This window comes from Pseudoalteromonas sp. SIMBA_162 (genome assembly GCF_046535955.1).
GTDB classification, from domain to species: domain Bacteria; phylum Pseudomonadota; class Gammaproteobacteria; order Enterobacterales; family Alteromonadaceae; genus Pseudoalteromonas; species Pseudoalteromonas marina.
Map to the genome: position 1 here is coordinate 1 of NZ_JAWJBQ010000002.1, position 57,671 is coordinate 57,671.

At 39.2% G+C, this 57,671-nt stretch carries 52 protein-coding genes (1 of these 52 running past the window's edge); 19 read left to right on the forward strand and 33 right to left on the reverse strand.

Annotated elements, in window-relative coordinates; translation table 11 throughout:
* Nucleotides 1-82: 82 nt before the first annotated feature.
* The 5 genes from R0J88_RS01675 to R0J88_RS01695 form a co-directional block, all read right to left on the reverse strand.
* Nucleotides 83-385, reverse strand: coding sequence for a hypothetical protein (locus R0J88_RS01675; protein ID WP_410898868.1), 303 nt, complete (start codon nucleotides 383-385; stop codon nucleotides 83-85).
* Nucleotides 386-580: 195 nt separating this feature from the next.
* Nucleotides 581-1,243, reverse strand: coding sequence for a hypothetical protein (locus R0J88_RS01680; protein WP_410898869.1), 663 nt, complete (start codon nucleotides 1,241-1,243; stop codon nucleotides 581-583).
* Between the two features lie 115 nt (nucleotides 1,244-1,358).
* Nucleotides 1,359-1,931: a hypothetical protein gene (locus R0J88_RS01685; RefSeq protein WP_410898870.1), complete on the reverse strand. Its 573-nt coding sequence runs from the start codon at nucleotides 1,929-1,931 to the stop codon at nucleotides 1,359-1,361.
* Nucleotides 1,932-2,016: 85 nt separating this feature from the next.
* Nucleotides 2,017-2,589: a hypothetical protein gene (locus R0J88_RS01690; protein ID WP_410898871.1), complete on the reverse strand. Its 573-nt coding sequence runs from the start codon at nucleotides 2,587-2,589 to the stop codon at nucleotides 2,017-2,019.
* Between the two features lie 82 nt (nucleotides 2,590-2,671).
* A complete protein-coding gene (locus tag R0J88_RS01695; RefSeq protein WP_010556388.1) occupies nucleotides 2,672-3,172 on the reverse strand; it encodes a hypothetical protein in 501 nt (166 codons plus the stop codon).
* 375 nt (nucleotides 3,173-3,547) lie between these two features.
* Here R0J88_RS01695 and R0J88_RS01700 point away from each other — a divergent pair, with 375 nt between their 5' ends.
* On the forward strand, nucleotides 3,548-3,679 hold the full coding sequence (locus tag R0J88_RS01700; RefSeq protein ID WP_410899017.1) for a hypothetical protein: 132 nt from the start codon (nucleotides 3,548-3,550) through the stop codon (nucleotides 3,677-3,679).
* Between the two features lie 168 nt (nucleotides 3,680-3,847).
* Here the strand turns inward: R0J88_RS01700 and R0J88_RS01705 are convergent, their stop codons facing one another.
* The 5 genes from R0J88_RS01705 to R0J88_RS01725 all read right to left on the reverse strand — a co-directional run bounded on the left by R0J88_RS01705 (nucleotide 3,848) and on the right by R0J88_RS01725 (nucleotide 13,351).
* A complete protein-coding gene (locus R0J88_RS01705) occupies nucleotides 3,848-6,103 on the reverse strand; it encodes an acyl-CoA dehydrogenase (protein ID WP_058429757.1) in 2,256 nt (751 codons plus the stop codon).
* Between the two features lie 472 nt (nucleotides 6,104-6,575).
* On the reverse strand, nucleotides 6,576-7,604 hold the full coding sequence (locus tag R0J88_RS01710; protein ID WP_410898872.1) for a zinc-binding dehydrogenase: 1,029 nt from the start codon (nucleotides 7,602-7,604) through the stop codon (nucleotides 6,576-6,578).
* 9 nt (nucleotides 7,605-7,613) lie between these two features.
* Entirely contained in the window at nucleotides 7,614-9,026 is a 1,413-nt protein-coding gene (locus tag R0J88_RS01715; protein WP_410898873.1) for a TolC family protein, read from the reverse strand.
* Complete coding sequence (locus R0J88_RS01720) at nucleotides 9,019-12,171, reverse strand: efflux RND transporter permease subunit (RefSeq protein ID WP_410898874.1); 3,153 nt, start codon at nucleotides 12,169-12,171, stop codon at nucleotides 9,019-9,021. The genes R0J88_RS01715 and R0J88_RS01720 overlap by 8 nt, the downstream gene beginning before the upstream one ends.
* Nucleotides 12,172-12,181: 10 nt before the next feature.
* Nucleotides 12,182-13,351, reverse strand: coding sequence for an efflux RND transporter periplasmic adaptor subunit (locus tag R0J88_RS01725; RefSeq protein ID WP_006791714.1), 1,170 nt, complete (start codon nucleotides 13,349-13,351; stop codon nucleotides 12,182-12,184).
* Between the two features lie 120 nt (nucleotides 13,352-13,471).
* Here R0J88_RS01725 and R0J88_RS01730 point away from each other — a divergent pair, with 120 nt between their 5' ends.
* Nucleotides 13,472-14,410 carry a LysR family transcriptional regulator gene (locus R0J88_RS01730; RefSeq protein WP_033018912.1) on the forward strand — a complete coding sequence of 313 codons (939 nt, stop codon included), beginning with the start codon at nucleotides 13,472-13,474 and terminating at the stop codon, nucleotides 14,408-14,410.
* Here the strand turns inward: R0J88_RS01730 and R0J88_RS01735 are convergent.
* From R0J88_RS01735 to R0J88_RS01765, 7 genes are all read right to left on the reverse strand, one after another.
* A complete protein-coding gene (locus R0J88_RS01735) occupies nucleotides 14,407-15,441 on the reverse strand; it encodes a GGDEF domain-containing protein (RefSeq protein WP_021032407.1) in 1,035 nt (344 codons plus the stop codon). The genes R0J88_RS01730 and R0J88_RS01735 overlap by 4 nt on opposite strands.
* 105 nt (nucleotides 15,442-15,546) lie before the next feature.
* Complete coding sequence (moaA, locus tag R0J88_RS01740) at nucleotides 15,547-16,518, reverse strand: GTP 3',8-cyclase MoaA (protein WP_006791711.1); 972 nt, start codon at nucleotides 16,516-16,518, stop codon at nucleotides 15,547-15,549.
* Between the two features lie 198 nt (nucleotides 16,519-16,716).
* Nucleotides 16,717-19,008, reverse strand: coding sequence for a molybdopterin cofactor-binding domain-containing protein (locus R0J88_RS01745; protein WP_410898875.1), 2,292 nt, complete (start codon nucleotides 19,006-19,008; stop codon nucleotides 16,717-16,719).
* Between the two features lie 12 nt (nucleotides 19,009-19,020).
* Nucleotides 19,021-19,509, reverse strand: a complete 489-nt coding sequence (locus R0J88_RS01750; RefSeq protein WP_410898876.1) for a (2Fe-2S)-binding protein — start codon at nucleotides 19,507-19,509, stop codon at nucleotides 19,021-19,023.
* Nucleotides 19,510-19,745: 236 nt separating this feature from the next.
* On the reverse strand, nucleotides 19,746-20,345 hold the full coding sequence (locus tag R0J88_RS01755) for a nucleotidyltransferase family protein (protein ID WP_410898877.1): 600 nt from the start codon (nucleotides 20,343-20,345) through the stop codon (nucleotides 19,746-19,748).
* Nucleotides 20,346-20,348: 3 nt separating this feature from the next.
* Nucleotides 20,349-21,368: an XdhC family protein gene (locus R0J88_RS01760; protein WP_410898878.1), complete on the reverse strand. Its 1,020-nt coding sequence runs from the start codon at nucleotides 21,366-21,368 to the stop codon at nucleotides 20,349-20,351.
* Between the two features lie 167 nt (nucleotides 21,369-21,535).
* Complete coding sequence (locus tag R0J88_RS01765; protein ID WP_410898879.1) at nucleotides 21,536-22,396, reverse strand: DUF6279 family lipoprotein; 861 nt, start codon at nucleotides 22,394-22,396, stop codon at nucleotides 21,536-21,538.
* A 399-nt stretch (nucleotides 22,397-22,795) separates the two neighbouring features.
* Here R0J88_RS01765 and R0J88_RS01770 point away from each other — a divergent pair, with 399 nt between their 5' ends.
* The gene (locus R0J88_RS01770; RefSeq protein ID WP_006791705.1) at nucleotides 22,796-23,521 is read left to right on the forward strand and encodes a tetratricopeptide repeat protein; all 726 of its coding nucleotides are present in this window, start codon (nucleotides 22,796-22,798) and stop codon (nucleotides 23,519-23,521) included.
* Between the two features lie 68 nt (nucleotides 23,522-23,589).
* Here R0J88_RS01770 and R0J88_RS01775 read toward each other — a convergent pair whose 3' ends face one another.
* The 9 genes from R0J88_RS01775 to dnaK all read right to left on the reverse strand — a co-directional run bounded on the left by R0J88_RS01775 (nucleotide 23,590) and on the right by dnaK (nucleotide 32,341).
* On the reverse strand, nucleotides 23,590-25,008 hold the full coding sequence (locus R0J88_RS01775) for a coniferyl aldehyde dehydrogenase (protein WP_410898880.1): 1,419 nt from the start codon (nucleotides 25,006-25,008) through the stop codon (nucleotides 23,590-23,592).
* A gap of 139 nt (nucleotides 25,009-25,147) precedes the next feature.
* Entirely contained in the window at nucleotides 25,148-26,614 is a 1,467-nt protein-coding gene (locus tag R0J88_RS01780) for an SLC13 family permease (RefSeq protein ID WP_410898881.1), read from the reverse strand.
* A 204-nt stretch (nucleotides 26,615-26,818) separates the two neighbouring features.
* Nucleotides 26,819-27,082 (reverse strand): CBU_0592 family membrane protein, encoded by a 264-nt coding sequence (locus tag R0J88_RS01785; RefSeq protein ID WP_008127470.1) that lies wholly within the window; start codon nucleotides 27,080-27,082, stop codon nucleotides 26,819-26,821.
* Between the two features lie 150 nt (nucleotides 27,083-27,232).
* Entirely contained in the window at nucleotides 27,233-27,484 is a 252-nt protein-coding gene (locus tag R0J88_RS01790) for a hypothetical protein (protein WP_008127468.1), read from the reverse strand.
* 110 nt (nucleotides 27,485-27,594) lie between these two features.
* Nucleotides 27,595-27,972: a response regulator gene (locus R0J88_RS01795; protein ID WP_006791700.1), complete on the reverse strand. Its 378-nt coding sequence runs from the start codon at nucleotides 27,970-27,972 to the stop codon at nucleotides 27,595-27,597.
* A 56-nt stretch (nucleotides 27,973-28,028) separates the two neighbouring features.
* Entirely contained in the window at nucleotides 28,029-28,433 is a 405-nt protein-coding gene (locus R0J88_RS01800) for a DUF1761 domain-containing protein (RefSeq protein ID WP_410898882.1), read from the reverse strand.
* A gap of 104 nt (nucleotides 28,434-28,537) precedes the next feature.
* Complete coding sequence (gene ybaK / locus R0J88_RS01805) at nucleotides 28,538-28,999, reverse strand: Cys-tRNA(Pro) deacylase (protein ID WP_276755489.1); 462 nt, start codon at nucleotides 28,997-28,999, stop codon at nucleotides 28,538-28,540.
* Nucleotides 29,000-29,083: 84 nt separating this feature from the next.
* On the reverse strand, nucleotides 29,084-30,223 hold the full coding sequence (gene dnaJ, locus R0J88_RS01810) for a molecular chaperone DnaJ (protein WP_410898883.1): 1,140 nt from the start codon (nucleotides 30,221-30,223) through the stop codon (nucleotides 29,084-29,086).
* Nucleotides 30,224-30,424: 201 nt separating this feature from the next.
* The gene (gene dnaK, locus R0J88_RS01815; protein ID WP_008126292.1) at nucleotides 30,425-32,341 is read right to left on the reverse strand and encodes a molecular chaperone DnaK; all 1,917 of its coding nucleotides are present in this window, start codon (nucleotides 32,339-32,341) and stop codon (nucleotides 30,425-30,427) included.
* 248 nt (nucleotides 32,342-32,589) lie between these two features.
* Here dnaK and R0J88_RS01820 point away from each other — a divergent pair, with 248 nt between their 5' ends.
* The 4 genes from R0J88_RS01820 to R0J88_RS01835 all read left to right on the forward strand — a co-directional run bounded on the left by R0J88_RS01820 (nucleotide 32,590) and on the right by R0J88_RS01835 (nucleotide 37,351).
* A complete protein-coding gene (locus R0J88_RS01820; RefSeq protein ID WP_006791695.1) occupies nucleotides 32,590-33,405 on the forward strand; it encodes a thioesterase family protein in 816 nt (271 codons plus the stop codon).
* Nucleotides 33,406-33,924: 519 nt separating this feature from the next.
* The gene (locus tag R0J88_RS01825; RefSeq protein ID WP_410899018.1) at nucleotides 33,925-35,091 is read left to right on the forward strand and encodes a PqiA/YebS family transporter subunit; all 1,167 of its coding nucleotides are present in this window, start codon (nucleotides 33,925-33,927) and stop codon (nucleotides 35,089-35,091) included.
* On the forward strand, nucleotides 35,088-36,743 hold the full coding sequence (gene pqiB / locus R0J88_RS01830) for an intermembrane transport protein PqiB (RefSeq protein ID WP_006791693.1): 1,656 nt from the start codon (nucleotides 35,088-35,090) through the stop codon (nucleotides 36,741-36,743). The genes R0J88_RS01825 and pqiB overlap by 4 nt, the downstream gene beginning before the upstream one ends.
* Nucleotides 36,743-37,351 (forward strand): PqiC family protein, encoded by a 609-nt coding sequence (locus R0J88_RS01835; RefSeq protein ID WP_410898884.1) that lies wholly within the window; start codon nucleotides 36,743-36,745, stop codon nucleotides 37,349-37,351. The genes pqiB and R0J88_RS01835 overlap by 1 nt, the downstream gene beginning before the upstream one ends.
* A gap of 340 nt (nucleotides 37,352-37,691) precedes the next feature.
* On the opposite strand, the gene R0J88_RS01840 is transcribed toward R0J88_RS01835, so the two are convergent.
* Complete coding sequence (locus tag R0J88_RS01840; RefSeq protein ID WP_410898885.1) at nucleotides 37,692-40,577, reverse strand: insulinase family protein; 2,886 nt, start codon at nucleotides 40,575-40,577, stop codon at nucleotides 37,692-37,694.
* 169 nt (nucleotides 40,578-40,746) lie between these two features.
* On the opposite strand from R0J88_RS01840, the gene R0J88_RS01845 reads away from it, so the two are divergent.
* Nucleotides 40,747-41,163, forward strand: coding sequence for an MAPEG family protein (locus tag R0J88_RS01845; RefSeq protein WP_305398198.1), 417 nt, complete (start codon nucleotides 40,747-40,749; stop codon nucleotides 41,161-41,163).
* Between the two features lie 52 nt (nucleotides 41,164-41,215).
* Here the strand turns inward: R0J88_RS01845 and R0J88_RS01850 are convergent, their stop codons facing one another.
* On the reverse strand, nucleotides 41,216-41,965 hold the full coding sequence (locus R0J88_RS01850; protein WP_341219680.1) for a peptidylprolyl isomerase: 750 nt from the start codon (nucleotides 41,963-41,965) through the stop codon (nucleotides 41,216-41,218).
* 221 nt (nucleotides 41,966-42,186) lie between these two features.
* Between R0J88_RS01850 and R0J88_RS01855 the strand changes: the two genes are divergently transcribed.
* Both R0J88_RS01855 and ushA read left to right on the forward strand, forming a co-directional pair.
* Nucleotides 42,187-42,357 carry a hypothetical protein gene (locus tag R0J88_RS01855; RefSeq protein ID WP_006791686.1) on the forward strand — a complete coding sequence of 57 codons (171 nt, stop codon included), beginning with the start codon at nucleotides 42,187-42,189 and terminating at the stop codon, nucleotides 42,355-42,357.
* Nucleotides 42,358-42,449: 92 nt separating this feature from the next.
* The gene (gene ushA, locus R0J88_RS01860) at nucleotides 42,450-44,075 is read left to right on the forward strand and encodes a bifunctional UDP-sugar hydrolase/5'-nucleotidase UshA (protein WP_410898886.1); all 1,626 of its coding nucleotides are present in this window, start codon (nucleotides 42,450-42,452) and stop codon (nucleotides 44,073-44,075) included.
* A gap of 26 nt (nucleotides 44,076-44,101) precedes the next feature.
* Here the strand turns inward: ushA and R0J88_RS01865 are convergent, their stop codons facing one another.
* The gene (locus R0J88_RS01865) at nucleotides 44,102-45,046 is read right to left on the reverse strand and encodes a hypothetical protein (RefSeq protein WP_410898887.1); all 945 of its coding nucleotides are present in this window, start codon (nucleotides 45,044-45,046) and stop codon (nucleotides 44,102-44,104) included.
* Nucleotides 45,039-45,935: a hypothetical protein gene (locus R0J88_RS01870; protein ID WP_410898888.1), complete on the reverse strand. Its 897-nt coding sequence runs from the start codon at nucleotides 45,933-45,935 to the stop codon at nucleotides 45,039-45,041. The genes R0J88_RS01865 and R0J88_RS01870 overlap by 8 nt, the downstream gene beginning before the upstream one ends.
* 220 nt (nucleotides 45,936-46,155) lie before the next feature.
* Between R0J88_RS01870 and R0J88_RS01875 the strand changes: the two genes are divergently transcribed.
* A complete protein-coding gene (locus R0J88_RS01875; protein WP_410898889.1) occupies nucleotides 46,156-47,007 on the forward strand; it encodes a S1/P1 nuclease in 852 nt (283 codons plus the stop codon).
* Nucleotides 47,008-47,310: 303 nt separating this feature from the next.
* Nucleotides 47,311-50,430 carry a carboxypeptidase regulatory-like domain-containing protein gene (locus R0J88_RS01880; protein ID WP_410898890.1) on the forward strand — a complete coding sequence of 1,040 codons (3,120 nt, stop codon included), beginning with the start codon at nucleotides 47,311-47,313 and terminating at the stop codon, nucleotides 50,428-50,430.
* Nucleotides 50,431-50,484: 54 nt separating this feature from the next.
* Here R0J88_RS01880 and R0J88_RS01885 read toward each other — a convergent pair whose 3' ends face one another.
* The gene (locus R0J88_RS01885) at nucleotides 50,485-51,030 is read right to left on the reverse strand and encodes a MarR family winged helix-turn-helix transcriptional regulator (protein WP_410898891.1); all 546 of its coding nucleotides are present in this window, start codon (nucleotides 51,028-51,030) and stop codon (nucleotides 50,485-50,487) included.
* A gap of 30 nt (nucleotides 51,031-51,060) precedes the next feature.
* Here R0J88_RS01885 and hmgA point away from each other — a divergent pair, with 30 nt between their 5' ends.
* Nucleotides 51,061-52,362 (forward strand): homogentisate 1,2-dioxygenase, encoded by a 1,302-nt coding sequence (hmgA, locus tag R0J88_RS01890; protein WP_410898892.1) that lies wholly within the window; start codon nucleotides 51,061-51,063, stop codon nucleotides 52,360-52,362.
* 2 nt (nucleotides 52,363-52,364) lie between these two features.
* Nucleotides 52,365-52,991 carry a maleylacetoacetate isomerase gene (maiA, locus tag R0J88_RS01895; protein ID WP_006791678.1) on the forward strand — a complete coding sequence of 209 codons (627 nt, stop codon included), beginning with the start codon at nucleotides 52,365-52,367 and terminating at the stop codon, nucleotides 52,989-52,991.
* 12 nt (nucleotides 52,992-53,003) lie between these two features.
* Here the strand turns inward: maiA and R0J88_RS01900 are convergent, their stop codons facing one another.
* Nucleotides 53,004-53,237: a TIGR02647 family protein gene (locus R0J88_RS01900; protein ID WP_006791677.1), complete on the reverse strand. Its 234-nt coding sequence runs from the start codon at nucleotides 53,235-53,237 to the stop codon at nucleotides 53,004-53,006.
* Nucleotides 53,238-53,343: 106 nt separating this feature from the next.
* On the opposite strand from R0J88_RS01900, the gene R0J88_RS01905 reads away from it, so the two are divergent.
* The gene (locus R0J88_RS01905; RefSeq protein WP_410898893.1) at nucleotides 53,344-53,646 is read left to right on the forward strand and encodes a DUF1496 domain-containing protein; all 303 of its coding nucleotides are present in this window, start codon (nucleotides 53,344-53,346) and stop codon (nucleotides 53,644-53,646) included.
* Nucleotides 53,647-53,700: 54 nt separating this feature from the next.
* Nucleotides 53,701-54,009 (forward strand): VF530 family DNA-binding protein, encoded by a 309-nt coding sequence (locus tag R0J88_RS01910; RefSeq protein WP_410898894.1) that lies wholly within the window; start codon nucleotides 53,701-53,703, stop codon nucleotides 54,007-54,009.
* Between the two features lie 48 nt (nucleotides 54,010-54,057).
* Here the strand turns inward: R0J88_RS01910 and R0J88_RS01915 are convergent, their stop codons facing one another.
* Nucleotides 54,058-55,677 carry a diacylglycerol kinase family protein gene (locus R0J88_RS01915; RefSeq protein WP_410898895.1) on the reverse strand — a complete coding sequence of 540 codons (1,620 nt, stop codon included), beginning with the start codon at nucleotides 55,675-55,677 and terminating at the stop codon, nucleotides 54,058-54,060.
* Nucleotides 55,678-56,186: 509 nt separating this feature from the next.
* On the opposite strand from R0J88_RS01915, the gene R0J88_RS01920 reads away from it, so the two are divergent.
* The 3 genes from R0J88_RS01920 to R0J88_RS01930 all read left to right on the forward strand — a co-directional run.
* On the forward strand, nucleotides 56,187-56,711 hold the full coding sequence (locus R0J88_RS01920) for a sigma-70 family RNA polymerase sigma factor (RefSeq protein ID WP_006791673.1): 525 nt from the start codon (nucleotides 56,187-56,189) through the stop codon (nucleotides 56,709-56,711).
* Nucleotides 56,708-57,391 (forward strand): anti-sigma factor domain-containing protein, encoded by a 684-nt coding sequence (locus R0J88_RS01925; RefSeq protein WP_410898896.1) that lies wholly within the window; start codon nucleotides 56,708-56,710, stop codon nucleotides 57,389-57,391. Before R0J88_RS01920 ends, R0J88_RS01925 begins: the two co-directional genes overlap by 4 nt.
* Before the next feature lie 126 nt (nucleotides 57,392-57,517).
* Nucleotides 57,518-57,671, forward strand: partial view of a DUF4331 domain-containing protein gene (locus R0J88_RS01930; protein WP_058429784.1) — the start only. 1,439 nt of this gene lie beyond the right edge of the window; 154 of the gene's 1,593 nt are visible here — the first part of the coding sequence; the start codon lies at nucleotides 57,518-57,520; its stop codon lies off the right edge, out of view.

Below are 57,671 nucleotides of genomic sequence, written 5' to 3' on the forward strand. Positions count from 1 at the left end.
CGCAGAGGCTCACCACTTTTAAAATTTGCAGTTAATAGCTAAATTTTACTAGTCGTCCACCTCAGGGCGTGTTGTTATGTTTTCAATACGTTGCAACTTCACTAAGCCACCAATTTAACTTATCATCCAATTCCCAAATTTCGACGGTAATTACAGACAATTGAATTACTTGTTTCTCTGATTGAAAATCTAAAGCTTCTAATTCTAATTCTCCAGTTTCCCAAAGTGTCGCTCTTGAAACTAACTTTTCTGTATCAAGATCTATGTAGCGAGCTTTTTTAGAATCACCTAGTACTTTAGTGATAGTAGCTTTATAGCCTTCACTTTCAAATATCTTAGTTTTAGATATTTTCCATTCTTCTAGGTAACTCAGGAATTTATTCATATCGTGTAAACTTATTGTGATAACACTGAAACATAACTTCCAAATATGGGGCGCAGACACGTGTGCAATAATGGCGAAGCCGCACGCGTGTTTGCGTCCCAGCGAGCGGCAGCGAGTGCCATAATTTGTTTGTTAGGAGCGTACACGTTGAACCTACTTCTCACCCAAATTGGGTCACTAATAAGCCAAATTAAACTATTCACTTGGCGAATTTGATAATACCCTTTCGAAAATTTCTTCAGTAAAGGTAACAAAAACTGCCGCTGCCCCAATATAATTTTCAATTTCACCTACGGGAAACTTTTCCCTTGTAGCTAATTCGTGAGCATGCATATGTCTTAGTTTGAACAACTTCTCTAGCTGACCCAAATCTTTGCCAAAAACTTCACCAATCAGTCTATTATCGCTGTCCGATAACGATTGCTGCTTGTAGAACTTTATGTAGTCGGTATCTAGTAGAATTGTTAAATGCGAATTTATATCTGACAGATTGTTGATAGGGAGTAAGTGAGATATGTAATCTCCCAAAGTGATTTCTTTTTTTTGAAGAGCAACTATAATTTCAGCATTAAACTTTATTTCTTTAAAGTTTGAAACCCGATCAAGGTAGGGCTGACCTTGGTTAATTACATCTGCAATTAGCAGGCGAATGTACCCTTCCACACAAGCTACATAGCCAATGGCACTATATTTAAGCCATTCTTCTCGCCACTTTATAGATTTATCTAATGCCCTAATCTGTCTAAACCCCTCTACCAAAGGGTGAACTCGTCGCAGAAATATATCACTACGGCTTCCATTCTTATGATTTCGGTTTTTTTTCTGGAGAATTTCCTCTACATAATTCCTTTTAGCCAATTAGAGCTCCTAACACCCAAATAAGGGGCAGTAATACATGGGCTAAAATCGGAGCGAAGCGACAGAGCCCATGTATTACTGTCCCAGCGAGCCCGCGAGCAACTTAATTTGATTGTTATACGGTTTTATAAAGTGTTATGCTTTTAGTTTTCGAAACATTCAATAAAAGTAGAGTGCTATTTTCAATACTTTCCTCATAAGCATTCACTGTCTTATCGTCGTTGACAACTCCTAAGGGGTTTATTTGAGCATCTATTCCAATTTTCAAACAAGTAGATATCACTTCATTGCGAATAGCCTCTTTACTTAACCCTTTGTTGAGATGAGGCTTTCTAAAATTGTATAGCCACCCATCATTTCTTGTAATACATCGCTTAAAACAATCTAAACTTTTTTTATATTTCAGAAAGATATCATTTGGCAATTCTAAAGTTGTTGTATTCATAATAACGGTGTCATCCAAAAGCTCTACTCTATAAACATATCCATCCTGGCCGTTATCTTCTGTTAACCTCTTTGCCATCTTCTCTGCCACGAGAAAATTTGTCGAAAGCCAAATTCCATTTGTGGGTTCTGTAGTTTCTCCTCCACCTAAACCGATTATGAATTTTTCTAAGTCTTTTATAGCGGTACCGTGATAATAAATAATAACAAATTCTCCATTTTGTTTACCGTATAACGCCCGCATAAGTGGCGCAAAACGCTCGGCTATACTAAGCGAAGAATGAGCGCAGCCAAGCTTTTTGCGTCCACCCTTAATGCGTTTGTTATGCTTACAACACCCTGAAAGATTCCACCCATTGGCTATAACTATCTGTATTTTCTTCTAATTTAGTAATCGGCTTGGGGTTTTCCAAAGGTAACACTTTTGAAATAAACGCAATTCTATTTTTATATAGTTTAATGGTGCATATCCACGTGCTAGCCACGGTTTGATAAGTCCCCTTAGCTAAGAATTTGTGAGAGTTAGAATCAGGAAAATTTCGTTGCTCTATGACATTGAACTCGCCAGTAGAGCGAAACCTATTTTGAGAGTGTTCATTTACAATGTCGGGAAGAACTTTTTGAAATTGTTCAGTTGTAATTTCTTTTGGCAGTGTAACCCACTCAATAGTGTGTAATCCTTGAGGAGTCCAGTAACCTGAACCAATGAAAAAGTCGACGAATAATTGATTGGGATAAACAGTATCTTTGGCATTTGGATGAACCAACGCGGGTAAATCTACGATAAATTCGTTATTTGGGGATGTATATGTTTCATTTTTAAAGTCCATCCTTCCTGAAACATTTAACGTAGAACATGACATCAAGAATAAAGCCAAACCAAGTATTGCCGTAATTCTCAAAATTAACTCCTGTAAGCATAACGCCTCATTCAGAGGCAAATAATTGTTGGCTACAATAGCGACGCAGGAGCAAAGCCAACTGTTATTTGTCCTGCTGAAATGACTTGTTAGGTGAAAAATCACCAAATTTTAAATTACTGCTAGTAGAAGCATTGCATTCTAACTGCCAATGGAAGTGATTGTTTGCTGGGTTCATATAATTGTATTTTACAATCGTTATCCAATCATTTTTGTTTTGGGTTACTTCAAACGTCTGATTTAAAAACAATGCACCTCGTAGTATTTTATATATCTGCTGTGACTTTATAAATGGATAAGTAACCACATAATCATACTCATCGTCACTGCCCATATAATACCAACGGTTTCCAAATTTAGAATCTAGTGTTGTACAGATAGTGCTTTTTAATTCCGTTATATTAATCTCATCAGCATATAAAGTAGGTGCTATCTGTGCAGCTGCTTCTTTACTTGATTGAGATACAACATGACCAGAGGCTAATCCTACAGTAGCTGAGGTCTCAAGCAGGCTACAACCTGAGTTTATTGTTATAGATATAAATATAGCGAATATTAGCCGCATTCTCATTTCACCTAACATGTTTATAGCGAGCTAATCGCGCGTATTTCTACCACAGCGTAGCTCGTTTTCTTATTGGTTTATTATTAACAAACTTGCCAACTAATTGCCAGTGTTATTAAATTTCACCCGCGCGCGTTTTCTTCTTAGTATAAAACGAGCGAATGGGTCGTTTTCTTGACTATGCGAGCGACGAAGCCATGGCTGTGCATATATACAGCGCTAATTTGACGAATTGAAAATGAAAACTCGCTCTGCGTATTTAAATTACATTGCCGACTATATGCTCACTCGACAGTATTCATTAAGAACTATTAATGCTTATTTGAGTTGGGTCCAAACTTTATTCACTTTCACAACAAACGCCACCCAAGCTCAATGGGTAATTCAGAAGTCGAAGCGTTTGTAGACCATATTCTATTAAAACGTAACATGCCAGCTAAAACACAAGCTGCTAATGGAGTTGTTAGCCTTATTCAAAATTATGAGCGTCTCTTTCTAATACTCTAGCGTTACATATTCGCTTTAAGACCAATATCGCTATCTATTGCTACTTTAAAAAACACATAAAAAAGCCCCGTTTGGTTTTAATCAAACGGGGCTCCACACTAATTAGTCACTTAAGAATAAAAGCGCCGATTTTGCTGGCGCTTTGCATCATTGAATTAGCTTTGTAGCTTACTGGTTAACCACACTTTTGAGTGGGTTAACTGGTTGTGCGTTGTCATCTAATATGTTCATATCAAAATCGAACTCATCAACACGAATCGCTTTTTCACGTTTCTTGTTGTAATCAATTAACTGAGCAAACTCAGCATCTGTAATTACGTTTGCAGCAAGTGCGTTTTCAAGCGTAATGCTAAAACGAGCACCTGGCTTGATGGTTCTTGCACGTAATGCTTTTTTAACTTTTGCAAGTTCAGCTAGTGATGCAATTTTAGCTTTATAAGCTTGCTCGTTAATATGATGACCGTCGCCTTCAATAGGCTTAACTAAATGCGTTATTTGCGCTTTAAAGGCTGTATCAAGCTGTGCTTGTTCAGCTAATTCGCGGATTAAATCATCGCTGATTTTTGGCATTTTAGTTGAGTAGTTCATTGTAACGAAACGAATAAACTTACGAGTACCACTTGCAGGGAAGTTATCTAAGAACTTGTGCAATGCTTCTTCTGCGCTTTGTAGTGCAAAACGAGTTGCATAATGGAAGTAAGGTGCTGCTTGCTCGCGCTCGCTGCTCGCTACTTTTTGCTCGTAGTATTTAATTGATGCCATAGCTGCATACAAGAAGCTCATTACATCGCCTAAACGTGCTGATAGCATTTCTGCTTGCTTTAATTTACCGCCAAGTACTAACAACGAGAAGTCAGCGTATACTGCAAGTTTTGCAGATAGTTTGTGTACTGCTTTTTCGTAGTCACGTACTTCTGGTAATGCTGAGCTTGCGCCAGCTGTAAATGGTAATACACCTAAACGGAATGCACGTAAGCTGTTTGCGGTACTGTAACCAATTGTTTTACGTAAAATACCGTTAAATTCTGCATCAGCGCCTTTGTCGTCGCTGTGGATTGATTCAACCATAGATTGTAAGTATGGGTGACAACGCATAACACCTTGACCAAATATCATCAAGTTACGAGTAAGGATGTTTGCGCCTTCTACAGTAATTGCAATAGGTTGTGCAACGTAGCCACTTGCTAATGTATTTTGTGGACCGTTTTGAATCGCTTTACCGGCTTGAATGTCCATCGCCGAGTCTAATACGTCGCGGCCAAGTTCAGTCATGTGGTATTTAGCAATTGCCGTTACTACCGACGGTTTTAAGCCCATGCCTAAACCTTCAGTTGTAAGTACACGCATTGCTTCTTGAAGGTATGTTTTACCCGCAATGTCAGCAAGCTTTTCTTGAATACCTTCAAACTGACCGATTGATAGGCCAAACTGCTCTCGTACTGCTGCGTATTCAGATGCAGATTTAAGTGCAACTTGCGCTGTACTTACACCTAGCGCGGGTAGTGAAATACCACGGCCAGCACCTAAACAGCTAACCAGCATTTGCCAACCACGGCCGATGTTTTTCTGACCACCAATAACAAAATCCATTGGTACAAATACTTTGTTACCACGTGTAGTACCGTTGTAAAAACGGATACCCATTGGATCGTGGCGATTACCAAGTTCTACACCTGGGTGCTCTTTTGGAATTAAGGCACACGTGATACCTAGGTTTTCTTTACCACCTAGTAAACCATCTGGGTCAACTACTTTAAATGCTAAACCAAGAACAGTTGCGATTGGTGCAAGTGTGATATAACGTTTGTCCCATGTAATTTCTAGGCCAAGAACTTCTTCGCCGTTGTGCATGCCTTTGGTTACTTTACCAACGTCTGGAATGCCACCTGCATCAGAACCCGCTTCAGGGCTTGTTAGGGCAAAACATGGGATGTCTGTGCCGTTTGCTAAGCGTGGTAAGTAATGCGCTTGTTGCTCTTGCGTACCGAAGTGAAGAAGTAGCTCACCCGGACCTAATGAGTTAGGTACCATTACTGTTACTGCTACTGCAGAACTTTTTGTCGCAATTGTGCCAACAATTGTTGAGTTTGCGTAAGGGCTAAACTCTAAACCACCAAATGACTTAGGAATGATAAGCGAGAAGAAACGTTCTTTTTTCAAAAACTCTAAAATGTCATTCGGTAAGTGAATGCCATTTTGAATTACTGAATCGTCAATCATGCCTAGTAGCTCTTGTACAGGGCCGTCAAGGAATGCTTGTTCGTCAGCTGTTAGTGTAGCTGCTGGTACATCGCGTAATGCACTGAAATCAGGCTTACCTTGATAGATAGAACCTTCAAGCCAAACATCACCCGCGTCTAGCGCTTCTTGCTCAGTGATAGAAATACTTGGTAAAACTTTTTTTAACTTTGTACGTAAACTCATGATTGAACTCATCCGACCAGATAAATAATACCTACATTACGTCATAAAAATCGCTTTAGATCAATTACTCTATTCAATTAATTAACAGTTTTTTCAATTTATTTCCTTTACTCGAACGTAAACTGTTGAAACACAAAGGCTTACACCTGTACGCTGAAAATGATAAATTTTTTAAGATTGATGGATAAAACGCCGTGCAAAGGCACCAAAAAGCAAATAATCTGCAAAGCGGGTAATGAATTAGGGTGTTTTTTTAAATACAGACTGTTTTAATTTTTAAATTTAAGCCTGATTTATTGTATTGAACAGGGTAAGTTGACACGTTAAATACGTGATTTATGGCCACTCAAGTTTTTTAAAATGCTTTTGCTTATTAGTGTAAATGTATAAAAAATAATAAGTGAATGACACCTAAAAAAGGCATAAAAAAACGCAGCTTAAACAGGCTGCGTTTTGTATTAATCAGAGTTTTTTAACAGCCTACTTTTACGACATGCTTGCCTGTAAAACCACCCGCGAGCTGCGTGTTTAAGGCATTAGATACCGCATTTGCGTTAAACTCAACAGGCGTTAAGGTCGGTGCTTTAATATCACCATTAGTGGCGCCTTCGAGTAATAAATTACCCATAAAGCTCAAGCGTTGCTGCGCACATAAACTATTAGCGAGCCATGCACCACCAAGCGACACAACACTTATATTTGGCGCGCGCCGGTACATTAGATCTTGTTCAAAACAAGGTAATGGATTTAAACACGCTATCTTTCCGCAAAAACGCATGAGTTCGATATTACGCGCTGTCGACTCACCACCCACGGTATCGATTACTGCATCGAACCCTTGCGGCCCTAGCTCTCTACGAATTTTTTCACACAACTTTTTATCGTTGTAGTCAAACACAACATCCGCGCCAAGCTGTTTAACGAGTTTATGGTTTTTCTTAGAGGCTGTTGCAAATACATCAGCGCCACGCTGTTTAGCGTACTGAATAGCAAACTGCCCCACTGCACCTGCTCCACCTTCAATAAAAACAGTTTGCCCTTCGGTGATACTAATTTTATCTAAGCTAATTAGTGCTGCCATTCCGGCGCAAGGCAGCACAGCAGCAACCGCTGGGTTTAACTCTTGCGGTACAATAGACACTGCAAAATTAGGCACTTTTGTGTATTCACTCAGTACCCCTTGCCCACCTACGTTGGCGTGCCACATGACTCGCTCGCCAACATTAGGAAAAATCCCTTTACTTGCTTTTACTACAACACCTACCGCATCAAGCCCCAAAATATGAGGGTACTGCCACTGACAAAAACCTGATTTTGCAAAATGCCCATCAACGGGATTTAAACCAACATACTCTACTTTTATCAGTAGCTCGTTACCTGAACACTCAGGAACAGGTAACTCAATGTCAGCTAAATTTATTTGATCATTCGGTTTTTCCAATACAATGGCACGCATTGTGTGCGGTATAGTATTTTGCGTTAAAATATCAGTATCAGACATCGTTAAACTCTACTTATTTGTGTTACTTAGTGCATAGCTCCATTGCCCATTAAATGATTGGTACGCATTGACCTTAGCAAGTAACGATAAAATGGTTGTTTCAACTGCATTTTCTTGTGCTATTAAAACATCCTGCCGCGCATCTAACAACTCTAGATAAGGGATTTGGCCTTCTTCATACATGGCTTCTGCTTGTAAAAATGCTTTATTAGCAAAGTCATAACGTTCATCTGCAAAACGTTTTTGCTGTGCCTGATTAACTAAACCCTGCAACGAAAGCTCACTTTCACTAAGTGCTTTAAGCACCACGTTTTGATAATCGCTGTAAGCGGCTTCACTTAAAAACTGTTGTGCGTCTCGTTGTGCTAAAAGAGCAGGATAGCTTAAGATTGACCATTGCAACTTAGGCGCAATTTGCCATTGCTGCTGTGTATCGCTAAAGCCATTACTACCTAGACTTAACACACCTGAAAAACCACTTAGGCTTACATCAGGTAGTAAAGCTTTACTGGCTGCCACACTTAAACTATTGGCTTGGCTAAAGTCATAAATTGCACGGCTAATATCTGGCCTCAGTGCAATAGCGGCATTTGGCTTACTAAGTGTTACGTCAAATTTATTGCGTAACACACTCAGTTCATTTGTTAATTCAATATTTTGAGTTAAACGCGCTGTAAGAACAGCAAGCGTTGATAAATCACTGTACTTTGCAAACTCAATGGCAGGAATTAACGCTTGTTGCTGGCGTAATTGCGCTAGGGTGCGGTTTAAATCAAGCTCACTTGCAACACCTTCATCAACCCGCGCTTGTAACACATCAATACTTTGCTCAAGCGCTTGTATTTGTAAGCTAATAATGCGCTGTTTTTCAGCATTGCCTTGATAGCTAACAAACCCTTTAACAACCGCTGAAACAACTTCAATTTGGAGTAAACGAACTTGCTCTGCTTGGCTCATAGCCGATGCATTTGCGGCATCAACTAAAGCAGTCACTCGGCCAAATAAATCAAGCTGCCAATTAAGTGCAAAATTAGCACTTGATTGACGTGAGTTTGTATCTCCTAAGCCGCTTCTTTGAGCGCCTACCTCAACACCACCTTGCGGTAAATATTGTGCTTTTTGCTCGCCCAGCCTAGCTAATGCACTTTTTAGTACAAGCTGACTTGTTTTTAGGTCGTAGTTTTTAGCGAGTGCATCTGATACTAATTGGTTTAGCTGCTCAGACTTAAGCGCGTGCCACCAGTTAGTTTCATCTGCACCACTTAGTTGGTCAGCAACTGCAGCACTGGCAACAAATTCGTTAATTGTTTTTTGCTCGTCAAGCACGTCAACCTTACTTGCACAGCCAGATATGAGCGTGACCATTAATACAGAAGCTACGGTTAACTGTGTTTTAAACCGCTTTGCTATTTGATTAGTCATTTGATAACTCCTGTGTGTTACCTTTTTTCTTTACAACAAGCATGTAAAACACCGGAGTAAACAATAAACCAAACACGGTTACACCAATCATTCCAGAGAACACGGCATTACCCATTGCATGGCGCATTTCAGCCCCTGCACCCGTTGCTAGTACAAGTGGTATAACACCCGCTGTAAACGCGATTGATGTCATAAGTATTGGGCGTAAACGCATACGACATGCCGCTAATATTGCATCAATATGCGATAAGCCTGTATCGTTTTTATCTTTTGCAAATTCAACCATTAATATCGCATTTTTAGAGGCCAAGGCCACCAGCACAATAAGCGCTATTTGCGTAAATATATTGTTGTCTGAACCTACAAACCAAACACCAAGTAATGCTGAAAATATCGTCATTGGAACAATTAAAATAATTGCCAATGGTAAGCGTAAGCTTTCATATTGTGCAGCCAATACCATAAACACCAGTAACACAACTAATGGGAACACATACACCATAGTGTTGCCTGCTAATACTTGTTGGTACGTTACTTCAGTCCATTCGTACTCGATACCACTGGGTAAGTTGTCGGCCAAAATAGCCTCAATTGCCAGTTGAGCTTGGTCAGAACTAAAACCAGGTGCAGGACTGCCGTTAAGCTCTGCGCTTGGGTAACCGTTGTAGTGCATTACACGGTCTGGGCCAATTGTTGGCGTAACCGTTAGGATTGAGCCTAATGGCACCATGTTACCTTCACGATTTCTTACTTTGAGGTTAAGGATTTGATCAGGGTCTAGACGATAATCAGCATCAGCTTGCGCATTTACTTGGTACGTTCGGCCAAACATATTAAAATCGTTTACATACACAGAACCCAAGTATATTTGTAAAGCATTAAATACTTCGTCAAGCGGTATGCCTTGAATTAACGCTTGTTCACGGTCAATATCAATATCCATTTGTGGAACTTGAATTCTAAAGCTTGAGTAAAGCCCCATTAATGCAGGATCTTGTTGCGCTTTACCAATCACTGTTTGTAGGCTGTTAAATAACGCTTCAAAACCTTTGTTTGCTCTGTCTTCAATTTGAAGTTTAAAGCCACCTGTAGTACCTAAGCCTTGAATTGGCGGCGGTGGAAATACTGCAACAAACGCTTCGTCAATTGCTGCAAACCGTTGATTTAACTGCGCGGCTATAGCCATGGCCGATTTACTCGGATCGGTTCTATTTTCAAATGCATCTAACGGGGTAAACACAATCCCGCTGTTAGGGCTGTTGGTAAAGCCATTTACTGATAAACCTGGAAACGCAACCGTATTAGCTACACCTGGTACTTCAAGTGCAATTTGCTGCATTTGTCTAAGTACATCCTCAGTACGGTCAAGGCTTGCTGCATCAGGTAGTTGTGCAATGGCAACTAAGTACTGTTTGTCTTGTTGTGGAATAAATCCACCAGGTACTGCATCAAACAGCTTAATGGTTCCACCTACTAGGGCAACATAACCGATCATTACAATAAAGCTCATACGAATTAGTTTTTTAACTAATTTTTCGTAGCCTTTTGCGCCTCGGTCAAATACACGGTTAAAGGGTTTAAATAACCAGCGACCAAATAGTTTATTTAACAAACGTGTGAATGCATCTGGCTTAGTATCGTGAGACTTTAACAACAGTGCCGCTAATGCTGGCGACAGCGTTAACGAGTTAATTGCTGAAATTACCGTAGAAATAGTAATTGTTAAGGCAAATTGCTTATAAAATTGCCCTGACAGTCCGGTAATAAATGCCGTAGGAATAAACACAGCACACAATACGAGTGCAATGGCAATAATTGGCCCTGTTACTTCGCTCATAGCAACACGTGTTGCCTCAAGCGGCGATAACCCTTGTTCAATGTTACGCTCAACATTTTCAACTACAACTATGGCGTCATCCACCACAATACCAATGGCAAGTACTAAACCAAACAGCGACAAGGTGTTAATAGATACGCCTAACCACTGCATTACCGCAAACGTACCAATGAGTGAAATAGGCACAGCAATAAGTGGAATAATAGAAGCACGCCATGTTTGTAAAAACACAATGACAACAATCACTACTAGTACAATAGCTTCAAGCAACGTGGCAATAACAGCATCAATAGAGCCACGAACAAATACAGTAGGGTCATAAACTATGTCGTATTCTACACCTTCAGGAAAGTCTTTTGATAAGCGAGCCATGGTTTCGCGTACTTGGTCCGAAAGCTCAATTGCATTAGACCCTGGGCGTTGAAATATAGGCATTGCAAGTGCAGGTTGCGAGTCAAGCTCAGCACGCAAAGAGTAACTGTCTTGACCAAGCTCTACGCGGGCAATATCAGTAAGGCGTGTTATTTGGCCTTCATCACCCACTTTAATAATTACTTGTTCAAACTCTTCAATACTGTTTAAACGCCCTTTTACATTTAACAGCACTTGAAATTGACTGTCGTTAGAAACCGGCTGTGCACCCAAGCTACCTGCTGCTACTTGTTGGTTTTGTGAACGAAGTGCTGTTATTACATCGGTTGCGGTTAGCTCGCGTGCTGCTAGCGCATCTGGGTTTAACCATACACGCATGGCATATTTACCTGCGCCAAATAAACGCAAGTCACCCACACCCGGTAAGCGTGCTATTTCGTCTTTAATATATAGGTCGGCATAGTTAGACAAATACGCGGTATCGTGCGATTTTTCTGGTGAGTACAAGTGCACCACCATGGTTAAATCGGGCGATGATTTTTCAGCCACCACACCTAAACGTTGCACTTCTTCAGGTAAACGTGGCAAGGCGCTGTTTACACGGTTTTGTACTTGTACTTGGGCGCGGTCTAAATCAGTCCCTAGTGCAAATGTAACCGTCAGCGTCATACGACCATCACTGGTTGCTTGAGAAAACATATACAGCATGTTTTCTGTACCATTAATTTCTTGCTCTAACGGCGTTGCTACCGTTTGCGCTATTACCGTTGGGTTAGCTCCTGGGTAGCTTGCTGTTACAACCACGGTAGGAGGCACGACTTCTGGGTATTCACTTACCGGCAGTTGGAATAACGAAATACCACCGGCAATTAATATAACCAAAGACAGCATGGCCGCAAAAATGGGTCGCTGTATAAAAAAGTGTGAAAATTTCATCTAAAAAACCTTATTGCTTTGCGACTAAGCTTGAATCGTCATTGTTCATGGTGAACGCAACATCACTGCTATCAATGGTTACTTTGTTCGGTGCCACAGGCATACCTGGTCCAACACGAGCAGGGCCATTTACGGCTATTACATCGCCCTCTGAAAGACCTGAGGTGATGGCACGAAGAGAGCCATAACGCTCACCCACTGTGACTAATTTGTACTGCAGCACATTGTTTTCACCCACTGTCAAAACAAAGCGGTTTTTTAAATCAGTCCCTATTGCTCTGTCTGGCACAATTATTTGCTCTGTGACTGAATTAGCAGCAAGCTTAATACGCGCAAACGACCCTGCACGTAATTGGCTGTTATCCTGATCAAATACAGCACGCACACGCAGCGTACCTGTTGATGAGTTAATTTGATTATCAATAAAGTTTATGTACCCCTTGTAAGCAAAATCGCGTTCGCCTACTTTTTGCATTACAACGGCTTGGCGACTTTTTGAGGTCACATTACTAAAATCGCTATTCCAGGTGCGTTCGTCCACATCAAAATAGGCGTACATTTTTTCGTTAGAAACAATACTGGTAAGCACGCTTTGCCCTGCAATAATGTTGTTACCTTTCGTGATATTGGCACGCGAGATCACACCGTCGATAGGTGACACAATGGCTGTAAATTCTAAATCAAGTTCAGCTGATGTTAGCTGTGCTTGTAATGCAGCAAGTTGTGCTTCGCGTTGGCGTAATACAGAGGTACGTGACTCTGCTTGCTCAGTTGAAATTGCTTTACGTTCAGTTAAGCGCTCAGCGCGTTTAGCTTCGCTTTTTGCTTGCTCAAGCGCAGCTTGTGCACTGTTAACTTGGGCTTTTAAACTAGCAACAACCGCCGCAAACGGACGGTCATCAAGCTTAAATAATACATCGCCTTTTTTAACAAGGTCGCCTTCATTAAACGTAATTTGTTCTATAACACCAGATACTCGTGGCATAAGTGCAACTTCTTGCGGAGACTCTAAGCGAGTTGTGTAGGTGTGCCAGCTTTGTACTGGTTTAACAAGTACGTTAGCAACATCTATAGGTTGAAGAAATTGTGCTTGAGCCGAAGGCGGTGTGCTTTCATCAGCACAACCAGCAAGTGTTAAAAATGCGCCTGCAAATGCAGCAGCGATAAGGTGTTTTTTCATGAAGACGCTCCTTTAATTGATTAAGAACGCATACTACGGGTTATACCTGCGGACAAAAACCATAGATTTTTAAATTCATTAATGCCAAAATGGCATCAATAGTATTGTTTTGGTGGTTTTATGGATACGACAAGTCGGCTTTTAATGTTGCTTGAAGTGGTTGAGCAAGGCTCTTTTGCTAAAGCTGCCGAATTACGTAATATCGATCGCTCTGTGATCTCTAAACAAATTAGTCGTTTAGAAGATGAGCTAGGGGTTAGATTGCTAAACCGCACTACTCGCTCATTTTCACTCACTGCCGCTGGTGCAGAAATGATAAAAAAAGCCGGTGAGCTCAGAGAGCTGCTTGGCGAAACCGTGCGCATGGCCGAAAACTACCACTTAGAGCCTCGTGGCGTCCTCAAAATTACTTCATCAACACTCATTGGTAGGCGCTACTTACAACCTGTACTCAATGACTTTCAAAAGCGCTTTCCTCAGGTTGAAGTTGAATTAAGGCTTGATGACAGATTAGTAGATATTGTATCTGAAGGGTTCGATTTAGCATTTCGTATTGGGGAGCCAAAAGATTCATCACTCATTGCAAGAAAAATTGCACGAAATCGCTTATTAATTGTTGCGGCCCCCGAGTTTATCAGTACGTATGGTATGCCATCCACCATGGAAGAACTAGCAGATTTACCTGCGGCAAGTTATGCGAGCAACTCTATGAGAGTTGAAACAGTTGATTATTACAATAGCTCGGGTGAGCCATGTGAGCAAAAAATAAAAAGTGTGTATCGCGCCAACGACGCTGAAGCACTGCTCATGAAAGCCATATCTGGCACCGCTTATTTTGTAGCACCGGCATTTATAATCGGTGACGAAATTACTGAGGGTAAATTAATTCCTATATTAACGGATGTGAAGTTAATGGATTACAGTGCTATGTATGCTGTTTATCCGCACAGAGATTTACCTGTACGTACACGGTTATTTTTTGATGCAGTGCGCGAATATTTAGGAAAAGATAAACCAATTTGGGAACGCGGCATCCCAAACTTTGAAAAAATGTATTAAGCAGGTACTTCTATTTGCTTTAATTGCTCTTTTGAACTTGCATATACTTTATTTCGACCTAAGCGTTTTGCTTTGTAAAGCTGTTTATCAGCTGCAATGAAAATAGATTCAAGCGAGGGGTTAGCTTGATAGTCAGCTACACCAATACTGATAGTAAGTTTAATTGCATGCCCCTCAATATTAAACGGTGTTTTTTCAACAGTTTCTCTTAACTTTTCAGCTGCAAATAAGGCTTCGTCTTTGCTATTAAAAGAATGAATAACGGCAAACTCCTCACCGCCAACCCTAAACACGTACCCCTTTGCTAAGGTTATTCTTAAAAGCGTTGCAATTTCAGTAAGTACTTTATCGCCTACATCATGGCCAAATTTGTCATTTATTTGTTTGAAGTAATCTAAGTCGAGTAAAAATAAATAGGTATTTGTTTTATCAACCAGCTCTACTTCAAAATAGTGGTTCATTGATAACCGGTTACCTGCGCCAGTTAATGGGTCAAGTAGTGCTAGGTTTTTTAAACGTTTAGATGAAAGCGCGCGGCTTCCCTCAAAAATATGCGAAACAGTCCAAATACTGACATAGGCCAATAGTAAGTTAATCGCCATATTTAAATTTACTATAGGATCAGGCGAAGATTTACTTAATAAAATCAGTGATTGAATAAAGAGGACAGTACCTGAGAAGAAAATTCCGTATCGCTTTCCCATTAATAAGTAACACAATACAGGCAAAGCGAATGACCATACAAATAAGCCATATTTAGGTTCTGATATATAATTGGCGTACAAAACTATAATACAAACCAATACACACATTACAACAGACTGCCAAAACCGCAATGCATGCTTACTTAAATGATGAATGGTATACAGGCAATAAATTGAAAAACAGAGCTCTAAAAAGCCGAGCAAATAGACACCACTGAATACGTTTAATGCGCTAAAAAATAATGACACAGAACCAAAAAACAAACACATCCATACAAGAACGTGCTTTCTTAATGCTTTAGTACTATTTAGAGCGGTGATATCCATTCAATTAACTCAATAACGTCGAACTAAGGGATTATTCTACCCTGTAATAAATATATAACAAGTGTAACCGAGCGTTATTACACCACATTGTGGCATTTTTAACCGCTAACCACCCAGCATTGAAAGGTTAGTTGTTACACCTGTTTCGCCCTGATGTAGCAAATGAGTTGGTTTTTTAGTTTTAATATAACGAGATAACTGATCTATAAGTGCTTGGTTTGAGTTTTCATTCATGTACTCTCGTAATGAAATACCTTGCTCTGAAAACAAACAAAGGTGTAATTTACCCAAAGAAGACACTCTCAGCCTGTTACATGTGTTACAAAAGTCGTTGCTGTAAGGCATTATTAAGCCGATACGCCCTTGGTAATCAGGATGGTAAAACTCCTGAGCAGGACCGTCTGTAATGCTTCTAATGACAGGTTGCCACCCTGCTGCACGTAATCGTGCTTTGATTGACTGGCCCGATACGTGATTTTTATCAAAAAATGCCTTATTGTCGTTAGTTTGCATTAGTTCAATAAAGCGCATAGTGACTGGACGATGCTTTAAATACGCTAAAAATGTGTCGAGCTCTTGACCATTATATTGCTTCATTAACACGCTGTTTATTTTTACCGATTCAATACCGCTTTCTAACGCGGCGTCTATGCCTTTCATCACGGTATTAAATTTATCGTGACCGGTAATAGTATTAAACATTCTTGGATCAAGTGTATCAATACTCACATTAATCGCATTAAGCCCTGCATCTACCCAATCATTAATGTGCTTATGCATTGAAAAGCCGTTTGTTGTAGCGGCTATTTTTGTAATGCCCGGTGTATCTTTTGCCACACGAATAACATCTATGAAATCTTTTCTAAGGGTGGGTTCACCGCCAGTAATACGTAGCTTGGTAATACCATGATGCGCAAAAGCACTAATAGTATTACTGATTTCATTCAGTGAAAGGAATTCTCTGTCATGGTCACATTGGTAGCCATCGGGTAAACAATAAACACATTTAAAGTTACACACATCGGTAATCGATAAACGTAAGTAACTAAATTTTCGCCCTGCTGGGTCGATGAGCATAAAAAACCTTCACTTTACTTTGTTTGACTGAGCCTGTGAGTATTACAGGTTATGCTTTTGTTATGGTTGTAGGTTAACACAAGGATTTTTGCTTTATTAATATAAAATAAAGACCTTATGTATTTAATCTAATATGAGCCTAATAACTCGCACTGCAAAAGCGTGTAAATTTAAGGTTTACACGCTTTTGGTGTTTATTTAGGCTTTTAAACCTTTTACAACTGCACTTGGTTTCATTGGTAAGTCACGTAAACGTACACCTACTGCATTGTATACGGCATTGCCAATTGCTGGCGCAACGCCAATAACACCTGGCTCCCCTAACCCTACAGGAAACTCATCACTTTGCACAAACTCGATGTCCATTTCGGGTACATCTTGCATTCTGAGTGGAAGGTAAGTATTAAAGTTTGTAGCAGCTACTTGGCCATTTTTATAAGAGTTGGACTCATGTAAGGCCATACTCGCTCCCCATAATAATGACCCTTCTAATTGAGCCATCGCACCATCAGGATGTACAATTAAACCGGCGTCAACAACAGCGTATAACTTTTTAAGGGTGATTTTGCCATCGCTTTTGTTAACGTGAACATGGGCTGCAGTGCCAATCCATGCTGGCATGTGGCGCTCTTGCCCTGAACTAACCGAAAAACCAATGCCCTCGTTTTCGTTCAGCTTTATTGAGCTAACTTTGTCTGACACTTTTTTAAGTACATCATGTAAACGGCGCGCGCCACCCACACTTTCAGGTGCTTTACCCGCTTGTTTTCCTTCACCATCAAGCATTGATAAACGAAACTTAACCGGATCAATACCTTGCTTATGCGCTATTTCGTCTATAAAAGACTCAAGGCTCCATACAATCCAACCCGGTCCAACTGAACGTAACCAACCCGGCGTAAAAGTGCTTTGTGCTAACTCGTTATTGATAGCACGAGCACGATGGTTACTCATGCTATACCAGTGATCAGCACCTGAGGCAGAAAACGAATCAAATTTACCATTACCATCAACACCAGGAGCCAAAAAACCTGGCGCCATTGCTTTAGTTGGCCAGCCTGCAGCAAACGCATGCTCTAATGCGCTAAGCTCTCCCTTTTCACCGAACGAAGCGGTTAATTTAGCCGTAGACGCTGAGCGAGACTGATCAAATAAACTGTCATCTTCACGGGTAAATACAAGCTTAACCGGTTTACCTATTGCTTTTGCCGTTAATGCAGCAGGGACTGTCCAATCACCAAATAAACGACGTCCAAAGCCACCACCCAAATAGTAAGGACGAATAATGACTTTATTTTGCTCTATATCGAGGGCTTTGGCTAAAGCAGGTAACGTGAGTGATTGCCATTGGTTACCCGTATGTACAATCCAGTTACCGTTTTTAAATTCAGCTATGGCGTTAAGTGGCTCTAATTGGTAGTGACTTGCTGTCGCCGTGGTGTAAGTTGCATCAAATGTGTTTTTTGCATCGGCCAAAACCTGAGGCGTATTGCCTTCATCTACAAATAAAGTACCGGATGCGCTATCGTCACATAATTTTTTACCCTGCGCCTGAATATCTGCCTCGGAGACGTTGGCCGTTTTGCCTACCTGGTAGCTTACATTTAACGCATCAACCGCTTTAATAGCACTGTGATAATTGTCAGCCAGTACAACAACCCATCCCTCAACGGTATTACTAGGATCGTTTAATATTTCAAAACCGCGATAACCTTTAATTGCTTTTGCGCCACTGTCATCAACGCTTGTTACTTTACTACCGTAACGTGTTGGAGGAATAACCGGACGCGCATACACCATACCTTCTATTTCAACATCAATGCCATACACTGCTGTTCCGTTTGTTTTAGCGGGTATATCTAATGCTTTAAAATCTTGGTTTAAGCCGGTTAAATGACGTTTATTGGCTGGTTTTAAAGGAAGCTTTGCAACTTCTTCACTTGTAAAGGTAAGATTAAATTCACCTTTTTGTACAATATCAGCGTAACTTACCGATTGACCACCAGCAACAATTTGCCCTTTTTGTGCAATACATTGCTCTGGTTTAACCCCTAGCATTTTTGCCCCTGCATCAATAAGGGCTAAGCGACCTGCGGCACCCGCTTGCGATAGCGGTTTAAAACTTTGAAATACTGACCACGAACCACCTGTAACCATATATCCCCATTTCTCATGGGTGTCTACGTAAGTAATTGATACTTTATCCCAATCACACTCTAACTCGTCGGCCACTATTCGTGCTAAAGCAGTACCAATGTGTTGGCCCATTTCAGCCTTTGCAATGCTAACCTCTACCCCACCATTGGTATCCATTGTCCACCAAATAGTGGGTGAAAACGCCTGTTGTGAAATTGATTCTTTGGCGCTTAAAGAACCTGAAAGTAACGCAGGCGCAAATGCCATTATCAAGCCCGCACTAGCACTGCCAATCATAAATGAACGACGATTTAAGTTGACGGTTTCGCTGTTTTTTTGAAATAGTTTTTTCATTATGCGCTCCAATTAAACGTCTTGCTTATTTGGGTTAAACATTTGTACTGCACTTTGTGACTCATCGGCCGCACGTTGTATTGCCGACTTTATACGTTTGTACGCCATGCAGCGGCAGTAGTTACCATTCATATGATTGACAATTTCTTCGTCTGTTGGCGACGGATTGTCTGCAAGTAATGTTGCCGCTTGCATAATCTGCCCAGACTGACAATAACCACATTGCGGTACTTGCTCTTCAACCCATGCTTTTTGAAGCGGGTGTTCGTTATTGAGACCTTCAATAGTGGTAATGTTTTTACCAGCTACAGCTCCTACGGGTAATACACATGAACGTGTAGCCTGTCCATCTAAATGCACTGTACACGCACCACACATTGCTATGCCACAACCAAACTTAGTGCCCTTTAGTCCTACTTCATCGCGAATAACCCATAGCAGTGGTGTATCTTCACTTGCTTGTGATTCAATCACTTTGCCATTAATTGTAAACGTTACCATAACCCGCCCCTTGAATTAGCTTTCAATCAACTGCACTGCGATTTGTGCTGAGCAGTTGGTAATACCATTAAAATTAAAGCAACTTGATCCTCGACATTGCTCTTAAGTAGTGTGCGCAACTTTATGCCCTGCGCAGTATGTATTTATATAAACATGTTCAATTAAAGTTTAGTTTGTTTTTTTATTTAAGCTGAACCTCTGTTTGAGGTAGATTTATTGCCTAAAGTTTTAATTATTTAATTTAGCGCCTGTTTAGCGGTATAACAATTTAACTGCTCAACGGTATCTATGTCTGCGCTTGCCTTATTTAGTAAAACGCAGTTTACAATACCGCCGGATTCACGAAGTAGATGTTGAGCGCCTTTGTCATTAGACAAAGTGGTGAGTAAATCAAAATCATCATGAGGAAAAATTGCCGGCACACCTAATCGTTCTCCATAGTTAGCACACCATCGAGTGGGGTTATTCTGAAAACGAGTGACTAACAGCTGAATATCGCACGCCTCCAATTCAACCTGATCGGCTAGCATAAATAAAATGCCATCCCAACCGTCACTATGCCTTAACTGATTAGCTGCAAGCGCGATTGATTTACCTAACCCTTGCTGCCAATCTAAATTACAGATAATTTCGACATTATTGTAGTGCTTTAGCGCTTGAGTAATTTCGTTATGCCAGGCGCCTGAAACAACATAGACGGCACCCGCGTCTAACTGCTGTAAAACGTCAACTGCACGAGCAATCATAGTTTTATTATTGCCCACATTTGCTATTAATTTGCATCCATCAAAACGAGACGACTGTCCTGCGGCTAACAACACTTTTGCTATGCGCATACTTCACTGACCCCAATTGCTTAGGGATGTAGCATCTTTATTAGAAAGCACGGCGTGTATTTCACTAATAAGTGACAATGCAATACTTTCTGGCGAGTCGCCACCTAAGTTAAGCCCTACAGGCCCAAAAACAGGTGCTTTAACCTCTTGTATAGCTATATTGGCTTGCTCAAAAACTTGTGCTCGTCGGTGCTTAGGACCCAGCAGCCCCATATATTTTAAATTAGACTGGTTCAACGCATATAGTGCATTTGCATCAAGCTCAACACTGTGGGCCATTAATATGCTGGCATCCACCTTTTGCTTTTCGCAATATTGGGTTAGCTCTTGAGGCGGACAACGTAAAATAGCATCTGCCTGCTGAAAATATTGCCTTTTAGCATTAGCCGCGCGGGGATCCCACACAGTCACAACCCAACCCAGCTGCTTAGCCATAGAATAAACGGCAACAGCGTCGGCACCGCCACCCACAATTAAAATATGTGGGGCTGGGTATACGGCCACTTGAAGCCAATGCTGATTATTTTTTTCAATGATTTGTGCTTTACGATTAACAGAAAGACCATCAGAAACATTACGTATTGAAAAAACGCCCTGCCCCAACGCACAAAGAGGTTGCACTGGTTGTAAATAATAACCTGACACTTTTTCTTTAAGAGCATTAAAAACAAAATCGAGATTTAGGTATTCATTGGCGCTATTAACTGGCTGTAAAACAATATGGACAACACCACCACAGCCAATACCTAGCTGAAAAGTTAAATCATCTTCATCGGTGGCATCATACGTAATAGTTTTTGACGTAAGGGAAGTCATTACTTGTTTGGCGTGGCGCTGAATATCTGCCTCTAAGCACCCACCGGAGAGCATACCCAATCGCTGCCCTAAGCTAGAAATAAGCATCATGGCGCCTAGCTTACGGTAGCTCGAGCCTTCAATTTTATACAATGTAGCCAAAACCCATTGCTGTTCGTCTCGTAAAGGGTGCCACGTTGCAAGCATGCTTTTTAAATCAGTTACCATATAAGTGCCGTTAGAATCCTTTATTTATGTATTTTCGTAGCCTATAAAATTTAGCTGTAAATAACTGACTAATTTTAAAAACGTTTAACCTACGTTGAGCCTACTTAGTAAGATCATATTTATATTATATAAATGAAATTTTCGTACTCAATGTAAAGGTTTAAATTTTAAGGTTCCATTAAATCGTTAAGGGTTTCAATTAGGCTGTCAAATTCATCATTAACACTTTCGCGCTGTTTTTTATTCAATGTCGGGGCTAGTTCTATTAATAAATTAACATATAAATCAAGGTTGCTGGCATTTATAGCTAATTGCTCTTCGCTCATAAAGGCTTCACGCTCTTTTATTACATAGCTTAATTTAGTTACAAACTCATCTTCAGAGAGTGTTTCATCAACCATTATTAATTTTGCTGCATCTAATCGAGTTTGTTTGTAATCAAGCCACAGCCCGCCTGACTCCGTATGCTTGTTATTTGCGTCTGTAATAAGTTGCTTTTGCTGGTCAGTGAGCTTACCCAGCCAATCTGAGTAGTAGTCTAACTGGTTTTCTAGGCGTTTAGTTTTGCGCTCTTTACTAGATTGTTCGTTGTATTGCTCACGATCTTCGTTAATTTGATCTTGAATATTTTGTATAAATTCATCGCGCTGATCTGTAGAGAGCGTATACCCTAATTGCGCAAGCGAAAAATGCGCATGCTCAAGAAGATTTTTCCAGTGGGCCCTAGCAAATACTACCTGCTCTTTTAATTGAGCATGATTTAGATTTTGATTAAACAGCGACTTTAAATTTTCAATATCTTGCTTGTATGCTGGCAACTGTGTATCGCGATGCCATTGCTGTGTGGTGTTAATAATCTCTTTTAATTGCTTGTTCTGTTGTTTGTTTAAATCGACGTAATCATCAACCCAAAATGACGATAACCAAGTTAAATTATTATATGTAAACGAGGCAGAACAACTCGTTAATAGCAGTACGCTTAACGCAATAGTTATATGTGACAACTTATTTTTTATTGTTTTTAACATTTTCACCTCTGCAAATATAAACGCTTCACTTAGCTAAGCACTTACATAATGAACCTACGTAACGTGAACTCGCTACCTTAAATAGCATAACAGTCAAAAGTTTATAATTAGCAACTTTTCGCCATGCTTTGACATAGTTATTTCTTTTAAATTTTCTGTTATATCTGTATCTTACGCTTATAAAATCGAACGTGTTAGAAAAAACGCCCCCGATTTGAGCTATAATCACAAACAGAGTTTATCTAAACTTAAATGCACGCTAGTTTGTTTGTAGTAATAAAATAAACCTAAAATATAGCAACGTTATACGCCCTTAAATAGCTGCAAGTGCAATAGTGTTGCAAATAAAATGGTTTTATTTAACTCACAGTGAAACGATTACTTTTTGGAGACATCGCTATGTCACAGTTTAATTTAAAAACGTTATTACTTACGGGTGCTTTAATTGCGAGCCCTTTTGCGAATGCGACCCTTGAAGAAGGTATTATTGCGGCGAACGAAGGTCGCTTTGAATTCGCTTTAAAAGAATTTGAATACCTTGCCGACAAAGGGTTTGCACCTGGCATTTACGAGCTTGCTAAATTATACGAAGAAGGCCACGGCGTTACACGCGATTATTACAAAGCAGCCGATCTATACAAAAAAGGCGTAAAAAAGAATCACGCAGACTCAATGTTTGCATTAGCGGTATTATACGACGAAGGCAAAGGCGTTAAGTTAGACAAACAAATGGCTTTATCTTTATTCGAAAAAGCAGCCAAAAAAAACATGCCTGCCGCACAGTTTAACTTAGGCGTGATGTATTCAAATGGTGATGGTGTTAGTCACGACTACAAACTTGCTAAAACATGGTACGAAAAAGCCGCTGGGAATAACTATTCTTTAGCGCAATTTAATTTAGCGCTTATGTACTTTGAAGGGCTAGGAATGCCTAAAAACCTTGAGAAGTCATACATATGGAATACAATTGCCGAATACAATGGCAACATGCAAGCAAGCCATAGTCGAAAGTTAGATGAGCGTTCGATGCTACCTAAAGAAATTGAAGAAGCAAAAGAAAAAGCTGATGCAATTTACACTAAAATCCTTGCAGGTACCTACGCAGGTGAAGGACGTCTATTTTAGGTTAAGCAAAAAATAAAGCTGGACTTAGTATCATTGCGCATACTTAGTTCAGCTTTTTTTGGCTTGTTTTACTTAATATATAACCACTTTAGCAACCTGGTTAGTATTTTACTTTGCTTAAGTAACAACCCTATGCGCGGGTTAAAAGAACCAGAAACGAGTGTATTTTTAGCGTGACTAAACGTTAAAAACCCTTCCTTACCGTGATAGTGCCCCATACCTGAATGACCCACCCCACCAAATGGCGCGTCGTCAGCAGTTACTTGTACTAAGGTGTCGTTAACCGCAACGGTGCCACTAAGCGTTTGTTTAATAATGTACTCTTGCGCCTCTTTATCTTGACCTAAAATATAAAGAGCAAGTGGGTTAGGGTGCTGTTTAATATAATCGAGAACGTCATCTAACTTCCCATAACTCTTAATTGGCAATATAGGCCCAAATAGTTCATCTTGCATAAGTTGCATGTCGTCAGTCACGTTCGTTACTAAATGCAGGCCCATACGATGTTTATCTGCGTCTTGTTGATTTTGTTCAAGTGGCTTAATGACATTTGCCCCAAGTTCTTGTGCTTGCACTAAGTATCCGGCTAGACGCGCATAATGCGAATCACTAATAATAGAGGTTAAATTTTTACCTTCAACACCTTGCTTAAAATGCTTTTTATAAAGCTCACATAACTGTTTAATAAGCTGGCTTTCTAGGGTTTTAGGCACAAATACATAATCTGGCGCGACACAAATTTGCCCGGCATTTGCCATTTTCCCGAATAACAGCGCGTGTGCTGCTTTTGTAACATCAGCTTGCTCGGTAATAATCACTGGTGACTTGCCACCAAGCTCTAAAGTAACGGGAGTTAAGTTTTTACTGGCTGCTTTCATTACTAATTTGCCAACCCCAGTAGAGCCGGTAAATAATAAGTGCGCAAAAGGAAGAGACGAAAATTCGCTGGCAACGTCGCTGCCGCCTTGGACCACACATACATGCTGACTCATTTTGTCATCAAAAAGCTTTTCTAATACAGCATTAGTATGTGGTGTAAATTCGCTGAGTTTTAACATTACTTTATTACCGGCTGCGATTGCAGTTATCACTGGTACAACCGCTAGCTGAATTGGGTAATTCCACGGTGCGATAACACCTACCACGCCTTTTGGCTGATAGGTAACACTCACTTTAGACGGCCATAAGCTAAGCCCCACAGAACGTTTACTAGGCTTTGACCATTTAGGTAACTTTTTAATAATGTGCGAAAGCCCTTGCACAGTAGGTAAAATATCACCAAGTAAGGTATCAAACGCAGTCCGGTAGCCAAAGTCTTTCGATACTGCACTGATAAGTTCTTCTTCTAGCTCTACAATGCGCGAACGTAATTTTTTTAAAATGGCAATTCGAGAATGAATAGAAGGATAAGGATTATCTAAAAACGCATTTTGTAAACTAGTAAAGTGCGCTGATAAAGAGGCTATTTGTGCTGTGTCTGTTGTCAAAATAGATTACTCGACTTTTAATGTTATTGTCGACTATAACCTTGATCTGTTTTTCGAACAATAACACTAATTTACCTATTACAACCACACACATAGTGATTAAGAGTCGCTTTGTTTAAGATACAAACCGACTCAATTTTTAAAAATTAAATACTGTTTTTGCGAGCGTTATTGTTACAAGTGTAATTAATACTATAGCGACTAGGTTAAGTGCAAAACCTGCTCTGATCATATCGCGAATTTTAATTTTTCCCGAGCCAAATACAATGGCATTTGGTGGTGTGGCAACTGGCATCATAAACGCACAACTGCATGCTATAGCAGCAGGAATAACCCACACTAAAGGCGAGCCAAAAATACTTTCAGCAACAGGGCCTAATAACGGCAAAAAGCCCGCCGCAGTAGCTGTATTACTCGTGATTTCGGTTAAAAAGGTGATAAGCGCTACAACAACCACTATGCCCAAAACTAACGGAATAGCACTCGCCCCTTCTATCATTTGTGCAATGTATTGAGCTAAACCAGAAGATTTAATCTGTGATGCTAACGATAAACCACCACCAAATAATAACAATACACCCCATGGCACTTTAGATGCACTTTGCCAATCTAAAATTCGCTCATCACTGCCCTTCTTAGCTGGCAAAACAAATAACAACAAGGCTGCTGTAATAGCAATAGCAGTGTCTGAAATGCTAAGACCCGATAAATCAGCTAATAGCGGTCTAAAAACCCAACATAACGCGGCTAGTACAAATACTGAAAACACACCTTTTTCGGCCCGTTGCAACGCACCGAGTTCAGCAAGTTCATTTACAAACATAGCCTTACTGTCTTTAATGTTTTCTGCATTTTTATCAACTTTATAGCTGAATTTAGTAAGCCATATCCAACACACCAGTAACATCACAATTGCTAAAGGCACACCTAGCATCATCCATTGCCCAAAGCCTATTTCAATTTGGTAACTTTCAGATAAGTATGCTGCCATAAGCGCGTTAGGCGGTGTTCCTATTAACGTGGCAATACCACCAATGCTGGCACCATAGGCAATTGATAGTAGTAATGCTTTTGCAAATCTATCTTCACCAGAATCAGAGTGACTCACTAAATGAATAATTGATAACGCGATAGGTAACATCATCACCGTTGTAGCCGTGTTTGACATCCACATAGATAAAAATGCTGTGACTAACATCATTGCTAAAATTTGTAAGCTCGGTTTTTTACCCGCATATAACATAGTGGTTAACGCAATTCGTTTATGTAACCCCCAACGTTCCATAGCTATTGAGATTAAAAAACCACCCAAAAATAAAAATATAAGTGGGTGTGCATAAGGCGCTGCCGTAATTTTGATAGGCGCAATGTTTACAAGTGGCGTTATGACGAGCGGTAACAATGAAGTTGTAGGAATAGGAACAACCTCAGTCACCCACCAAGAGGCCATCCAAAATGTTAAACCTGCGGTTTTAAAGGCTGTATCAGATAGGCCATTTGGTGGATCTAATAAACAGGTTAACAGCATTACAATGGGCCCAAGCCAAAGCCACACGCTTCGTATAATAGAATGTGTTTGATTAATATTATTTAGGTTGCTTACCATCACCGCGCCAAAAGCTATTTAACAGACGTCACAGTAAAGAAGATAGTAAGGACTTGTCAAATGGATATCAGCCATAACTAAATTTGCATAGAGTTAAAGGCTTAGAGCTTTAGTACGAGTGAAAAGTGTAAGACATCATACAAATTAAGAAAGGGAATTTATAGAAACGCCGTAAACAAGAGGTCTACGGCGAACATATCAAAATTAACTAGTCGCTAATGCTGATCTATTTTTTATATACTTATATAAACCAATTAATGAAGCAGCTATCCAAAATATCTCTATCACAAAGCTTGCTAAATTAAAGTTATAACAAAGGCTTATTAATAATAAAATCGCCCCTGTTAGGTTCATCATGTTGTACGTCAAGCTGGTTGGTGTTGTTTTACCTAATTGAAGTAGAAAAAACGAGCCAACAACTAAAAATGTGCCTGTCATACCGATGATGTCAAATAAGAGTGCTATCACGAAACTATCCTTTATCCATTTTTCAAATAACCCAAAAAACTGGCCCATTCCATGGGGAGGGTATTTTTCATTCATTGAAACAGCAAAACCGGGCGATCATAGCAACAAAGCAGTTTCAAACAAGGCCATATGTCCGCATATGTTTTTAGCTTATTTAAATGTAACTTTTCCACCTATCATTTTGTAGGCAGGTGCGCCGCGGATTAAAGCAGGTCTTGCAAAAGCCCGCTCACAACTTGGGCAAATACACGGAATTTTTGTGAAGTCTTGAGATATACGCTCTTTAAAACACTTAACAAGCGCCCCCTTCCCCCCTTTGCGATATTTAAAAAGTTGCGTTTTACATGACGAGCAAAAAATATCAACGGTTTTTATAGGGCCTTTTTTGTTTGGTTGTGCCAAAACACCTCCGTAATTAATAATTATATTTAACGTTAAATAAGATAAGTTTAATGAGGTAGCCCGTAAATTAAAACAGCCGTAGTGACTAGAAAATATTTTAACCGCCCAGTTCATGACTTATTGGCAGTAGCTAAAACATGATTTAAGTGATCAGCGAGGCATTTAAGGCTAAAGGGCTTTACAATAATGCCTGAAACTTTAGCTGCGATTACATTTTTTATAGTTTTAGAATTATCTTCACATGTCACCATCAAGACAGGGGTTGAGGTAAGCTGTTCGTCATTTCTTATTCTATTTAGTAAATCTTTACCGTCCATTTTGGGCATATATAAATCAGTGATGACCAAATCAAAAGACTGCTTTTTTAACAGTGTGAACGCCTGAATACCATCGGTCGCTTCAACAATATCAAGATAGTTTAGATTTCTAAGCATGTTAATTAATACATGTCGCATCAGTGGTATGTCATCAACAACAAGTATTTTCATATTATTTAGTTACCTGAATAAATAAAAAGATAGACAATTTTGTGTTTATAAATCAACTATGGCCACCCGCCTAAAATTAATCCCATCAACGAAAATTGGCTTACATAGTAACCACTGTTTATCAAAAAAAGTTTTACTGGACGCTGCTCATAAAGATAACTTAAACCCAAAGAGCTGCTCACCCAAAATAAACCAATAGCAAAACCAGTCCCTACACTCAAACCCAAGCTCGACTCGTTACCTAAAAATATCGACAGTACAAATGCAGCCAAAAATGAAAATAAAAATGTGCCAATACATACACGTTTTTTATTGGCACTTTGCAGGTCAAGCTCGGTCAAGCCGCAACTTTCGAGCCAAGCTTGTCTAAATAATAAGTTTGAATACCAAACACTACTTAACGTAAACGACGAAAGCGCAGCAACCAGTATCGAAATAAAATTAATATCCGAAAAATTCATACAACACTGAAATTTCCTGAATCGTAACGTCTTTTTAATGTAGTTAATATTAACTAAAGCAGCAAATACTAAAGTGTAATCGATACTTAAATACCAACAAACTATTAGAACACAGCAAACGTTGCTTTTGTTAACTCAGCTATATCGTCTATGGCTAACTTTAACTCCAACCCACGCTTACCGGCACTGACATATATAATTTCAAACTCACTAGCACTACTGTGAATATATGTTTTAAGACGTTTTTTTTGTCCTATTGGGCTCACTCCTCCAAGTATATAACCGGTGCTTGCATTTACTTTTTGAGGCGCGGCCAAGGCCATTTTTTTTGTTTTTGCCACTTTAGCAAGCTGTTTAAGATTAACTTGTTGAGATACGGGGGTGATGGCAACGATTAATTCACCTTCATGCGTTTCTAGTACAAGTGTTTTAAATACTTGCTCACTATTTAAATTGAGTTTTTCAACTGCCTCTAAACCATAGTGACCATTGTTTGCATCGTGCTGATAGCTCAGTATTTCGAACTTTATTTTTTGTTTTTCGAGCAGTGCGATAGCGGGTGTCATTGGGTTCTCACTTTTTTAGAGGTGTTAGCAAATTTAAAGCAAAAAAAACGGCGCTGTAAAGCACCGTTTTTTTAAACATAATTTTTACTTTGTTAAGTCATCAAAAAACTTTTTAACACCATCAAAAAAGCCTTGCTCTTTAGGACGATTTTTTGAGCTATCTGTGCCCATGCTTTCTTCTAACTCTTTAAGTAGTTCACGTTGGCGCTCGTTAAGATTGACAGGTGTTTCAATAACTACCTTACAAATTAAATCACCTTGTGCGCCACTTCGTACAGACTTAACACCTTTGCCACGCATACGGAACATTTTGCCGGTTTGCGTCTCTGACGGTATTTTAAGTTTTGCACGACCATCAAGTGTAGGTACTTGAATTTCACCGCCTAAACCAGATGTAGTAAAGCTAATAGGAACTTCACAATATAAATTGTTACCTTCACGTACAAATATGTCATGTTCTCTTACAGACACTTGTACGTATAAGTCACCCGCTGGTGCGCCATGTACCCCGGCTTCACCCTCACCCGATAAACGAATACGATCGCCTGTATCAACACCCGCTGGTATTTTCACCGACAACGTTTTAGTTTTTTCTACACGGCCTTGACCATGACAGCTGTTACAAGGATCTGAAATAATTTGACCTTGCCCCTGACACGTAGGACATGTTTGCTGAACAGCAAAGAAACCTTGGCGCATTTGCACCTGGCCTGCACCATGACAGGTAGTACATGTTTTAGGTTTAGAACCCACTTTTGCACCGCTTCCATCACAAGGGTCACAACTTACCCATGTTGGTACTTTAATTTCTACTTCTTTACCACGAACCGCTTCTTCAAGCGTTAAATCCATGTTGTAACGTAAATCAGAACCGCGTTGCTGGCGAGATTGACGTCGGCCACCGCCGCCACCAAAAATGTCACCAAACACATCGCCAAATACGTCACCAAAATCGCCATGGCCGCCACCAAAGCCGCCATGACCACCGCCACCGCCTTGTTCAAAGGCAGCATGACCGTATTGGTCGTACATCTGGCGTTTTTGATCGTCAGTTAGAATTTCGTATGCTTCTTTTACTTCTTTGAACTTGGTCTCAAGCTCTTTATCGCCTGCGGTACGATCTGGATGATATTTCATCGCTAAGCGTTTATACGCTTTTTTTATGTCTCGCTCACTCGCATCTTTGCTTACGCCGAGGACTTCGTAATAATCGCGTTTTGACATATCTATCACACTACTCTTTCTATTTTGCAGCGTAAGCTGCGGGATAAACCGATAAATCTAATCGATTTATCATTGAATTATGAACCTTAAATACATGCAAAAGGCGCGACAAGCTATTGCTCGCGCGCCTCATTTGTTCATCCTAACCTAAACACCTAACCGAGTTAAGTGTTTTTGGTCAGTTAGAAGCGTCGGCAACAATTACTTGTCGTCTTTTACTTCTTCAAACTCTGCATCAACAACGTCATCATCTTGCTTAGCTGATTGTTGTTGCTCACCTGCGTCTGCTTGACCTTGCTGTGCTTTAGCTTGAGCAATTTCCATTAACTTTTGAGACTTTTCAGCAAGTGCTTGCGTTTTAGCTTCAATTTCGTCTTTGTTGTCGCTCTTAATTGCAGCTTCTAAGTCTACAACTGCCGCTTCAATCGCTTCTTTATCTTCACTTGGTAAAGCATCGCCCGCTTCTTCAACTTGCTTACGTGTACCGTGAACCATTGCATCAGCTTGGTTACGAACAGCTACAAGCTCTTCAAACTTTTTGTCTTCTTCAGCGTGCGCTTCTGCATCACGTACCATTTTTTCAACTTCTTCATCGCTTAAACCTGAAGACGCTTGAATAGTGATCTTTTGCTCTTTACCTGTGTCTTTATCTTTAGCAGATACATGTAAGATACCGTCAGCATCAACATCAAATGTTACTTCGATTTGTGGTGTACCACGTTGAGCAGGACGAATACCTTCAAGGTTAAATTGACCTAAAGATTTGTTGTCGCTTGAACGTTTACGCTCACCTTGTAACACATGAATTGTTACCGCAGACTGGTTATCTTCTGCTGTTGAGAACGTTTGTGATTTCTTAGTAGGAATCGTCGTGTTCTTCTCAATAAGCGCTGTCATTACAGAGCCCATTGTTTCAATACCTAGAGACAATGGAGAAACGTCTAGTAATAGTACGTCTTTAACATCGCCTGCTAGTACGCCACCTTGGATTGCCGCGCCTACAGCTACAGCTTCATCAGGGTTAACGTCTTTACGTGGCTCTTTACCGAAGAAATCAGCAACTGTTTTTTGTACTAAAGGCATACGTGTTTGACCACCAACTAGAATAATGTCGTTGATGTCGCCTACTGATAAATCAGAATCAGCAAGTGCACGTTTAAGCGGCTCTAGAGATTTAGTTACTAAATCTTCAACAAGTGACTCAAGCTTAGCGCGTGTTAGTTTCACGTTCATGTGCTTAGGACCTGTTGCATCAGCAGTTACATACGGAAGGTTAACTTCTGTAGATTGTGCTGAAGAAAGTTCAATTTTTGCTTTTTCTGCAGCTTCTTTAACACGTTGCATTGCAAGTGGATCTGTTTTTAGATCTAAGCCTTGGTCTTTCTTAAATTCTGCTACTAAGTAGTTGATAACGCGGTTATCGAAGTCTTCACCACCTAAGTGAGTATCACCATTGGTAGCAAGTACTTCAAATGTGTGCTCGCCTTCAACTTCGTCAATCTCAATGATTGATAAATCGAACGTACCACCACCTAAATCGTATACAGCAACAATGTTTTCGCCTTTGTTTTTGTCCATGCCGTAAGCAAGGGCAGCAGCAGTTGGCTCATTGATGATACGTTTAACTTCAAGACCAGCAATACGACCGGCATCTTTAGTTGCTTGACGTTGTGAATCGTTAAAGTATGCAGGTACTGTAATTACCGCTTCAGTTACTTCTTCACCTAAGAAGTCTTCTGCAGTTTTTTTCATTTTTTTCAGTACTTCAGCAGAAATTTGTGGTGCAGCGCGTTTTTCGCCGCCCGCTTCTACCCATGCATCGCCGTTATCAGCTTTAATGATTTTAAATGGCATAATGCCGATATCGCGTTGTACTTCTTCGTCTTCAAAACGACGACCAATTAAACGCTTAATTGCAAATAATGTGTTAGTAGGGTTAGTAACCGCTTGACGCTTAGCAGATTGACCTACTAATGTTTCACCGTCTTGCGTGTAAGCAATGATAGACGGGGTTGTGCGATCGCCTTCCGCGTTTTCTATAACACGTGCTTTGTCACCATCAAGTACTGCAACACAAGAGTTTGTAGTACCTAAATCGATTCCGATAATTTTACCCATGAAACTTCTCCAACTTCAAAATTCGTTATACGTTAATTCGTTCGATGACTAGTAAATAGGGATGCCCTAAAACTAATTCAACTGTAAAAATGAAAAAAAATTCATTTTTTATGATTTATTTACAAAATAACCCCAATAATTGTAAGGAATGATGATTTTTAGAGCGTTTGACACACCTTTAAATACTGGCCTGACCAGTTTGGTTGTGTTATAAATTTATTAAATTGCACTTTTAAAGGATATTTCCCATGCATTTTGACCAACTACTTGAGCAAGCCGCTAAAATAGGTCAATCAGATAAAATCGAACAATCCGCACTTACCATGCAATTTCCTGAAAATTGGTGCCAAGGAAGAACCGCTTTTGGTGGTTTATCAGCTGCATTGTTATATCAGGCTATTAGAGGCAAAGTGAATAATGACCGCCGACTTCTTTCATTAAGTACTAATTTTGTTGGGCCTTTACTCGCCGACACCCCTTTTTCACTTTATGTTGAAGTATTACGTGAGGGTAAAAACAGTACACAAGTACTCGCTAAAGCAATTCAAAATGAGCAAGTAGCCGTAATCGTGCAGGCTTGTTTTGCTAAAAATAGAGAGTCAGCTATTAATGTTCCTGTTTCAAAGTCGTTAGGTTTAAGCCCTGTTAACGAGCGTTATACGTTACCCTTTATAAAAGGCCAAATGCCTGAATTTTTTCAGCATGTGGATTTGTGCCCACAGCAAGGCGCAATGCCCTTTACAGGAGCAGACACATCTCATTTAGGTGGGTGGATGCGACTTAAACATACACCTGAAACCATTACAGAAGCACATGTAATTGCACTAACCGATGCATGGCCGCCAACATTATTACAAATGTTTAAACAACCCGGGCCAGCAAGTAGTATGTCGTGGTATTTAGAGTTTGTTCAGTCTCCCAATTTAACGCCTGGCGAGTGGCTTGGCTTTGAAGCAATTACGCATCACTCTAAAGATGGATATGGTTTAGAGGACGGGTGTATTTGGTCACAGTCAGGTGAGCTTATTGCTCTTACCCGCCAAACTGTTGCCGTGTTTGATTAGGGTCGGTTGAACTTTGCGGTTTAAAATTTATTCAAACTAGGGGCTATATAATAGCGGCCCGAGATTTGCTTCACGAGATTTGCAACCTAGTGAACCTAGTGGGCTCGATAACTGCTCCTGCATTACTCTACTGGCTTACATCCATGTAAGAAGAAGTAAAAACTGAGTAACAAAGAGTAAATAGCTCCTAGGAAGCCCCCCTTGGGCAGCGCCTGTTTGGCATTAATGCTACGTTCTCGCCAATTTATGAAGAATAACCATACTAAATAGGCTCTTCCTTAATACTAAAAAGACTCCTTCAAATTTAACCTTGAAAGGTCAACAGACCTAAATATATAAAATGCAGGCCAATCAGATACTTTCTGGCTTGGCCTGTATTCAAAATTAACAGTTCGCGTTGTATTACAGCTTCAAATATTGCAAAATCAACTAAATGCATTATTGTTTGGTACTAAATTGCAAACTGTTTGCCCCTGCTGTGACCTGATCATAGATATACCAAGAATTATCGCTAAGCAAATGGCGATTTGCCCGCATTGCCATCATAAATTATGCGAAGCCAACGTAAACCACGATAATCGCATAGTGGCGTTGAGCTTTAGTGCTTTGCTAATGCTACTAAGTAGTATGTTTTATCCTTTTTTATCCTTTAGTAGCAATGGTATAACCCAAACTATCACCCTCCCCGACGCAGCCCGAATATTATTCAATTACGATAGTGAATTGTTAGGCCTTTTTATTGATTTAAGCATTATTGCCTTACCAATGAGTTTATTAATTATTTTAATACCCCTTCATTTAGGTGTTTTAAAAACATTGCCACAAGCCATTGCGCGTAGGTTGCTTAAGTTTACTTTGGCACTTGAGCCATGGATTATGTCTGAGATATTTTTAATTGGTGTTTTAGTCAGCATGGTTAAAATTATGTCTTTGGCTGATATAAGCTTTGGGGCAAGTTTTTGGGCTTATGCTGGCTTTGTTATTTTATACATTGCCGCTTTAGTACACTTAAATCGTCCAAGGTTATGGGCTCAAATAAAACCAGTAAAAGTGTTAGAAGGTGCCGAGCACGCCAAACGCGCTATTGATGAAAATATTAAAGCCTGTCATGTGTGTCATCAGCTATGTACAGGTAAGGTCTGCCAGCGATGCCACACCAAAACACATGTACGTAATCCTCATAGCGTTCAAAAAGCAACTGCTTGGCTCATCACATCTATTGTTTGCTATATACCAGCCAACGTATTGCCTATTATGAATACAACAAGCTTGGGTGATGAAACCCCGTCCACACTTATTGGTGGGGTTATTTTACTTTGGAAAAGTGGTTCTTATCCCATTGCAGGTATCATTTTTTTTGCGAGTGTTGTTGTTCCTTTAGCCAAAGCATTTGTACTAAGCTTTTTGTGTATTATGGTAACAAAACCTGCAAACAGGCATACAAAAAGTTACACTAGAATTTACCAACTCACTGAGTTTATTGGTAAATGGTCAATGATTGACGTTTTTGTTGTCGCCATTTTAGTGGCTTTAGTACAGCTAGGTAATTTAATGTCAGTTACACCAGGCTTAGGCATTGCATTTTTTACCGTTATGGTAATATGCCAAATGATGGCTGCTCATTCATTTGATCCACGCCTTTTATGGGATTCACCTAAAAATAAATCATCAGAGACTAAAACATGACCGAAACTGCCCAAGTAACAGATGAACCAAGAATCTCTGCTATCTGGATTATTCCAGCCATAGCGCTTTTTGTCGGCGTGTGGATGCTTTACCAATATCAAGCAAATAAAGGCCCCACTATATATATTGAGATGCCGCAAGCCGAGGGCATTATTGCAGGTAAAACAGAAATAAAAGTGCGCAGTGTAAAAATAGGGCAAATAGACAGCGTTCGTTTATCCGACTCCCAAGACAGTGTGATTGCACGGGCTCAAATAGATAAAAGCTATGAAGACTTACTTACCGACGACGCAAAAATATGGGTAGTAAAACCACGTATAGATGAAACCGGCATAAGTGGAATGAGTACTTTACTCTCTGGGGTATATTTAGAATTTGCACCGGGCGAAAGTAATACACTTAAAGAAAATTTCACCCTGCAAGAAGAACCTGCATTAATAGGCAAAGACGTGCAAGGTGGTCGCTTTAAACTACTTAGTTATAACGCAGAAGTACTTGATGTTAGTACCGGAATATTTTTTAAGAATTATAAAATTGGCCAAATAGAAACCGCCACATTTGATTGGGAAAACCAAGCAATGAAGTACGGTATATTTATAAAAGCGCCGTACCAAAACTTAATTACCAACAACTCAATTTTTTGGGTCAACGCGGGTATAGAAATTGATTTATCTGCTGATGGCATAAATATTAATACAGGCTCTTTAAGTAAGCTTTTAAAAGGCGGAATTTCAGTTGGCTTACCCGATAACCAAACACCGGGGGAAATAGCTAACGATGGCCACAATTTCTCACTTAGCCAAAGCTATAAAGAAGCACTAGAAGAACGCTTTTACGACTTTGACTATTACATAATAGATTTTGAACAATCAATTAGAGGCCTCAGACCCGGCGCCCCTGTTGAATATCGTGGTATTCGCATTGGTACAGTAGTTGAAGCGCCTGCAAACATAATTGTTAATGGCAAACCTGCTCACTTTAAAAGTGCAAACACGTCAGTACCTGTTCTTATAAAAATAGAGTACGGCCGTATTTATCACCATAGCGCAACAGCTAAAGACTTTTGGAAAGAAAGCTTAAAAGGCTGGATAGAAATTGGCATGCGCGCCTCTTTAAAGCCCGGAAATCTTTTAACTGGTGCAGTTTATGTTGATTTTGATATGTACCCCGATGCCCCAGAAGCGGAGTTTGAAAAACTGGGCCAGTATACCGTTTTTCCTAGTATATCGAGCGGAATTACCGTACTTGCCGACCAGGTTTCTGATGTATTAAACAAAGTTAATAATTTAAAAGTTGAAGAAAGCTTAGCCCAAATACAAGTTGCCTTTGCCGACTACCAATCTCTTGCAAATGAAATGCGCACACTATTAAATGAAAAAGATACTCAAAATTTACCCGGTGATATAAATCGTAACTTTGCAAAAATGACCAAAAGCATGGAGCAATTTGAAGTGACCATGCGACAATTTGATAAAACAATGGCGAGTTATCAGGCTGGGTCTGAATTTCATCATCAATTACAACAAACACTGCGTGAATTTAAGCGCTTAAGTGAAGAAATACAACCTTTGACACGCGGCTTAAATGAGCAACCAAACATGCTAATTTTTGACAAATCACTGCCCGCAGATCCAATACCAAGGAAGCAATAATGAAAACCCTATTAATCATAACAAGTTTGCTTTTAGTATTGTCGGGCTGTAGCTCAGCAATACAAAATGCGACTCAGTATTACCAATTTGAACAGCCTATTGATTCATCATCACGAAATATTAGTGAAACCAACGCACAGTTGAGAGTGCAAACAGTTGTTTTAAGAGGCGCATTAAACAACTTAGGCATAGCGATGAAAATTGATAATAATCAAATTCATGCTGCAAATTATCATTTATGGGGCGAGTCTCCTGACGTTATGCTTACTGCCACTGCCCAACAAACTTTATTTAAAAATATGCCCACTTGGATGGTTATCAAAGGGCTACCTGTAATAACCGAGCTTGATCAGCAAAAATTTTATGAGCTTGAGTACGAAATTCACCACTTTAATGGTGATATGCAAGGCAATGCTGATATCTCTGGCCTATGGCGCTTATATTATACTCACCCAGAAAGCGGCCGCCGCTTGATTAGTGTGCATAACTTCTCACGCCTAGTACCCATAAAAGACGACGGCTACGACGGCTTAGTAGCCACGCTAGAACAAACGTGGCTAAACATAAACTTAGATGTAGCTAAAGCAATAGAACAAGCACGACTTTAATAACCATATATCAATGGCGGTTTTATCATCACTAATAACCGCCTTGCCTACCCTGTTAAAATCTGACTTTAATAATAGACACTAATAAACATTGTTATTATCTGTATCACCATTTGCAGCGACGCGTTTTTTATTCAGACTTCACCATGCTTACAGCACTTCGTTCTCATTGTAACTTAATGAACTTTGGAGCAATACAATTACCTTACACATTAATAGCAGCATCGCTAGCTTTTATGAGTTTTAAAGCATGAGACAAGTATTTTGTAGATATTGAAATAAATAAAAAACCCCAATGTATCAGTACATTGGGGTTTATTTTTTGACTTATTTATCAATCTTATTTTTGTAACTTAATGCCATTGTAATAAGCATCAAGCGTTGTGATTTTGGTTTGATTAGCTAAATCAGCAAAGTCACTTTCAATAAACTTAGTACCACGCAGCTGCACATTTAAACGCGCTGCTTGTGGGTTTAGCATAGTTTGCTTGTAGTACTGTTTTATATCTGCAAGCGTTACTTTTTCTACTTCATTGATCAACTTTTGTTTTGAGTCAAAACTAAAGTTTTCTCGGTACCAATCGTTAATTAAAGGACCCATTTCATCATTTAAGTTTTTTGGTTGCTCTTTAAGTGACACCAAAGTCGCATTTTTAAGTTGTAAAAATGTATCTTTTGTCATGTTATCGAGCTCTACCGCGTACTCTTTTTTGAACTGGTCGAAGCGAGCTTGTACCTCTTTAGGCCCTTTCACAGGGGTTTGTATAAACAAACCAACAGCAGAATAATCTTCGATTGAGCTTGCAATAGCACCTACTGCATAAGCGAGTTGTTCTTCTGTTCGCATTTTGTCAAATGCGATTGTTCTAAAGTGATCGCGTAATACAGCAGCCTGAGCCTTTTGTTTGTAACCCGGTATTGGGTGAACGGTCATATCAACCACAGCAACATCGGCTACATCTATATCCTTTTGTAATACTATCGTTTCACCTGGTTGTGGCAACCACGCTTTACTACGTGCAAACTCGCTCACCGTATGATTTTTAGGTAAAACAGCTATGAGCTCGCCTGCTATTGATTCTATATCTTGCTGGTTATAATTACCGTAGCTAAATACACGCAAATCATTATTAGAAAATGTAGCTTGTTGTAACTTTGTTAAGTCAGCAACACGTAATGATTTTGCAGTTTTGATTAATTCATCGGTATCAAAGCTACCCGTACGAGTTAGCTTAGAGTAAGCACCAAAGGCTTGAGCATAAGGAAATTGCTTTTGTTGATTCAATAAGTCACGCGTGTAACGGTCAATAGCTTGCTCGAACGCTTGCGAAGTAGCCTTAACGTTTAATCCACTCAAAGCCTGTTTAAGCAATACATCTTGCTTATCAGTGAACCCATTAAGTGATAATACAAGCCCATTACTTGGTGCAAGTCTAACGCCCATACCGGCTACAGCAGCTTCAGTGCTTAATTGACTTTGCTGAATGTTATATAAATCTGCCCAAACAGAGTAAAGCACTTCAGCACTTATGTCGCTCAGACCCGGTTGTGTATTTATGTAAACCTCAACGAGCCCTTTAGGTTGCTCAGCAAATTTTTGACTTGCTTGACGCCATACTTTTACGCCCTGCTTATCGAAAACAAGCTCTGGGTGTTTTTGCTCTTTAAATTCAGCCGTTTTAATTGCAAAACTTTCAGGTAATAAGTTGTTCACACTAGGAAGCGCTAATTTAAACTCACTTGGCTTATTCCAGCTTGCTATTTCATCATCACTAATGTCATTTATGCGGTATTTGCCGTCGTAAAAGTATAATTGAGAGTCTGTTTCTTCTTGTTGTGAAATGTACCAAATACGCAGTGAATCTGCGTTGAGCTGGTTTAGCACATCATTAACGGCGTCAGCATCAAACTTTGCATAGTGGTAAGGCGCGTTAATCGTGTGATTAAGCGGGTAAACTTGCATGCTGCCTGTTAGAGCACTCACATAGTTAAACTCGTCGCCCTTTTCTAAAAATTTAAATTGGTTATTAAGCGAGGTACGTATTTCGTTAAAATACTTGCTATCAACCCCTTCTTTTTTAATTAAATCAATGTACTGCATAACCACTGCAACAATTGCTTCGCGGTTTTGCATACCTAAATCAGTAAGCTCAATATCGACCGTTAAGGCACCATAGTTTGCATATTGTGTTGGAGAGGCTGATGCCCCTAGCTGTGAAACCCAGCCCTTATCTCTTAGTATTTGTGCTGGGCTACCCGGCATTTCATTGCTTAATAAATATGAAACAAAACGGTTGGGTTTAACAGCAAACTCATCACTGTTGTTAGTAATTGTAAAGTCAAGTTTTAACTGTTTTACATCTTCATTTGGCGAGTAAAATACGCGTTTACCGCCCGCTTTATCAAAATCTAAATTAGCTGTAACACTTGGCTTTTCGATGTTTTTATTTTTAATGTCAGCGAAGTATTTTTGGGCTTTTTGTTCCATATCTGCGATTGGCAAATTAGAAATAAGCGCGACTTTCATAATATTTGACGAATAATATTTCTCGTAAAAATCAACGGTTTCTTGATGAAGCGAACTACCTTCTTTATCGCCTAGTGTTTCTAGGTTACCAATTAAAAAGCGATTTGCCGGATGCTCACCCATCATTTTACGCGCTAATTTAAATTGGCCAAAGAAGTCCAGTTCGCGGCGCATAGACCACTCAGCATTCACTGCGTTTTTTTCTTTTTCTGTGTATTCTGGGTATAACTTAGGGGCTTTAAAAAAGTCAGAAAAACGGTCGAGTCCTTCGTCAAACGCATCGTTATTTATTTTAAACATATAGTTTGTAATTTCGAGCCACGTGTAGGCGTTGTGCGCTCCGCCATTTTTGGTCATAAAATCTGAATACCCTTTTGTATCAGGGTAACGTTCTGTGCCTAAAAACAGCATATGCTCTAAGTAATGCGCCATGCCCTGCTGAGACATAGGATCATGTAGTAAACCCACCCCCACACTTAGTGAAGCAGCAGATTTTTCTGCGCTTGGATCAGACACTAAAATAACCTCAATTTCGTTAGCAAGCTTTAGTGTTTTATATTCTCTATTATCATTTGGGCTAACCACTAAAGTGTCTGATAGTAACGAGGCTTGTGGCGAGGTTGCTACTGATGAAGATGTATTCGAGCAACCGCTGAGAACAGCGAGTGCGATGGCACTGAGACAAATAATTTTTTTCATTTTATTTCCATTAAAAGCATGATGCAAAAAGGTTATGCTAATTCAAAAGCAGGTTTGATAATATAAACTAACACTTTGTACTGAATACTTTCTAGCAGTTAACGCTTTTTTGTGTAACACATTGTGAAAAATGTCTGCATACTGACTAAAACAATAACAAGGAACTACAATGGAAAAAATAATAATACTTGCCATGTTTGTGCAAGTCACCCTGTCTTTGGCTGTAATGATTATTATGGGGAGAAGACGCTTTGCAGCAGCTAAAAATAAACAGTTAAACTTAAACGACTTTGCAACGATGCGATTAGATAACGCAGGTGACCATGTAAGGGTTGCGGATAGAAACTTTACTAACCAGTTTGAAATACCCGTTTTATTTTACACCGGTTGCTTGTTAGCTTTGCAATTAAACAGTGCAAGCGTTGTGGTTGCAATTTTGGCCTGCGTATTTGTAATAACACGCATATTACATAGCATTATTCATTTAGGATCAAATAACGTAAGAGCTCGATTTAACGTGTTTTTAATTGGCTGCGTGTCTGTATTTGCGATGTGGCTTGCGATGATTTGGCGGCTATTTATTTAATATAGGGCGCAGCTATATACTAGCTGCGCAGTTTATATTGCTCTGAATGAGGTTACTTCTTCTTTTTAAGGCGTGGAACAGCTAGTAAAAAAGCACCCAGTAACCATATTAGCGCTCCCCCCGAACTTCCATCTGAGCTACCAGAGTTATCCGCGTCAATCAGTGTATTTTCAACAACGGTCAATCCGGCTGCCGAATTAGGATCGTCATCTAATACAGTAACGCTCTGGATTGTCACTAAATTAGCACTACTAATAGACACATCACTGCTCGCACATTGCTCTGTTGTTATATCGACTACCGGTGTTTCACCGCAATGAACAAGGGCCGCAATTTTATCAAGCGTTTCCTGACTTCCTGCTGTGATTTGTCCAAACACTGTAAACCCACCATTTTGCGTATCAAGTGCCGCACTTCCCCCGCTATTATTAGCCATATTAAAAAACCACTGGCTAGTAGCACTATTAGGGTTGCCCCCTAACTTAGCCATGGCAATAGTACCTTTAACATTAGAAAATACAGGTTCATTGATAACAGCAGGTTTAGTTGTTATGGGGTCAAGCGTGTCTGAAAATGTAAAACCACCGCCTTGAATTACAAAATTGTCTATTGAACGATGAATAACTGTTTCATTGTATGAGTCGTCTTGCACATAACTTAAAAAGTTTTCTACGGTTTTTGGTGTTTGCTGGTCAAATAAATTAATCTCAATTGTGCCTTGACTAGTTTGCATTTCGACTATGGTTGCATGGCTAGCAAAGCTTAATGAAGCGAGCAATGAACACAGTAAACGTTTTTTCATGTTAGTTCCTATTATTATAGTTATTTAAAAATAAGTTTTGTTTAGGTTAATGCTACACACTAAGAAAATCGATAGCATTAAGATAGTTGATACAAATTAGACCGTTCTGGTAACATTTCAATTACACAATATTGATTTATATTTTCTATGAATATGTAAACCGAGTAAATGTTTAACTTTGCTCATTGCTAATTATTAAATAACAGAGATAACGGATACACATGACACACACACCACACACAATTTGCGACTTTGGCCTACACAAAGGCGAAGCATACACCAAACTCCCAGCAAGCTTTTTAAATTGGATGGTTGCTACAAAACACGAAAAGTCACATTACGCTAGCCAAGAACTCAAACGCAGGGAAAATGCGGCTACGAGTCGTAATTAGCCAAAAATATAAATATCTGCCTTTTTTATATTTCAAACTAGTTTAAACTAGCCACCTACAACATTAAGTACAACTTAATACACAGGTATTTTATGCGCATAATTTTTATTTTTTCGATCATTTTGGGTGTACTGGGATGCACATCTGCCACAACTAATGAAAAAACATCTTCTACACAATACTTAACCGTTCTTCATACTAACGATAACCATGGTCGCTTTTGGCATAACGAAAAAGGCGAATACGGTATGGCTGCTCGCAAAACACTACTGGATCAATTACGTAATGAAGCAAAAATAAAAGGTCATGCAGTTTTACTGCTATCAGGTGGCGACATAAATACAGGTATACCAGAATCTGATTTACAGCATGCAGAGCCTGACTTTAAAGGGATGTCTTTACTCGGCTACGATGCAATGGCATTAGGTAATCATGAATTTGATAACCCACTAAGTGTTTTAGCCAAGCAACAAAACTGGGCTAATTTCCCTCTATTATCGGCTAATATAGTGGAAAAGTCGTCAGGTAAAAACGCTTTTGACGCTTATAAAATATTTGAAAAAAATGGCTTAACTATTGCCGTGATAGGTTTAACTACAACCGATACAGCAAAAATAGGAAACCCTCAGTACATTGGTCACTTAGAATTTAAAGACCCTGTTCCAGTAACAGCCAAACTGGCTAAAGAGATAAAAGCAAAATACAACCCAGACATTACTATTGCTGTTACTCACATGGGCCACTTTATTGATGCTAAACATGGCATTAACGCACCGGGGGATGTAACACTTGCTCGCTCATTGCCTGCGAATACGCTTGACATGATCATCGGTGGTCACTCACAAGAGCCTGTGTGTATGGCATCAGAAAATGTAAATGATGATAGTTTTAAACCTGGCTTAGCTTGTAATCCTGATCAGCAAAATGGCACGTGGATAATGCAAGCCCATGAGTGGGGAAAGTACGTTGGTAAGGCTGAGTTCAAATTAGAAAATGGTGAATTGAGCCTACTAGATTATAAATTAATGCCAGTTAATTTATATGTAGAAAAAACAAAAGCTGACGGCACAATAAAAGAAGTACTTGCGAACGAATATATTAAGCCAGACCCGTCTTTAAAAGCGTTTTTAGCTAAATATCAAGCGATTGGTGCTAAACAAATTGAGGGAACTATTGGCTCTGTTGATGCAAGGTTAGAAGGTGATAGAAACAAAGTACGCTATCAACAAACAAACCTTGCTCGTGTTATTATCCAAGCACAAATGAATGTGGTAGGTGCAGATTTTGGTTTGATCAGTGGCGGTGGTATTCGCAGCTCAATTGATGCCGGTGAAATAAGCTATAAAGACATATTAAAAGTTCACCCTTTTAAAAACCGTATAACGTATATGGATTGGCAAGGTGCTGAACTATGGGACTACTTAAATACAGTAACAAGCTTCCCAGCAGACGCTGGTGCTTACTTGCAATATCACAAGCTTTCGTTTGACCGCAAAAATGGTAAGCTTACAAACGTATTTATTAACGGTAAACCGTTCGATAAAAGTAAAACATACCGCATGAGTTTAAATAGCTATAACGCATCGGGCGGTGATGGTTACCCAACTATAAATACGCTAAAAGGTTTTGTTAGCACTGACGAAACTGACGCCCAAGCACTTAAAACATTTATATCGCAACATAGTCCAATAAAAGCGGCTGAGTTTGCTCCTAAATAAACACGGTTAATAATAGGGAAGTAATATTACTTCCCTATTATTTCAACATTTCCCTTTACAATATTTATGAGCCCGTAGCTATGCAGACGAGAGCGAGAGCCTTCTCCATATGCTTTTGGAGGGTAATAAATCTCTTTTTCCTCAGGATATTCATTCAAAACGTCGTCAAGCGAAGCCCTTATTTCACTCAACGTTTTTTCAAGGCTATTATTGAAGTTCGGCCGTTTCCTTATCGTATGCCCTAGCTCTGTTAATCGGGAAAAATACTTGTTGGCAAGTTCAATAAGCTCATCGGGTACATTTTTATTATGATTTAAAATAACATCACCATTAGCTGAACAATACTCAACAAGGGCTAGGTAAAAACACAATGGTTTATTAGCTAATTGAACGCTGTGCTCTTTATCATAACTATGTGAAAGTGTTTTATTGCGTAAATCAATTATGATCGCTAAAGGCATTGGCATTGATGCAACGGAGTTAATACTCTTGTTTAAGCTTAGCTTGCTTTTCTTACTTTCTACCACTTTTAACCACACAGCAACAAAAAGACTGATAAGTAAAAAAAACAAAAAGAAGATTTTATTACTAGGTGTCAAGTAATGCTCATCTACACTAAAAATAATATTCACAGGGCCTTCACTCGTCGCTAAGCTACTGATAAATTGCTTTGCCTTTAAATCGCTGTGAGCAATCTCGCCTGTACTGATATCGATGACACGCAAGTTACTCATTCTTAGATAACTATTTAGTGAGTCAATATAGCCAACTAAAGCGTCTTTATTACCTGCATGCTTATACAGTTCATTTGGCAAATCGAGTAATGGTAAATCTAGTGCAATTTGTTTTTCAATTTGGACCTTTTGCTGCTTGGTAATAAGCTCGGTTTTATTAATCATAGATATATAAAACACAAAAGAAAGCATTAAAAAAACACATGAGGACACTGCTGAAAATTTAAGCCTACTCATTACTTTTACCTATCTTAAAAACAGCTGTATTATTCTCACATTGCCAAAAGGGAGAAACATTTTGATAATAATGGAGTTCTTGGTCTTTAGACATAGCCATTAGGTGTTCTTGTACAGCACATAACAAATCAGTGTTGTTTTGTTGCATTTTTAAATACCAACGTGTGCCTGTTATATTATTGCTAATTGGGGTTATATAGTTTTTTGAGAAACGGTCTTTATCGCTTTCTTTCCAAAACGACGCAATAATATCTACTTTACCGTTGGCTAATAATTCTCGTAGTTCATTATGAGAGCTTGCGTACAAAATATTTAAGTTTGCAATATTTATATCGAGATCTTTAAAGACCTGCTTTGGAAGAATATGACCAGAGCGGCTCGTTGGGTAATCAAGCAGTCCTATTTTTTTGTCTAAAAAATAAGACTTTGAAATGATGGGTTTTTCTTTTGAAGATATAAAAAATGCAGTGTAATCAGAAAAACCAACAACGGGCATATAATCATAGGTAGATTCAGCTTTAAAAGCCGCCATAATGTTGTTTTTTGCGAGTATAAGGTCTGCAATTCCTTTACCTACAAACTCTAAACTGTCTGATGTTTTATATCCCCAATATCCAACAACCGCTCCGTACTGTTTAGCAACAACATTATCATCACATAACTTCTGCGAAAGCTGTGCTGCAATATTTTTAGAGGGTGTAAATACAATCAGTTCATTATCGTTTGCGGTCGCTGTTGTACGACATATTGTTGATGTTTCAATAAGTACAGGAAAAACGAGTTCATCGTCATTTACAATTAATTGACCACACACCCAAGCAAAAACTATTACTATAAACAAAAATGTAACAATTGAAGTTTTATGCAATACCGTATTTTTAATATTCAAGCTAAAGACATCCTAAAATACATTACCTATTCATTTGAACAATTTTAATTACTTATTACAACAAGTAATTTTACCTATACAATCTAAGGCACTGATTTATATTAAATATGAATAAGAAATTATGAATTTTATTGAGTCCTTCCTAATTTCAACAAAAGTAAGGACAATTGGCCTTATTACAACGCAGCAACACCACTCCAAAATCATTAAGGGATCTTTAATGCGTAGCAATGTAAAATATTCGATAACGTCAGCGCTTTTAATTGGTGCCATTTTTACAAGTAGCGATTCACTTGCTTGGGGCCAAAACGGTCACCGTGTTGTCGGTAAAATTGCTGAATCTCATATAACAGACACCACAAAATCAGCTATTCAACCATTTTTAGCGGGAGAATCACTCGCACAAGTTTCAACTTGGCCTGATGAAATGCGCTCAAACCCGGGGAAATTTTGGCAAAAGCAATCCTCTCGTTGGCACTATATAAATGCCGCGCCTAATAAGTCTTTCACAATCAATCACGACCATACCAATAATAAAGAATCGGTTAGCAATATTCTTGAAGGCATCCACTATTCTATAAAAACACTCAAAGATAAAAACAGCAGCCTAGATGCAAAGCAATTTAGTTTACGTTTTTTAGTTCACTTGGTCGGTGATAGCCATCAACCTTTCCATGCAGGAAGAAGCGAAGATAGAGGCGGAAACCGTATTAAAGTGTCGTTTTTTGGTCAAGATACAAACTTACACAGCTTGTGGGATACTAAATTAGTTGAAAACGAAAACTTATCATTTACTGAGTACGCGCAGTTTATAAATACTAATAACAGTGAACTAATTGCAGAATATTTAGAAAGTACACCAACTACTTGGATTGAAGAATCTCATAATTTAGCAAATGCACTTTATAAGTCTACAAATGAAGAAGTTGGCTACAGCTATGTCTACAAAAATACACCTATTGTAAAAACACGTCTGCTACAAGCAGGTGTTCGATTGGCTGGCTTATTAAACGCTATGTTTGACCCTTCAGCTAAAGAGCTGGAAACAGCGTTAAAAAAAGTATCTATGTAATTTGTGACACATAAAACCTACACACGGGGATTTTTTGTAAAGGCTTGTTTTACATTTCACAAGTTTGTCATAAAACATCGGTAGTATGAGCTCGCTAATAGAGTGATTACTCAAAAAAAGGTAAAAAATAGTCAAAATTTGTACTATTTATTAAAAAAACATTGCAGTTGTATTTTATTTGTAACAAACAATTGGGGTACAATAGCGATGGTTTTTAAAATATAAACCTGCATTTAGTTTATTTTTTGAAAACCAAAAAATAAAAATATAAAAATTTAATTATTAACTACACGGGAAAATTAAATGAAAACTCAAATACGCAAAACGGCTCTATCACTTGCTATTGCAGCATGTGTTGGTGTTAGTGGCGCTGCAATTGCAAATGAAACAACATCTGCAATTAAAGGTCAAATCACTGGTCCTAACGGCAACCCTGCTGCTGGCACTAAAATTACAATTTTACACGTTCCTTCAGGCTCAGTTAAAACTACTGAAACTAATGACGCTGGTTATTTCACAGCTAAAGGCCTGCGTGTTGGTGGTCCATATAAAGTAGTTGTAGATTCTGACACTTATGCAGACCAAGAGTTCAATAATATTATTCTTAACATTGGTAACGATTACCCTGTAAATGCTTCTTTAGAGAATATCTCTAACATTGAGCAGATTGTAGTTACAGGTGCTCCTATCAGTGCTATGTCTGGTGGTACAGGTCCTGCGTCTACTTTTACGCTAACCGATCTTGAAAACCAACCAGCTATTAACCGTGATTTAAAAGATATTATTCGTATTGACCCACGTATCACAATCGATGATAGCCGTGGCTCAATCAACTGTGGTGGTGGTAACCCTCGTTACAACAGCTTAACGCTTGACGGCGTTCGCATGAACGATAACTTCGGTTTAAGCTCAAACGGTTACCCAACTATCCGTGCCCCTTTCTCTTTCGACTCTATTGAACAAGTTTCAGCTGAACTAGCCCCTTTTGACGTTCAATACGGTGGCTTTACATCGTGTAACATCAACGCTGTAACTAAATCGGGTGGCAACGACGTACACGGTGGTGTTTTCTTCGATTACACAAGCGATTCAATGAAAGGCGACGAAATTGAAGGTAACGAAGTTGATAACGGTAACTACACTGAAAAGCGTTACGGTTTCAATGTAGGTCTTCCGCTTGTTGAAGATACGCTGTTCTTGTTCACTTCATACGAAAAACTTGAAGGTGTTCGCCAGTTTAACTACGACGGTTTAAACACTGGTAGCGTAACAGCTGATGACATCACACGCATCACTAACATCGCTCAATCTTTATATGGTTACGATGTTGGCGGTATGCCATCTAGTATGCCTGTTGAAGATGAAAAAATCTTAGTGAAATTAGATTGGAACATCAACGAAGATCACCGTGCAAACTTAATTTATAACTACAACGACGGTAATACAATTTCTCAGTCTGATACTGGTTCTAGCCGTGTTTCTTTATCAAATCACTTCTACAATCAAAGCGCTGAGTTTACTTCACTCATTGGTTCTGTATATTCTGATTGGTCAGACGATTTTTCTACTGAAATTCGTTTAGGTAAATCAGAATTAGATGCAACGGTTCAGTCATTAGATGCTGCAAGCAGCTTTGGTGAAATGCAGATTCGTACTGATAATGGCGGTACTGTATTCATTGGTCCAGATGATTCTCGTCAATCAAACGATTTAGATTACGACACAACTACATTTAAAGTTGCTGGTACTTATTACTTAGATCAACACACAATTACTGCTGGTTACGAGTTTGAAGAGCTATCTGTTTTCAACTTGTTCGTACAGCATACAGAAGGTGAGTGGCGCTTTAACTCAATTGACGACTTTGAAGCAGGTCAAGCAGCACGTATTTACTACAACAATGCTGCAGGTACTAATAACCCGAATGATGCGGCTGCAAGCTTTAAATATGCGCAGCATACATTCTATGTTCAAGATGAATACGCATTCACTGACTTAGATGCAACCATTCAGTTTGGTTTACGTTACGACAAGTACACAAGTGATGACGTTCCTAACTTTAACCAAAACTTCACTAACCGTTACGGTTTCAGCAACCAGTCTACATTCGACGGTATTGACTTACTGCAACCACGTGTTGGCTTCCAATGGTATGCAACTGACGAACTTGAAGTTCGTGCTGGCTTAGGCTTGTTCTCTGGTGGTAACCCGAACGTATGGCTATCTAATTCGTATTCTAACGACGGTATTACAAACATTAGTACGCAGTTCCGTGGTGTAGATTTATTCAACACAGCTAACGTAAACGGCGGTACTCCTGGTTTTGACGTACCTCAAGAAATGTTCGATATTGTTGCAAACACTGAAATTGGTGTAGGCGATGCAACTGTTAATGCTGTAGACCCTGATTTTGAAATTCCTTCAGAGTGGAAATATTCACTTGGTGCTACATACACAACTGAAGACGAATACGTAATCTCTGTAGATTACTTATACTCGAAGAAAAAAGACGCTGCATTAATGCGTGATATCGCACTTCAAGATAGCGGTGAAACTACGTTTGATGGTCGTCCTATTTACGAGTCAATCGAAGGCCGTGGTAACGAATATTTATTAACTAATGTTAGTGGCGATAGCGGCGATTCTTCAGTTATCTCTGCAGCAGTTAGCAAAATGTTTGATAACGGCGTTAACTTCAGTTTTGGTTATGCATACACAGATGCAGACGATGTAAACCCAATGACTAGCTCTGTAGCCGGTTCTAACTATGGTAACATCGCGCTTACTAATCCAGGTAACCCAGGTGTTGCGTCTTCAGATTATGAAATTCCGCATCGTTTTACTATGACGCTTGGTTACAAACATGAGTTTGTAGATGGCTTTGAAACACGCTTTAACCTTTACGGTGAAGCATACAAAGGCCTACCTTACAGCTTCACGTTTGACGGAAGTGACCGTAATGTATGGGGCGATAACAACTGGAATGGTAACCGTCAGTTATTATACGTTCCACTTGAAAACGATCCTAACGTTGTATACGACATGTCTGCAGCTGAAATCAATGAGTTCAACGACTTCATTGCATCTGAAGGGCTTAAACGTGGTGAAATCGCAGGTCGTAACCAACAAAATGCTGACTGGTTTGTTAAGTTTAACTTTAAAGTTACACAAGAACTACCAGGCTTTATGGAAGGTCATAAAGGTGAAGCATTCTTCGTAATCGACAATCTTACAAACATGTTAAATGATGACTGGGGCGTGCTTAAGAAAGGTCCTTTCGTAGGTGCAAGCATGATCTCAACATCTATAGATGACCAAGGTCGTTATGTTTACTCAGGCTTTAACGGTAATAACGCAAATACTTCAGTGCAAACTGGTGCGTCATTATGGGAAATGCGTGTAGGCGTACGTTACACTTTCTAATCTAACTTGTTAGACTAGTTTATATGACAAAAGCCCATCATTTGATGGGCTTTTTTATGCCTGTAATTTATTTTTTAGCTTATTAAGTACACTTATTAATAAATCTTGTTCATGCGTGTTTAAAGAAGCCAAGAGTTCTTTTTCCCACTTTAACGCCTCGGGTACTATTTTTTTATACATATCTTTTCCAGCTTCACTTAATGAAAGTATGGCTGCGCGCTTATCCTCTGAATTAATTTGAGTCATTAGCAACTTTTTTTCTACTAATATTTTTATTGCACGCGACACGGTCGATTTATCCATATTTGCCTGCATACATAAATTTTTGGCATTACTTTGACCAAATTGCGCTAAATTCGCCAAAATTCGCCATTGAGGTATCGTTAAGTCAAATTTGCTCTGGTATACCTTAGCAAGGTCATTACTTACCAAACTTGCTACATTAATTAGTTGATATGCTAAAAAAGTGTCTAAATCCAGTTTCATTGTTATCCCGTTAAATAGGTTTACTAGCTGTTCATTTATATTTACATACACATTCATTGAGCAATTTGAAATTACTCTCACTTGAGAGTATCTTAACTTAAATAAATAAAACATAAAACTAGCCTTCTCTCACAGGAGTCAGTAATGGCAGAACAGTTAAAGTACATGACCGGTTTTGGTAATGAGTTTGAAACCGAAGCGCTACCCGGTGCCTTGCCTATAGGACAATTTACTCCTCAAAAAGTTAAGTACGATCTTTACACTGAACAATTTAGCTCTACAGCATTTACAGCGCCTAGAGCCGCAAATCGCAGAACATGGCTATACCGGTTACGCCCTTCGGTAGTGCAAGGTGATTACATCGCTATTGATAACGGCCTGATTCGAACTGCACCTATAACTGAAGCCGTAACACCTCCGACTATGCTTCGCTGGAACCCCGTTGAAATTCCTACAAAGCCAACTGATTTTCTAGATGGACTTATAACAATGGCTGCTAACGGCAGTGCTAATGGGCAATCTGGCATCGGTATTCATGTTTATGTTGCTAACAAGTCTATGGTCGATCGCTACTTTTACAACGCTGACGGTGAAATGCTATTTGTACCCCAACAAGGCGAGCTACTCCTGCATACAGAGTGCGGTAAGCTATGTGTTAAACCAGGTGAAGTTGCAGTCATACCCCGAGGGATGAAGTTTTCTGTTGATTTAATACAATCAACGGCCCGTGGTTATATCTGCGAAAACTATGGTCATGCTTTGGAGCTTGCAGAGCGAGGCCCTGTTGGTGCAAACGGCTATGCCAACGACCGTGACTTTCAATACCCAGTTGCAGCTTTTGAAGATAAAGAAGGTGATTTTGAACTGGTGTCAAAATTTAATGGCAACTTATTCAGCTGTGAGATTAAGCATTCCCCTTTCGATGTTGTTGCATGGACAGGTAATAGCGCGCCTTATAAATACGATTTATCGCGATTTAATGTAATGAACACAGTAAGCTTTGACCATCCTGATCCTTCTATATTTACCGTTTTAACCTCGCCATCAGCTACTGAAGGAATGGCTAATGTTGATTTTGTTATTTTTCCACCGCGTTGGATGGTTGCTGAAAACACTTTTCGTCCGCCCTACTATCATCGTAATATCATGAGTGAATTTATGGGGTTAATTGAAGGTGTATATGATGCAAAAGAGCATGGCTTTGTGCCAGGTGGGGCAAGTTTACATAATTGTATGTCTCCGCATGGACCTGAAGCGGATGTATTTGAAAAAGCATCTAATGCGGAACTGGTTCCACAAAAATACGAAAATACCTTAGCGTTTATGTTTGAATCCCGTTATGTCATTTCACCGACTAAATACGCATTAGAAGGTAAAGAACGTCAACCAAATTACACAGATTGTTGGCGAACAATTAAAAAACACTATTCAGCCAACAAGGATTAATTATGAAGCTTTACAGTTATTTTCGATCATCAGCTGCATACCGAGTGCGTATTGCGTTAAACCTAAAAAAAATTGACCATGAGTTGGCAATTGTAAATCTTTTAAAATCAGAGCAGCTTGAGGAAGGTTACCTAACACTAAACCCACAAGGGCTTTTACCAGCCCTTGAAACAGATGAAGGTGTACTTGGTCAATCATTAGCTATTTTAGAATGGCTTGATGAAACATACCCACAGTCACCATTAATTAGCGGCTCTGCTTGGCAAAAAGCCCAAATAAGAAATTTAAGTTTTGCAATAGCGTGTGATATTCACCCAGTGAATAATTTGCGAGTACTTAAGTATTTATCGAATGAATTAAAAGTAGACGATGATGCTAAAAACACCTGGTACAAACATTGGGTTGAAGTAGGCTTTGATAAAATAGAAATACTACTTGGAGACGACGATTACTGTATTGGGAACAAGCCAAGCCTTGCTGATGTTTGCTTAGTACCTCAGGTATTTAATGCTATTCGTTTTAACGTGGATATGAGTCGATATCCAAAAATTGCAGCTATTTATGAACGATGTAATAAATTAGCTGCGTTTAATGATGCCGCACCGCAAAATCAACCCGATGCGACCTAAATACTGCTGAGCTTAACTTTTGAGCGCGCTATGAATAATCGTAACGTGCTCAATTAAATCTAAACCCAAATCCGTTAAGTAACCGCCATCAGGGCTATCTATAACGCCTTTATCAAATAATCGTTGTGCTGCTTCTATCAAGCTTGCTTCTGCGTCAGAATGTAATTTGATACCCTGCATTTTGCTATCAAGCGGAAACTTTGCAAGTAATGTGAATTCATCTATCATCAGCTGGTTAAATTTCATGTGTGTGTACCTTTTATTGTTCTGTTTATTTTTTAGTGTGTAATATTACACTAGCATGTTTTTTAGCATTACGTACTATTTTTAAAGTCAATTTTAGGAGAATGTTATGCGCGCATTAATAATTCTATCCGCCTGTTTTTTAAGCTTATCACTCTCGTTATTCTGTAATGCCGAGCCGCATAACAGCCGCACTTTTGTGAACGCAAGTCAGTTAACTCAGCACCAAACAATGTGTTGGTACGACGACAAACGCTATAGTGAAGGCGCATTAATTAGCGTTGATACGTTCAATTTACTGTGCGGTGCCAAAAACCCCAACCAAACCAATAGCGTATTAATGTGGTTTAAGCTAAATGAGCAAGGGAAAGTTATTTACCCAAATCGACCTAAAAAGATTACAGTGAAATAGCCTGCTTATTGAATTTAAGCTACAATAAGCATAGTTTAAATAAGCAGTACGGCTATGGATAATCAACCTAAAAACCCACTACATGGGATCACACTAGAACAAATATTGGTCGAGTTAGAGCAGAGACTTGGCTGGAAAATGCTGGGCGAACAAGTAAAAATTAAGTGTTTTACGGATGCACCAAGCATAAAATCTAGCTTAAAATTTTTACGCAAAACCCCTTGGGCCAGAGACAAAGTTGAAGCGTTATATATTCATACAATAAATAACAAACCACTTCGCAAACCAAAAAGCGCACCTCGTAAAACAACAAACAAGGCTCCAGATACAACTGACTTTGTTTGGCCATCAATAAAAAAGTAAAAATATAAATAAAGGCGCACTTTAATGCGCCTTTATATTTTAGTTTCGCTAAATTTCTTTACTGATCACGTTAAGCGATGCTGGCAGTATTTCAATCACAAGCCTATTAGCCGTTTTCACCTCGCCATCAATGACATACTTAATCCCATTATCTGAAGATATTTCGACTTTTTTAGCATTTGTGTGTTGAGAGTTAATGGCTAAATGACTTTGCGTTATACTGCTAAACATAAGCTCGGCAATACTCAGTACCGTAGTGGAATTTTCTTTATTGGGTATAAGCCAATTTATATCAAGTAGCCCATCACTATGATTAGGCTGCCCTCCCCCTTGAGCAAGTAGCGTTGTAAACGGTGCTGCATTAGCAACAACAAAACTACTTGTTGTGATCATTATTGGGTCGTTATCATCCAATTTAACGTTGAGCTGTTGCGATTTTTGTTCAGAAAACGCCTGAAAAAACCCCGTTAAATAAGCAAGTTGCCCAAATTTATTTTTAAACTCGCGGTCAGCTTTTTCAATCATTGCATGTTCAAAACCTATCCCGGCTAAAAGTAGCATTAAATCGTCATTACAATATGCTGTATCTATCAACGTAGATTGACCATCAATAATTAAATCACACGCTTGCTCTACAGGTATAAATTTTGAACTTATTCCCATTAAAACGTGAGCAAGCGCATTAGCAGTCCCGAGCGGAATAATACCTAACTTACAGGGTGTACTAACTAATACGCTCGCAACTTCGGCTACTGTTCCATCGCCACCACAAGCAATAACAATATCAGGCTTTTCTGTAATCGCTTGTTTGGCAAGCTCTATCCCGTTAATGTCAGGACTTGTGGTCATTACGGTTAAATCGTAATAAGTAGACAAACGGGCAATTATAAATTGTTCTTTTTCTTGCCATATTTTTGTACCCGACACGGGATTTGCAATTAAAAATGCACGATTTTTAATTACTAATTCGCCACTTTTATGTCGCTTTGCTAGGTGGCGCAGTTGGCGTTTATTTAGATTAGCGGTTTCACGTGTTTCTTTAATTTGGGCAAGCACATCATGCACATCGGCATGTTTATTTTGACTAAGTAAGTAAGCAGCCATTACAAACACTGAACGACCGCGGCCCAACGCACAATGCACAACCACTTTATTGTTTTTTTGGATTTGATGATGAATCCAATTTATTGCTTGGTTAAGCTGAGAGAGTGTTGGCACGCTATGATCAAGTACTGGAATATTTAAGTAGTTAATACGCTCTTGTGTCGAGCTCCACTCTAAACCGTCAAACTCACAAGTAACATCCAATATAGCGGTAATATTATTGCTTTTTAACGTGTCTATATCCGAGGGAAATAAGCGGCATGCTAAAAAAAGGTTATCGTTAATTTGCTGAATTGGTGGCACTTTATCATGCTTACGCGACCACGCGTTGTAAACTTGCGCCCCCAATAAAAAAGGAATAAACGCCCAGCGTATGTAAAATGGAATAACGCCGTTTTCTCGCTTTCTGAAAATTTTACCTATATTAAAAATGTATGCCCCACTGACCAATGACAGTGATAGCGCGGTCCAGTAAAAAAATAACGAAAAATAAATTGAATGTATTTCCCACCCTACAAAAATAAGTACACACGCTAATATCAAATAACTAATTGCAGCCCACATAAAATCTCCATTTATATTTATTGCTATTCATTAATTAACAAACAGCTTTTATAATTGTATTTGCAATTTACAAGCCACAAAACGGTAAAGCATATGGCACCACTTTTTATTTATGTTATTGATATTTAGTAGCTATTTAAATACCGTCTTTTTTGGTTTGTATGGACTTTGCTCTTTTTACACAATGGGTGTGTTAATTTTTCACACGTATCACAGTAGAAACTCACTAAGTCTTAGCTCCATATTAGTAAATCTGACTCACCAAGCTAATTTATTTTAAGTGTAACTTAGCGTGGCGACTCTGCTATAAACAAAAATCGGCTCAACCATTACAGATGCTTTTCTCTAATATAGTTTTTAAACTCACAGAATCATACCAAATAATAAACTACAGATAGTCATTGCAAAAAAGAGCGAAAAGTATACTGTTGCAAGCTACTTAACTTTTTTGCATCCAAGTTCTAGCCTCAACCGTTTTTAAAAAGAGAATAAAAATAAATAGGATATTTATGGAAAACGATAATTTACTGTCTCTGTTATACGATACATCACAGGGTGATAAGCATGCATTTTCAACCTTGTATCAACAAACAAGCGGAAAGCTTTTTGCCATTAGCTTAAATATGCTTTCTAACAGAGCACACGCCGAAGAAGTGTTGCAAGACGCATTCATTAAAATATGGCATAACGCCTCAGAATACAATGCTTCTAAAGGCACTGTCATAAGCTGGATGATAAGTATAGTAAGGTATAGAAGTCTTGATGCGTTGCGTTACAACAAAGTAAGAAAAGAGCAAACGATGGGAGATGATGACTTTGATATTCAGAGCGTCGATGTCAACTATGACGAAAATACTAAATTAGTAAACTGTATAGAGCAGCTTGAACCCCAGCAAAAGCAGGCCATTCATTTAGCTTACTATAAGGGGCTTAGTCACAGCGAGCTAGTAGACCATATAGAGTCGCCATTAGGCACAGTTAAAAGCTGGATCAGACGCGGGCTTACACAACTTCAGAGGTGTTTAACATTATGAATTATACAAAACCCGAGCTATTAGACGCGCTAGCAGGACAATATGTACTTGGCACACTCAAGGGGCTGGCACGAAAACGTTTTCAGCGCTTGTTACTTAGCTCAAGCAAAGCACGTGAGGCAATTTTTATGTGGGAGCAAAACCTTAATAATCTAGCAAGTGCAATTACACCACAAGCACCTAGCGATTCTGTTTGGGAAAACATTTTGCAAGGTATTGAGTCAAAAACAGTGCCTAGTCAAACAGTGGTGCAAACTAAGCCGTCGATTTGGCAGACATGGTCGTTTATAGCCACCGCCGCGTGTATTGTGTTGGCATTTTTAGTCATTCAACCGGCCAAAGAAGTGTCGCAATATCAGCAAATTGCACTCGTGCAAAACCAAAATAAACAGCCTTTATGGTTTATTGAAGTAAACGAAGATGCATTAACTATTAAAGCCAGTAGTCAATTAGTTGCCCAAAGAGATAAAGATTATCAACTATGGATGATCTTAAAAGGGCAAGATTTACCTGTTTCGTTGGGTATATTACCTAAACAAGGCGGTAAATTTTTGCTAAAAGATAAACGCTTTAACGCTGACGATATCTCACTACTAGCAGTCAGTTTAGAGCCTTTAGGTGGTTCGCCAAACGGCTTACCTACCGAGGTACTTTATACAACCGAACTCGTGTTACTTTAACCACTTGTATGGCTGCTTATATAAGCAGCCATTTTTTATTTAAATAAAATGTAACTTTTTTGCATCCAATCTAAATCCCCCCCCGTTATTAGCTATGACTTCTATTTAAAACTAAAGGAAAAAGTCATGAAAGCTTTAACACCATCAATACTCGCAGTAGTAATATGTAGCACTTTTATTAGCGCACCAAGTAACGCATCAAGTCACCGAGAAGCGCCAAATATTAGTCGCTTTCCGACCTTAGATTCTACCGACTTTTATGTATTTAATAGCTATGAAC

Excerpts from the sequence above, each read along its gene's own strand:
- R0J88_RS01675 (WP_410898868.1), bottom strand. The coding sequence starts at position 385 with ATGAATAAATTCCTGAGTTACCTAGAAGAATGGAAAATATCTAAAACT.
- R0J88_RS01685 (WP_410898870.1), bottom strand. The coding sequence starts at position 1,931 with ATGCGGGCGTTATACGGTAAACAAAATGGAGAATTTGTTATTATTTAT.
- R0J88_RS01695 (WP_010556388.1), bottom strand. The coding sequence starts at position 3,172 with ATGCGGCTAATATTCGCTATATTTATATCTATAACAATAAACTCAGGT.
- R0J88_RS01700 (WP_410899017.1), top strand. The coding sequence starts at position 3,548 with ATGGGTAATTCAGAAGTCGAAGCGTTTGTAGACCATATTCTATTAAAA.
- R0J88_RS01705 (WP_058429757.1), bottom strand. The coding sequence starts at position 6,103 with ATGAGTTTACGTACAAAGTTAAAAAAAGTTTTACCAAGTATTTCTATC.
- R0J88_RS01710 (WP_410898872.1), bottom strand. The coding sequence starts at position 7,604 with ATGTCTGATACTGATATTTTAACGCAAAATACTATACCGCACACAATG.
- R0J88_RS01715 (WP_410898873.1), bottom strand. The coding sequence starts at position 9,026 with ATGACTAATCAAATAGCAAAGCGGTTTAAAACACAGTTAACCGTAGCT.
- R0J88_RS01720 (WP_410898874.1), bottom strand. The coding sequence starts at position 12,171 with ATGAAATTTTCACACTTTTTTATACAGCGACCCATTTTTGCGGCCATG.
- R0J88_RS01725 (WP_006791714.1), bottom strand. The coding sequence starts at position 13,351 with ATGAAAAAACACCTTATCGCTGCTGCATTTGCAGGCGCATTTTTAACA.
- R0J88_RS01730 (WP_033018912.1), top strand. The coding sequence starts at position 13,472 with ATGGATACGACAAGTCGGCTTTTAATGTTGCTTGAAGTGGTTGAGCAA.
- R0J88_RS01735 (WP_021032407.1), bottom strand. The coding sequence starts at position 15,441 with ATGGATATCACCGCTCTAAATAGTACTAAAGCATTAAGAAAGCACGTT.
- moaA (WP_006791711.1), bottom strand. The coding sequence starts at position 16,518 with ATGCTCATCGACCCAGCAGGGCGAAAATTTAGTTACTTACGTTTATCG.
- R0J88_RS01745 (WP_410898875.1), bottom strand. The coding sequence starts at position 19,008 with ATGAAAAAACTATTTCAAAAAAACAGCGAAACCGTCAACTTAAATCGT.
- R0J88_RS01750 (WP_410898876.1), bottom strand. The coding sequence starts at position 19,509 with ATGGTAACGTTTACAATTAATGGCAAAGTGATTGAATCACAAGCAAGT.
- R0J88_RS01755 (WP_410898877.1), bottom strand. The coding sequence starts at position 20,345 with ATGCGCATAGCAAAAGTGTTGTTAGCCGCAGGACAGTCGTCTCGTTTT.
- R0J88_RS01760 (WP_410898878.1), bottom strand. The coding sequence starts at position 21,368 with ATGGTAACTGATTTAAAAAGCATGCTTGCAACGTGGCACCCTTTACGA.
- R0J88_RS01765 (WP_410898879.1), bottom strand. The coding sequence starts at position 22,396 with ATGTTAAAAACAATAAAAAATAAGTTGTCACATATAACTATTGCGTTA.
- R0J88_RS01770 (WP_006791705.1), top strand. The coding sequence starts at position 22,796 with ATGTCACAGTTTAATTTAAAAACGTTATTACTTACGGGTGCTTTAATT.
- R0J88_RS01780 (WP_410898881.1), bottom strand. The coding sequence starts at position 26,614 with ATGGTAAGCAACCTAAATAATATTAATCAAACACATTCTATTATACGA.
- R0J88_RS01795 (WP_006791700.1), bottom strand. The coding sequence starts at position 27,972 with ATGAAAATACTTGTTGTTGATGACATACCACTGATGCGACATGTATTA.
- R0J88_RS01800 (WP_410898882.1), bottom strand. The coding sequence starts at position 28,433 with ATGAATTTTTCGGATATTAATTTTATTTCGATACTGGTTGCTGCGCTT.
- ybaK (WP_276755489.1), bottom strand. The coding sequence starts at position 28,999 with ATGACACCCGCTATCGCACTGCTCGAAAAACAAAAAATAAAGTTCGAA.
- dnaJ (WP_410898883.1), bottom strand. The coding sequence starts at position 30,223 with ATGTCAAAACGCGATTATTACGAAGTCCTCGGCGTAAGCAAAGATGCG.
- dnaK (WP_008126292.1), bottom strand. The coding sequence starts at position 32,341 with ATGGGTAAAATTATCGGAATCGATTTAGGTACTACAAACTCTTGTGTT.
- R0J88_RS01820 (WP_006791695.1), top strand. The coding sequence starts at position 32,590 with ATGCATTTTGACCAACTACTTGAGCAAGCCGCTAAAATAGGTCAATCA.
- R0J88_RS01825 (WP_410899018.1), top strand. The coding sequence starts at position 33,925 with ATGGCGATTTGCCCGCATTGCCATCATAAATTATGCGAAGCCAACGTA.
- pqiB (WP_006791693.1), top strand. The coding sequence starts at position 35,088 with ATGACCGAAACTGCCCAAGTAACAGATGAACCAAGAATCTCTGCTATC.
- R0J88_RS01835 (WP_410898884.1), top strand. The coding sequence starts at position 36,743 with ATGAAAACCCTATTAATCATAACAAGTTTGCTTTTAGTATTGTCGGGC.
- R0J88_RS01840 (WP_410898885.1), bottom strand. The coding sequence starts at position 40,577 with ATGAAAAAAATTATTTGTCTCAGTGCCATCGCACTCGCTGTTCTCAGC.
- R0J88_RS01845 (WP_305398198.1), top strand. The coding sequence starts at position 40,747 with ATGGAAAAAATAATAATACTTGCCATGTTTGTGCAAGTCACCCTGTCT.
- R0J88_RS01850 (WP_341219680.1), bottom strand. The coding sequence starts at position 41,965 with ATGAAAAAACGTTTACTGTGTTCATTGCTCGCTTCATTAAGCTTTGCT.
- R0J88_RS01855 (WP_006791686.1), top strand. The coding sequence starts at position 42,187 with ATGACACACACACCACACACAATTTGCGACTTTGGCCTACACAAAGGC.
- ushA (WP_410898886.1), top strand. The coding sequence starts at position 42,450 with ATGCGCATAATTTTTATTTTTTCGATCATTTTGGGTGTACTGGGATGC.
- R0J88_RS01865 (WP_410898887.1), bottom strand. The coding sequence starts at position 45,046 with ATGAGTAGGCTTAAATTTTCAGCAGTGTCCTCATGTGTTTTTTTAATG.
- R0J88_RS01875 (WP_410898889.1), top strand. The coding sequence starts at position 46,156 with ATGCGTAGCAATGTAAAATATTCGATAACGTCAGCGCTTTTAATTGGT.
- R0J88_RS01880 (WP_410898890.1), top strand. The coding sequence starts at position 47,311 with ATGAAAACTCAAATACGCAAAACGGCTCTATCACTTGCTATTGCAGCA.
- R0J88_RS01885 (WP_410898891.1), bottom strand. The coding sequence starts at position 51,030 with ATGTTTTATTTATTTAAGTTAAGATACTCTCAAGTGAGAGTAATTTCA.
- hmgA (WP_410898892.1), top strand. The coding sequence starts at position 51,061 with ATGGCAGAACAGTTAAAGTACATGACCGGTTTTGGTAATGAGTTTGAA.
- maiA (WP_006791678.1), top strand. The coding sequence starts at position 52,365 with ATGAAGCTTTACAGTTATTTTCGATCATCAGCTGCATACCGAGTGCGT.
- R0J88_RS01900 (WP_006791677.1), bottom strand. The coding sequence starts at position 53,237 with ATGAAATTTAACCAGCTGATGATAGATGAATTCACATTACTTGCAAAG.
- R0J88_RS01905 (WP_410898893.1), top strand. The coding sequence starts at position 53,344 with ATGCGCGCATTAATAATTCTATCCGCCTGTTTTTTAAGCTTATCACTC.
- R0J88_RS01910 (WP_410898894.1), top strand. The coding sequence starts at position 53,701 with ATGGATAATCAACCTAAAAACCCACTACATGGGATCACACTAGAACAA.
- R0J88_RS01915 (WP_410898895.1), bottom strand. The coding sequence starts at position 55,677 with ATGTGGGCTGCAATTAGTTATTTGATATTAGCGTGTGTACTTATTTTT.
- R0J88_RS01920 (WP_006791673.1), top strand. The coding sequence starts at position 56,187 with ATGGAAAACGATAATTTACTGTCTCTGTTATACGATACATCACAGGGT.
- R0J88_RS01925 (WP_410898896.1), top strand. The coding sequence starts at position 56,708 with ATGAATTATACAAAACCCGAGCTATTAGACGCGCTAGCAGGACAATAT.